This window comes from Pseudomonas sp. TE3899, assembly GCF_056279105.1.
Genome location: NZ_JBWBQR010000001.1, coordinates 5143189 through 5200859, shown reverse-complemented (window position 1 = coordinate 5200859; position 57671 = coordinate 5143189). Strand labels below are relative to the sequence as shown.

Sequence of the window (57671 nt, the reverse complement as noted above, 5' to 3'; positions counted from 1 at the left end):
TTGAACGGTGAAACCGCTTACTGGCTCGGCCGTGCCATCGGCGCCCAGAGCCTGGCTCAGGACGAACCCAATGTTTCCGTCGGCCGCGATGGCCGCCTGTCCGGCCCGGAACTGGTCGAACGCCTGATTCAAGGCCTGGCCGACAGCGGCTGCCACGTCAGCGACGTCGGCCTGGTGCCAACGCCTGCGCTGTACTACGCCGCCAACGTACTGGCCGGTAAATCCGGTGTCATGTTGACTGGCAGCCACAACCCGTCGAACTACAACGGTTTCAAGATCGTCATTGCCGGCGACACCCTGGCCAACGAACAGATCCAGGCCCTGCACGAACGCCTCAAGACCAACAACCTGACCAGCGGCAAGGGCAGCATCACCCAGGTCGAGATCCTCGATCGCTACAACACCGAAATCGTCCAGGACATCAAACTGGCCCGTCGCCTCAAAGTCGTGGTCGATTGCGGTAACGGCGCGGCTGGCGTGATCGCCCCGCAACTGATCGAAGCGCTGAATTGCGAAGTTATCCCGCTGTTCTGCGACGTCGACGGCAACTTCCCGAACCATCACCCGGATCCGGGCAAGCCTGAAAACCTCGTGGACCTGATCGCCAAGGTCAAGGAAACCAACGCCGACCTGGGCCTGGCTTTCGACGGTGACGGCGACCGCGTCGGCGTGGTGACCAACACCGGCAGCATCGTCTACCCGGACCGCCTGCTGATGCTGTTCGCCCGCGATGTTCTGGCGCGCAACGCCAACGCGGAAATCATCTTCGACGTCAAATGCACCCGTCGCCTGACGCCGCTGATCAAGGAATACGGAGGTCGTCCGCTAATGTGGAAGACCGGTCATTCGTTGATCAAAAAGAAAATGAAACAAACCGGCGCCCTGTTGGCCGGCGAAATGAGCGGGCACATCTTCTTCAAGGAGCGCTGGTTCGGTTTCGACGACGGCATTTACAGCGCCGCGCGGTTGCTGGAGATCCTCAGCAAGGAAAAATCCACCGCGGAAGAGCTGTTTGCGACCTTCCCGAACGATATTTCTACGCCTGAAATCAATATCCATGTGACCGAAGAGAGCAAATTCAGCATCATTGATGCTCTGCACGACGCGAAGTGGGGCGAAGGCGCCGACCTGACCACCATCGACGGCGTGCGGGTCGACTACGCCAAAGGCTGGGGCCTGGTGCGCGCCTCCAACACCACACCGGTGCTGGTGCTGCGTTTCGAGGCTGATGACGAGGCTGAACTGCAGCGCATCAAGGACGTATTCAAAGTCCAGTTGAAGCGTGTTGCCCCTGATCTCCAACTACCGTTTTGATCTTCTGATTCACCCGGAGCCCTGAATGACCCTCGAACGCGAAGCCGCCGCCAACACCGCCAAGGTCCTGTCCGAAGCGCTGCCTTACATCCGCCGTTATGTCGGCAAGACGCTGGTGATCAAATACGGCGGCAACGCGATGGAAAGCGAGGAGCTGAAAACCGGCTTCGCCCGCGACATCGTGCTGATGAAAGCCGTGGGTATCAACCCGGTGGTGGTTCACGGCGGCGGCCCGCAAATCGGCGACCTGCTCAAGCGCCTGTCGATCGAGAGCCACTTCATCGATGGCATGCGCGTGACTGACGCGCAGACCATGGACGTGGTGGAAATGGTCCTCGGCGGCCAGGTGAACAAGGACATCGTCAACCTGATCAACCGTCATGGCGGCAGCGCCATCGGCCTGACGGGTAAAGACGCCGAGCTGATTCGTGCGAAAAAGCTCACCGTGACCCGCCAGACGCCGGAGATGACTCAGCCGGAAATCATCGACATCGGGCAAGTGGGCGAAGTGGTCGGGATTAACACCGACCTGCTGAACCTGCTGGTCAAAGGCGATTTCATCCCGGTGATCGCGCCAATCGGCGTGGGCGCCAACGGCGAGTCGTACAACATCAACGCCGATTTGGTGGCCGGTAAAGTGGCCGAAGCACTGAAAGCTGAAAAGCTGATGCTGCTGACCAACATCGCCGGCCTGATGGACAAGCAAGGCACGGTACTGACCGGCCTGACCACCCAGCAAGTCGACGACCTGATCGCCGACGGCACGATCTACGGCGGCATGTTGCCGAAGATCCGTTGCGCGCTGGAAGCGGTACAGGGCGGCGTGGGCAGCTCGCTGATCATTGATGGCCGGGTACCGAATGCGATTCTGCTGGAGATCTTCACCGATACCGGTGTGGGGACTTTGATCAGCAATCGCAAGCGTCCGTAAGCGACACCTACAAAAAGACCCCGCTCAGCCTGGCTGAGCGGGGTCTTTTTTTGCCTGCGATCCCTGCGGGGGACACGTCTATTTGTGGCGAGGAAGCTTGCTCCCGCTGGGCTGCGCAGCAGACTCAAGAGCTTGTGAGCGCTGCGCACTCAAGGGGAGCAAGCTCCCTCGCCACACAAGCCCGCCCCACAGGGAGATCAGCGTTAAACGCCGAACTGGGCGCGGTAGGCTTCTACGGCAGGCAAATGCTGCTTGAGCTGCGGATCATCGGCCAGGAATTGCAGGACCTGGGTCAGCGACACAATGCTGATGACCGGGATCTTGAAGTCACGCTCCACTTCCTGGATCGCCGACAACTCGCCGTTGCCACGCTCCTGACGGTTCAGGGCGATCAGCACGCCGGCGGCTTTGGCGCCGTCCTGGCTGTCAATGATCTGCATCACTTCGCGGATCGCGGTGCCGGCGGTGATCACGTCGTCAATGATCAGCACTTCACCGGTCAACGGTGCGCCGACCAGGCTGCCGCCTTCGCCGTGGGCCTTGGCTTCCTTACGGTTGAAGCACCATGGCAGGTCACGGCCGTGATGTTCGGCCAAGGCCACTGCAGTGGTCGCAGCCAACGGGATGCCTTTGTACGCAGGGCCAAACAGAACATCGAAAGGAATGCCGCTCTCAACGATGGCTGCCGCGTAGAAACGACCCAGTTGCGCCAGGGCCGAACCACTGTTGAACAGGCCGGCATTGAAGAAGTAAGGACTGGTGCGCCCGGACTTCAGGGTGAACTCACCGAAGCGCAAAACGCCGCGATCGATGGCAAAACGAATGAAATCGCGCTGATACGCTTGCATGAAAAAAACCCCAAATACCACGGATTTAGCTAATTAGGTTGACGCCGTGTATCATACACGCACGCGATTTTTGGGGCCATTTATGCGGATCATCAGTGTGAACGTCAATGGTATTCAGGCTGCAGTGGAGCGAGGTTTGCTCAGTTGGCTGCAAGCACAGAATGCCGACGTCATCTGCCTGCAGGACACCCGCGCCTCCGCCTTTGAACTGGACGATCCAGCCTTCCAACTGGATGGCTACTTCCTTTATGCCTGCGAAGCTGAAGTTCCCGCCCAGGGTGGCGTGGCTTTGTACTCGCGGTTGCAACCGAAGGCAGTCATCAGCGGTCTCGGCTTCGAGACGGCCGACCGCTACGGGCGCTACCTGCAAGCCGATTTCGATAAGGTCAGCATCGCGACCTTGCTGCTCCCTTCGGGGCAGAATGGCGATGAAGACTTGAACCAGAAGTTCAAGCTAATGGACGATTTCGCCCGTTATCTGGATAAACAGCGACGCAAGCGTCGCGAGTACATTTATTGTGGCTCGCTGTACGTGGCGCAACAGAAGCTGGATATCAAGAACTGGCGCGACAGCCAGCAATCCCCGGGCTTCCTGGCACCTGAACGTGCCTGGATGGACGAGATTGTCGGCAATATGGGTTATGTCGATGCCCTGCGCGAAGTCAGTCGTGAAGGCGACCAGTACAGCTGGTGGCCGGACAACGAACAGGCTGAGATGCTCAACCTGGGCTGGCGTTTCGACTACCAGTTGCTGACCCCGGGCTTGCGCCGCTTTGTACGCAGCGCACGCCTGCCACGTCAGCCACGGTTCTCGCAACACGCACCGCTGATCGTGGACTACGACTGGACGCTGACTATCTAAGCGTCGATTCGCCGATAAAAGAATGCCCGTATCGCAAGATACGGGCATTTTTTTATGCATCAGTCGACATGACCCGAACCTCAGGCAACGGCAAAAAACGGCAGCGCAAGGTACAGCTTGATCACGATGACGTTAATGATGTCGATGAAGAACGCACCCACCATCGGAACCACGAGAAACGCTATCTGCGAAGGCCCGTAGCGCTGCGTCACCGCCTGCATGTTAGCGATGGCCGTAGGTGTGGCACCCAGCCCGAAACCGCAGTGCCCTGCCGCCAACACCGCCGCATCGTAGTTACTGCCCATGATTCTGAACGTCACGAAAATCGCAAACAGCGCCATGACCAACGCTTGCGCAGCCAGAATGATGAAGATCGGCAAGGCCAGTGCCGCCAGGTCCCACAGTTTGAGCGACATCAAGGCAATCGCCAGAAACAGCGACAGGCTGACATTCCCCAGCACCGAGACTTCACGCTCGAATACCTGATACAAGCCCAACGCTGAAAGCCCATTGCGTAAAACGACACCCACGAACAAGACACAAACGAACGTCGGCAATTCAAGTGCCGTTCCTTGCAGCCAGCCATTCAGAAGATTGCCGGCCAATAAGCTGACGGCAATCAGGGCAAGTGTTTCGATAAACGAAAATGGCGTAATCGAGCGCTCTTTGTTCGGCTGCTCAAAGCCCTTTGGCAACTGTGGTGTTTCCTGAGGATGGCAGCCTGGTACTTGAACACGCTTGATCAGCAGGCGAGCGACCGGACCACCAATCAAGCCACCCAACACCAGGCCGAACGTCGCAGAGGCAATCGCCAGCTCGGAGGCCGACGCCAGACCATACTTCTCGCTAAACACCGTCCCCCATGCAGCGCCTGTACCGTGACCGCCCGACAACGTAATCGAACCGGTCAGCAGTCCCATCAAAGGATCGAGCCCGAGCATTTTTGCGAGGCCGATGCCCATGGCATTCTGGACGATCAGCAGTCCGGCCACCGCCAGCAGAAAAACGCCCACTACGCGACCGCCCTTCTTTAGGCTGGCGAAGTCCGCACTCAAGCCGATCGTGGCGAAAAAAGCCAACATCAACGGCGTCTGTAATGAAGTATCGAAGCGTACTTCAATATCAAAAGTTCGCAATATCAGGAGAGCCAGGGCAACCAACAGACCGCCGGCAACGGGTTCGGGAATATTGTAATTACGTAGAAACCCAACACGTGTAACAAGTCCGCGCCCCAGCAAAAGCACCAAGGAGGCGGCCACAAGCGTTCCATAAAAATCGAGCTGAATCATTGGGATTATTCTTGGCTATATATATTCAAAGGCGAACTTTTTACCTGCGCACGCCTCTTGAACCGGCTGAGTTTCTCAACACTGATTGCTTGAAATTCAAGGACCTTCGATGGCTTGAATATGTCGAAATATTTCTTAGTGAATATAACGTGGGGCAACTCTATCAACCGTAAAGTCTCATTGCCAAGGACGCAGCCAATGTTGAGGCATTACAGTTGTGACTAAAGATGTAAGAGTGATCGCTGATATAGAACTGCGGCGCAGTTATCACCCGCCCCGTGCGCCAGAGATGTGAATTGAACTGCAAAAATACAAATGCCCTGACAAGTCAGGGCATTTGTTTTACAGCGCTCAATGTAAGGCGGGCCTGCCCGGATTGATCGTTACTTGATCACCCGCCAGGTGAACGGATATCGATAAGGCACCCCTTCATTGGCTTTCACGCCAGCAATGATCGTCAGCACCAACGCGCCGATGGCGATCAGGCCAAGCAGGAAGAACCCGATGACCACCAACATCAAAAAGAACGATAGGGTCGCGGCGATGGCGACGGTGATCTGAAAATTGAGCGCTTCCTTGCCCTGCGCATCAATAAACGGATCACTCTCGCGCTTCATCTGCCAGAGAATCAACGGGCCAATCAGCGTACCAAACGGAATCCAGATCCCCAGCAAGGCGGACAAGTGACAAAACATTGCCCACTGACGAACCTCCTGGCTCGGCGTGGGTAGCAGTTGCTGATCACTCATGGCGTCCTCCTTGGTGTGGAAAGGTTCGATCAGTCAGCCAGGGCGGCTTTCTGCAATTCGAAAATTTCATTCATGCCTTTCTTGGCCAGTTCCAGCATGGCGTTCAGCTCTTCCGGCTGGAACGGCGCGCCTTCAGCGGTGCCCTGGACTTCGATGAAGCCGCCAGTGCTGGTCATCACGACGTTCAGGTCAGTCTCGGCAGCCGAGTCTTCCAGGTAGTCAAGGTCAAGCACAGGTTCGCCCTGGTACATGCCCACCGAAACGGCCGCGATCATTTGCTTGAGCGGGTCGCCGCCTTTCAGGCCGCCGCGCTTCTTGATCACTTTCAAGGCATCGACCAGCGCAACCATGGCGCCAGTGATGGATGCGGTGCGAGTGCCGCCGTCAGCCTGGATCACGTCGCAATCGACGTACAGGGTGACATCGCCCAGCTTGGACATGTCCAGCGCAGCGCGCAGGGAACGACCGATCAGGCGCTGGATTTCCAGGGTGCGCCCGCCTTGCTTGCCACGGCTCGCTTCACGCTGGTTACGCTCGCCGGTGGCGCGCGGCAGCATGCCGTATTCAGCGGTCAACCAGCCCTGGCCCTGACCTTTAAGAAAACGTGGCACGCCGTTCTCGACGCTGACGGTGCAGATGACTTTGGTATCACCGAACTCGACCAGCACAGAACCCTCGGCGTGTTTGGTGTAGTTGCGGGTAATGCGGATCGAGCGGAGCTGATCGGCAACGCGACCACTTGGACGTTTCATAGGGAATACCTGTACTGGGGACGGAAAACTGCGGAGCATTATAGAGCCGCCAGCCACGACTGGGCACTTCTAAAAAATCCGGCCGACGGTTGAAGGCGGCAAAAAGGTGCCTAACCGACGGCCTGCTGCCCTTTGTCACAGGGTGTGTTTGGGCGCATCCGCCCCACTGCGCTACAATCCTGCGCCTTTGCTGCCAGTCGGCTTACATTCACTGATATCGGGTCCGCGAAGCCCCACGGGTTTCGCGCCGGCCTGCATTGCGAGGTACCTCCATGGTGCACAGCATGACCGCCTTCGCCCGTGTCGAAAACGCCGGCGCCCAAGGCACCCTGAGCTGGGAACTGCGCTCGGTCAACAGCCGCTACCTGGAACCGCACCTGCGTCTGCCGGAATCCTTTCGCGACCTCGAAGGCGCCGTCCGCGAAGCGCTGCGCCAGGGCATTTCCCGAGGCAAGCTGGAATGCACCCTGCGTTTCACTGAAGAAAGCACTGGCAAAACCCTGCAAGTGGATCGCGAGCGCGCCGCGCAATTGGTCGCCGCCGCCGAAACGATTGCCGGCCTGATCAAGAACCCGGCGGCGTTGAACCCGCTGGAAGTCCTGGCCTGGCCCGGCGTGCTGGTGGGCGACGCTACTGACCCGCAAGCCCTGAATGCCGAGGCACTGGCGCTGTTCAATCAAGGCTTGAAAGAGCTGAAGGCCGGCCGCGAGCGCGAAGGCGCGGAGCTGGCTCGCCTGATCAACGAGCGCCTGACGTCCATTGAAGAAGACGTCGTGACCCTGCGCGAACTGGTCCCGCAGATGCTCGCCACCCAGCGCCAGAAAGTCCTCGATCGCTTTGCCGACATGAAAGCCGATATGGACCCCCAGCGCCTGGAGCAGGAAATGGTCATGCTCGCGCAAAAGAGCGACGTCGCCGAAGAACTGGATCGCCTGAGCACCCACATCATCGAAGTGCGCCGGGTGCTCAAGTCCGGCGGTGCGGCCGGTCGGCGCCTGGACTTCCTGATGCAAGAACTCAACCGCGAAGCCAATACACTGGGCTCCAAAGCCTTCGATCCGCGCAGCACCCAGGCGGCGGTCAACCTCAAAGTGTTGATCGAGCAGATGCGCGAACAAGTACAGAACATAGAGTAAGGCCACCCCGACATGACCCACAGCACCGGCACCCTTTACATCATTTCCGCGCCTTCGGGCGCGGGCAAAAGCAGCCTGGTCAAGGCCCTGACCGACTCCGACCAGGAAATCCGCGTCTCGGTTTCCCACACCACCCGCGCCATGCGTCCCGGTGAAGTGGACGGCGTGAACTATCACTTCGTCTCGCGCGAAGCGTTCGTGAAGATGGGCGAACACGGTGATTTCCTGGAGCGCGCCGAAGTGTTCGGCAATCTCTACGGCACCTCGCAAAGTCACTTGCAGCAGACCCTGGACGCGGGCCACGACCTGATCCTGGAAATCGACTGGCAGGGCGCCGAACAAGTGCGCAAGTTGATGCCGCAAGCCCGTTCGATCTTCATTCTGCCGCCGTCCCTGGAAGCCTTGCACCAGCGCCTGACCAATCGCGGCCAGGACAGCGACGAGATCATTGACGGCCGGATGCGTGAAGCGGTCAGCGAGATGAGCCACTATGTCGACTACGACTACCTGATCATCAACGACGATTTTGCCCACGCCCTGCACGATTTGAAGGCGATTTTCCGTGCCAATCAGCTGCATCAGAAGCGTCAGCAGCAGCGTAACGGAAAACTTTTGGCTGAATTGCTCGGCTAAACAGCTCTTCCCAAAACCGCTGCGGGGGCTTTACATTGGCACTTGCAGCGCGTTGAAGGGCTTGGTCAAAAAATCAGCGCTTCCCTAATCGCTGGTGATTTTTTAAACTGTTGAGTCCGCTCGCCCAACCGGGCAGCGCGCATATTGCATTCGCTCCGAGGAATACCATGGCCCGCGTAACCGTTGAAGACTGCCTGAACCACGTGGAAAACCGTTTTGAGCTGGTCATGCTGTCCACCAAACGTGCCCGTCAACTGGCCACCGGCGGCAAAGAGCCACTGGTTCAGTGGGAAAACGACAAGCCTACCGTTGTAGCGCTGCGTGAAATCGCTGAAGGCCTGATGAGCTATGAGTTCATCGCCAATGCTGAAATCGTCGAAGACGAACCGCTGTTCGCAGCGTTCGAGGACGAGTCCAACGAGGCCGTCTAAGCCTATGCCTGGTCGACGTAGCACGGCGCGGGGTCACAGCGAACGGCAGGAGTCATCATGCCCAGCATAGACGCCCTCGCCGATCGCTTATCGACCTACCTCGGCAAGGACCAGGTGAACCTGGTCCGCCGAGCGTATTTCTACGCCGAACAAGCCCACGACGGCCAACGCCGCCGCAGCGGCGAGGCGTATGTCACGCATCCCCTTGCCGTGGCGAATATTCTTGCCGACATGCACATGGACCATCAGAGTTTGATGGCCGCGATGCTGCATGACGTGATCGAAGACACCGGGATTGCCAAGGAAGCGCTGCAAGCGCAGTTCGGCGAAACCGTGGCCGAACTGGTCGACGGGGTCAGCAAACTGACCCAGATGAACTTCGAGACCAAAGCCGAAGCCCAGGCCGAAAACTTCCAGAAAATGGCCATGGCCATGGCGCGCGATATTCGCGTGATCCTGGTCAAGCTCGCCGACCGCCTGCACAACATGCGCACGCTGGAAGTGCTGTCCGGCGAAAAACGCCGGCGCATCGCCAAGGAAACCCTGGAAATCTATGCGCCCATCGCCAATCGGCTGGGCATGCACGCCATCCGCATAGAATTCGAAGACCTCGGCTTCAAGGCCATGCACCCGATGCGTTCCGCACGGATCAACCAGGCCGTCAAACGCGCCCGGGGCAACCGCAAGGAAATCGTCAACAAGATCGAAGAATCCCTGAGCCATTGCCTGGCGATTGATGAAATCCAGGGCGAAGTCAGCGGACGGCAGAAACACCTCTACGGCATCTACAAGAAAATGCGCGGTAAGCGTCGGGCCTTCAACGAGATCATGGACGTCTACGCGTTCCGGATCATCGTCGACAAGGTCGATACCTGCTACCGCGTGCTAGGTGCTGTGCATAATTTGTACAAACCGTTGCCGGGACGCTTCAAGGATTACATCGCGATCCCCAAGGCCAACGGCTATCAGTCGCTGCACACCACGCTGTTCGGCATGCACGGCGTACCGATCGAGATCCAGATCCGCACCCGTGAAATGGAGGAGATGGCCAACAACGGCATCGCCGCCCATTGGCTGTACAAATCCAGCGGCGACGAGCAACCAAAAGGCACTCACGCCCGCGCCCGCCAGTGGGTCAAAGGCGTGCTGGAAATGCAGCAGCGCGCCGGCAACTCGCTGGAATTCATCGAAAGCGTGAAGATCGACCTGTTCCCGGACGAGGTCTACGTGTTCACGCCCAAAGGCCGGATCATGGAGCTGCCCAAAGGCTCCACAGCGGTCGACTTCGCTTACGCGGTGCACACCGACGTCGGCAACAGCTGCATCGCCTGCCGGATCAATCGTCGTCTCGCACCGCTGTCCGAACCGCTGCAAAGCGGCTCCACGGTCGAGATCGTCAGCGCGCCTGGCGCGCGGCCGAACCCGGCGTGGCTCAACTTTGTGGTCACCGGCAAGGCGCGGACCCACATCCGCCATGCGCTGAAGCTGCAACGCCGCTCCGAATCCATCAGCCTCGGCGAACGCCTGCTGAACAAGGTCCTCAACGGTTTCGACAGCACCCTGGACAAAGTCCCGGCCGAGCGCGTCAAGGCGATGCTCACCGAGTACCGCCTGGAACTGATCGAAGACCTGCTCGAAGACATCGGCCTGGGCAATCGCATGGCCTATGTGGTCGCTCGCCGCCTGCTGGGCGAAGGCGAACAACTGCCGAGCGCCGAAGGCCCACTGGCGATTCGCGGCACCGAAGGCCTGGTCCTCAGCTACGCCAAGTGCTGCACGCCGATCCCGGGCGACCCGATTGTCGGGCACCTGTCGGCGGGCAAAGGCATGGTCGTGCACCTGGACAACTGCCGCAACATCAGCGAAATCCGCCACAACCCGGAAAAATGCATCCAGCTCTCGTGGGCCAAGGATGTCACCGGCGAATTCAACGTCGAGTTGCGCGTCGAACTGGAACATCAGCGCGGCCTGATCGCCCTGCTGGCCAGCAGCGTCAACGCGGCCGACGGCAATATCGAAAAAATCAGCATGGACGAACGCGATGGTCGCATCAGCGTGGTCCAACTGGTGGTCAGCGTGCACGACCGTGTGCATCTGGCCCGCGTGATCAAGAAACTGCGCGCCTTGACCGGGGTGATTCGCATCACCCGCATGCGTGCGTAGCCCATCCATTACAAGGAGTCATTCATGACCAAGACTGTTATCACCAGCGACAAAGCCCCGGCCGCCATCGGCACTTATTCCCAGGCGATCAAGGCTGGCAATACCGTCTACATGTCGGGTCAGATTCCCCTGGACCCAAAAACCATGGAACTGGTCGAAGGCTTCGAAGCCCAGACCGTCCAGGTGTTCGAGAACCTGAAAGCCGTGGCTGAAGCCGCTGGCGGTTCGTTCAAGGACATCGTCAAACTGAACATCTTCCTCACCGACCTGAGCCACTTCGCCAAGGTCAACGAGATCATGGGCAAATACTTTGACCAGCCCTACCCTGCCCGCGCCGCCATTGGCGTTGCAGCCCTGCCAAAGGGTTCGCAGGTAGAAATGGACGCCATTCTGGTCATCGAGTAATACATCCGGCGCAGCCTCCCAGGCTGCGCCGTTTTCGTTTTGAAAGGATTCCACCATGCGCAAAGCGCTTGCCCTCTCCTTGCTCGCCGTTTTCCTCGGCGGCTGCGCCAGCAACCCTGCCGACCGTGATATCAGCGGCACCTGGATCAACCAGGTGGCCATCGATGCTGCCTCCAAGGGCGGCCCCCTGCGCGAAGCGCTCCAGGCTTACGGTCCGAACCTGGAATGGGACGTCAACACCAAGGCCAGCCAGGCCCGCTACACCAACGGTTTTGAAAACGTCGAAGGCAAGCTGCTGGCCGATGAGTCCGGCGCCTGGAAAGTCGACTTCTATGGCAGTTCCGCCAGCGAACTGCGACGTGACGGCAAGCAATTGAGCCAGGTCGCCAACGACAACGAACCGGCGCAAGTCTTCGACCGCGCCCTGATTCCAGTCCCGGAAGGCGCGCCAATTGGCGCCAGCTTCGAACGCGCGCTGTACTCGGCCTACATGGGCGGCAGCTGGAAAATCGTCAACGGCCAGGGTGAAGGCAGCACCGTGCAGTTCCAGGCGGATGGCCAGGTGGCCGGCCTGCCGGGTGCGGATCGTTATGCCCTGTGTCTGGCGGGTGACTGCGCGTCGATGAGCGGTGGCAACGACAATATGTGGCTGCAACTCAACGGCCAGGGCAACACCTGGATCTTTGCGCGTAAAGGCAAGGAACTGGAAATCTTCCAGGCCGTGAACACGGCGCAGGCGGATGAAATGCCGCAGTTCACGCCGGGTGATCGCAAGTGGTTGCTGGAAAAGCAGTGATCGAATACCTGTAGGAGCGAGGCTTGCCCGCGAAAGCGTCATAACATCCAACATCTATGTCGGCTGTTACATCGCTTTCGCGGGCAAGCCTTGCTCCTACAGTTGTTTTGGGTGACTCGAAGTTAGCTGCGGTCTCCAAGAATTGCGGCATAGCCTTCGCGATAACTCGGGTACTTCGGCTCCCAGCCCAGCGCTTTCGCCCGCGCATTGCTGCAACGCTTGCTGCCAGTCCTGCGCACACTCTCGTTCTCGGCCCACTCGGTCACGCCCAGATACTCACGCAACCAGCCCACCACGTCAGCCAATGGCGCAGGCGCATCGTCGACGCCTATATAGACGTTATCCAGCGCAACTCCTCGCTGATCAGCCTCAAGCAGATACGCCATCAACCCAGCCGCATCGTCCGAGTGAATGCGGTTGCCGTATAACGGCGGGTCAATCGCCACGCGATAACCGCGACGAACCTGAGTCAGCAGAAATTCGCGTCCCGGACCGTAAATCCCGGTCAGCCGCACGATGCTCGCCGGGATGCCGCTATTAAGGGCAATTTGCTCGGCTTCCAGCATCACTTGCCCGGAATAACCAGCCGCCACAGTCGGTGAAGTCTCGTCGACCCACTCGCCGTCCTGCTGGCCATAAACACTGCTGCTGGACACGAACAGCAACCGATTCGGCACCTGGCCGTAATCGCCCAGCCATTCCAGCACGTGCTGCAAACCCTGAATATAAGCGGCGCGATAACCTGCTTCATCGTGATCGGTGGCCGCCGCGCAATACACCAGGTAATCCACCGCACCGATTGGCCAGGTTTCCGGACAGTCTTTATTGAACAAGTCGCCGGCAACGCCAATCACCCCTTCGGGCAGGCGCGAGACGTCACGCCGCAAGCCGTGAACTTCCCAACCCGAAGCCAGTAATTGCGTGGCCAGACGACTGCCGACATCACCGCAGCCGGCGATCAAAACAGATGGCGCAGACATCAGAAAACTCCCTCAGGAAAGGTACAGATTAGCGCCCGTAAAGGACGAGCGGATAGCAATGGAGGAAAAAAAGACATGCAATTACTTCTGTTAACAAGAATTACTTGCAATAATGCCGACCACTTTTGTTCTCGGCCTTACGAGGCCTGGAAGAACATTTACCCTATTTTTCTCTCAGGTCCGGCCAGCATGACACGCAATCAATTCCCCGCTTCGCCAACCAAACGACCTCGCGCCTGGAGCGCTGTGGCCGCCCTGCTGCTCAGCCTGATGCTGGCGCCTGTTGCCGCTTTCGCTGATGCACAAGCACCTGCCACTCCTGCCGCCACCGCTGCAGCCCCGGCGGATCACGCCGCTCCCGCCGTAGTACCTGCCGCAACCGATCCGGCCCCGGCGGTAGATGCCAACGCCGAAGACGCGCCAGAAGTCCTCGAACCGGACAATTCCCTGGGCATGGCCCACGACCTGTCGCCATGGGGCATGTACCAGAACGCCGATATTATCGTGAAAATCGTGATGATCGGCCTGGCCATCGCCTCGATCATCACCTGGACCATCTGGATCGCCAAGGGCTTTGAGCTGATGGGCGCCAAGCGTCGTCTGCGCGGTGAGATCGTCCACCTGAAGAAAGCCACCACCCTGAAAGAAGCCAGCGCCAGCGCCACCAAGCAAGGCACCCTCGCTCATCTGCTGGTCCACGATGCCCTCGAAGAAATGCGCCTGTCGGCCAACAGCCGCGAGAAAGAAGGCATCAAGGAACGTGTCGCCTTCCGTCTTGAGCGCCTGGTTGCCGCCTGCGGTCGTAACATGAGCAGCGGCACCGGCGTGCTCGCCACCATCGGTTCCACCGCGCCGTTCGTGGGTCTGTTCGGCACCGTGTGGGGCATCATGAACAGCTTCATCGGCATCGCCAAAACCCAGACCACCAACCTCGCCGTCGTCGCTCCCGGCATCGCAGAAGCCCTGTTGGCTACTGCGCTGGGCCTGGTTGCCGCGATTCCTGCCGTGGTCATCTACAACGTCTTCGCCCGCTCCATCGCCGGTTACAAGGCGCAAGTGTCGGACGCCTCTGCTGAAGTCCTGTTGCTGGTCAGCCGTGATCTGGATCACCTGCCGACCGCTGAGCGCTCCACGCAACCCCACGTGGTCAAAGTAGGGTAATCAGCCATGGGCTTGCATTTGAAAGAAGGCGCAGACGACGATCTGGTCGAGAACCACGAAATCAACGTCACGCCGTTTATCGACGTGATGCTGGTGCTGTTGATCATCTTCATGGTGGCTGCACCGTTGGCCACCGTGGACATCAAGGTCGACCTGCCGGCCTCCAGCGCCAAACCGGCGCCACGGCCAGAGAAACCGGTATTCCTCAGCGTAAAAGCTGACCAGCGCCTGTTCCTCGGTGAAGACGAAGTGAAGGCCGAAGCACTCGGCGCCACCCTCGACGCCAGGACCAAGGGCAAGAAAGACACGACGATCTTCTTCCAGGCCGATAAAGGCGTGGATTACGGCGACCTGATGAGCGTGATGGACAACCTGCGCTCCGCCGGTTACCTGAAGGTGGGTCTGGTCGGGCTTGAGACGGCAGTCAAGAAATGATCACGACGCGCCATAAGCTGACGCGTTACAGCGGGAGCCTGGCCGTGGTGCTGGGCGTCCATGCGCTGGCCATTGCGCTGGCGGTGAACTGGACGGCGCGCCCACCGATTGAATTGCCTCCGCAGGCGATGATGGTCGAGTTGGCGCCGGTTCCGGCCCCGCCACCGCCGGCACCGCCGAAGGTGATCACGCCGCCTCAGCCACCGGCCCCGGTGGAAGAACTGCCGATCCCGAAACTGGCGCAAGTGCCTAAGGCAGAAATTGCCGTGCCGAAACCGGTCAAACCCAAGCCCAAGCCGCAACCGCCCAAGCCTGTGGAGAAAAAGCCGGAGCCGCCGAAGGAAAAACCGTCCGAGGAAAAACCGAGCGACGCGCAACCGACCCAGGCCCCGACCGAGAAATCCGCACAACCGGCGCCAGGTCCATCGCCCGCCCAGCAGGCCGCCAAGGCCAGTTGGCAAGGCACCCTGCTCGCGCACTTGGCCAAGTACAAAAAGTACCCGGCCAGCGCGCAATCAAGGGGCAAGGAAGGTCTGAACCGCCTGCGCTTCGTGGTCGATGGTGAAGGCAATGTGTTGTCGTTCGAACTGGTGGGCCGTTCCGGCAACGCCGACCTGGACCGGGCGACCCTGGACATGATCAAACGTGCCCAGCCACTGCCCAAGCCACCGGCGGACATGCTGAACAACGGCTCGATCGAAATCGTTGCACCGTTTGTTTATTCGCTGGAAAAACGCCGGCGCTAAACAACACACGGCACCTGTAGGAGCGAAGCTTGCTCGCGAAGAGGCCATCACATCCAACATCCATGTTGGCTGATAAACCGCTTTCGCGAGCAAGCTCTGCTCCTACAGGTTATGCAGCGGCCATAAAGGCACCGAAAGGTGCCTTTTGCTTATCCGCCAGCGGCAAACCCGCATTGCCCTGTGTCACTCAACACACTCTCTCTGATAACGTGCGTCTATCGATTGCAGCCGGTATGCTTGGCCCGCAACTTCATGGACGCTCGCTATGACTCTTACAGAATTACGCTACATCGTTACCCTCGCCCAAGAGCAGCACTTCGGCCACGCGGCCGAGCGTTGCCACGTCAGCCAGCCGACCCTGTCGGTGGGCGTGAAAAAGCTTGAAGACGAACTCGGTGTGCTGATTTTCGAGCGCAGCAAGAGCGCCGTGCGCCTGACTCCGGTCGGCGAAGGCATCGTGGCCCAGGCGCAAAAAGTCCTGGAACAGGCCCAAGGCATCCGCGAACTGGCCCAGGCCGGCAAGAACCAACTGACCGCCCCGCTGAAAGTCGGCGCGATCTACACCGTCGGCCCGTACCTGTTTCCACATCTGATTCCGCAACTGCACCGGGTCGCCCCGCAGATGCCGTTGTACATCGAAGAAAACTTCACCCACGTGCTGCGCGACAAACTGCGCAACGGCGAGCTCGACGCGATCATCATCGCCCTGCCGTTCAACGAAGCCGACGTGCTGACCCTGCCGCTCTACGACGAACCGTTCTACGTCCTGATGCCGGCCCAGCACCCCTGGACCCAGAAAGAAACCATCGACGCCGCCCTGCTCAACGACAAGAGCCTGCTGCTGCTCGGCGAAGGCCACTGCTTCCGCGACCAGGTGCTGGAAGCCTGCCCGACCCTGGGCAAAGGCAACGACGGCGCCAAGCACACCACGGTGGAATCCAGCTCCCTGGAAACCATCCGCCACATGGTCGCCTCTGGCCTGGGCATCTCGATCCTGCCGTTGTCGGCCGTGGACAGCCACCACTACGCCCCCGGCGTGATTGCCGTGCGTCCTCTGTCGCCGCCGGTGCCGTTCCGCACCGTGGCCATCGCCTGGCGCGCCAGCTTCCCGCGGCCGAAGGCGATTGAAATCCTCGCTGACTCCATTCGCCTGTGCTCGGTGGCCAAGCCACAAGCGCCGGTGGTGGCCGGTTAAGTCGCTGCCATGACCGAGTTGTCGCAAGTGTCGGTGACGGCACTCAAGGGTGTCGGTGAAGCCATGGCCGAGAAACTGGCCAAGGTCGGCCTGGAGAATCTCCAGGACGTGCTCTTTCACCTGCCGTTGCGCTACCAGGACCGCACTCGTGTGGTCCCGATCGGCCATTTGCGACCCGGTCAGGACGCCGTGATTGAAGGCACCGTCAGCGGTGCCGATGTGGTCATGGGCCGTCGTCGCAGCCTCGTGGTGCGGATTCAAGATGGCACCGGCGGCCTCAGCCTGCGCTTCTACCATTTCAGCAACGCCCAGAAAGAAGGCCTCAAACGCGGCACGCGGATTCGCTGCTACGGCGAAGCCCGGCCCGGCGCTTCGGGGCTGGAAATCTACCACCCGGAATACCGCGCCATTACCGGTGACGAGCCACCGCCAGTGGATGAAACCCTGACCCCGGTTTACCCGCTGACCGAAGGCCTGACCCAACAACGCCTGCGCCAACTGTGCATGCAAACCCTGACCCTGCTCGGCCCTACAAGCCTGCCCGACTGGCTGCCGACCGAATTGGCCCGCGGACTATCAACTGGCGCCGCTGGCCGATGCGATCCGCTACCTGCATCACCCGCCCGCCGATGCCGACGTCGACGAACTCGCCCTCGGTCATCACTGGGCGCAGCATCGCTTGGCCTTTGAAGAACTGCTGACCCATCAACTGTCCCAGCAGCGTCTGCGCGAAAGCATGCGTTCCCTGCGCGCGCCGGCGATGCCCAAAGCCACCAAGCTGCCGGCCAAGTACCTGGCCAACCTCGGCTTCACGCCGACCGGCGCCCAGCAGCGGGTCGGCAATGAAATCGCCTACGACCTCAGCCAGCACGAGCCGATGCTGCGCCTGATCCAGGGTGACGTCGGCGCGGGCAAGACCGTGGTCGCCGCCCTCGCCGCGTTGCAAGCGCTGGAGGCCGGTTATCAGGTTGCCTTGATGGCGCCGACCGAGATCCTCGCTGAACAGCACTTCATCACCTTCAAGCGCTGGCTCGAACCGCTGGGCATCGAAGTCGCGTGGCTGGCCGGCAAGCTCAAGGGCAAGAACCGCGTCGCGGCGTTGGAGCAAATCGCCAACGGCGCGCCCATGGTGGTCGGCACTCATGCGTTGTTCCAGGAAGAAGTGCAGTTCAAGAACCTCGCGCTGGCAATCATCGACGAACAGCACCGCTTCGGCGTCCAGCAGCGCCTCGCCCTACGGCAGAAAGGCGTTGGCGGACGGATGTGCCCGCATCAACTGATCATGACCGCCACGCCGATTCCACGGACGTTGGCCATGAGCGCCTACGCCGACCTCGACACCTCGATCCTCGACGAACTGCCTCCCGGTCGAACCCCGGTCAACACCGTGCTGGTCACCGATACACGGCGCGTCGAAGTCATCGAACGGGTGCGCGGCGCCTGTGCCGAAGGACGTCAGGCCTATTGGGTTTGCACGCTGATCGAAGAATCCGAAGAGCTGACCTGCCAAGCGGCGGAAACCACTTACGAAGACCTGACCGCCGCCCTCGGCGAGTTGAAGGTCGGGCTGATCCACGGGCGCATGAAGCCTGTCGAGAAAGCCGCGGTGATGGCGGAATTCAAGGCCGGCAACCTGCAACTGCTGGTCGCGACCACGGTGATTGAAGTCGGCGTCGACGTGCCCAACGCCAGCCTGATGATCATCGAAAACCCCGAACGCCTCGGCCTCGCGCAACTCCACCAGTTGCGCGGTCGTGTCGGTCGGGGCAGCGCCGCCAGCCATTGCGTGCTGCTCTACCATCCGCCGCTGTCACAGATCGGCCGTCAGCGCCTGGGCATCATGCGCGAGACCAACGACGGATTTGTCATCGCCGAAAAAGACCTCGAACTGCGCGGCCCCGGCGAAATGCTCGGCACACGCCAGACCGGTCTGCTGCAATTCAAGGTCGCGGACCTGATGCGTGACGCCGACCTGCTGCCCGCCGTGCGCGATGCGGCCCAGGCGCTGCTGGAGCGCTGGCCCGATCATGTCAGCCCGTTGCTTGATCGTTGGCTGCGCCATGGGCAGCAATACGGCCAAGTGTGAGCACCGTCGCAGTTTCTGGACCATGGCTTTAAACAAGCTGGTTATACTCCAGCAATTGTTTCAAAAACGGATACACACCATGACCGAAGCTGCCCTCATCCCCGAAACCCCGCACGCTCCGTCTGTTATTCGGCTGCTGCTCGGCAAACTGGGCATCGCCTACGAAGAAGTCCTCGACCATCACGGCCTCAACGCCGCACGTAAAGTGCAGGCGGTTTTGCTGGATGATGCGGTCGGCGCACTCATGGTGCTGTTCCCGCAGAGTCAGTTGCTGGACCTCAATCGCCTCGCCGAACTGACGGGCCGCCGACTGACTGCTGTCTCGACCGAACGCCTGGAGAAGATGCTCGGCAAACACAGCCTGAGCCTGCTGCCCGGCCTGCCGGCGCTGACCAGTTCACCGTGCCTGTACGAAGAAAGCCTGCTGCGCGAGCCGAAGTTGCTGATCAACTCGGGCGAGCCGAATGTGCTGCTGGAAATCACCAGCGAAGCCTTCAAGAGCATGCTGACCAAGGCCAGCGCCGCCAACTTTGGCGAAGCCCTGACCAGCATCCGCCCGAACCTCGACCGCCCCGACGATGACCGCGAGGAAATCACCCAGGCCGTCCAGGCGTTCACCGCGCGGCGCATCCAGCAACGCCTGGAAGCCACCATCGAGATTCCGCCGCTGGCCGAAACCGCGCAAAAAATCATCAAACTGCGGGTCGACCCCAACGCCACCATCGACGACATCACCGGCGTGGTTGAAACCGACCCGGCTTTGGCCGCGCAAGTCGTGAGCTGGGCGGCGTCGCCGTATTACGCCTCGCCGGGCAAGATTCGTTCGGTGGAAGATGCGATCGTTCGGGTGCTGGGCTTCGATCTGGTGATCAACCTGGCCCTGGGCCTGGCCCTCGGCAAGACCTTGAGCCTGCCCAAAGACCACCCGCAACACACCACGCCGTACTGGCAGCAATCGATCTACACCGCCGCCGTCATCGAAGGCCTGACCCGCGCCATGCCCCGGGCCCAGCGCCCGGAAGCCGGCCTGACCTACCTCGCCGGCCTGCTGCACAACTTCGGCTACCTGCTGCTGGCCCACGTCTTCCCGCCGCACTTCTCGCTGATCTGCCGCCACCTGGAGGTCAACCCGCACCTGTGCCACAGCTATGTTGAACAACATCTGCTGGGCATCAGTCGCGAACAGATCGGTTCCTGGTTGATGCGCTATTGGGACATGCCGGATGAGTTGGCGACTGCGCTGCGCTTCCAGCACGATCCGGGCTATGACGGCGCCTATGCCGAATACCCGAACCTGGTATGCCTGGCGGTGCGTTTGCTGCGCAGTCGCGGGATTGGCTCCGGGCCGGATGAAGACATCCCGGATGCGTTGCTGGAGCGTGTGGGCCTGACCCGCGACAAGGCCAACGACGTGGTCAGCAAAGTGCTTGAAGCCGAAGTGCTGCTGCGCGAACTGGCTTCGCAGTTCACCCAGGCCTAAAAGCTTCGCGGGCAAGCCTCGCTCCTACAGGAGCAAGGCTTGCCCGCGATGAACCCAACTCGGTCTTCCTGTCTACCTGATCGTTCCCACGCTCCCGCGTGGTAACGCATCCCGTGACGCTCCGCGTCACAGCCCCAACACCGAACTCAAGCCTTAGGCTTAGCCTTCCTCGGCTTCAAATACTTGGTCAACCCCTGGAACCAGATCACCAGCGCCGGGTTGCCCTTGATTTGAATCGACTTGTCCTGAATCCCCGTCATAAACGCCAACTGCTTGTTCTTCGCCTGCATCGTGGCAAAGCCATACGCCGCGTCTTTAAAGGCAATCGCAAACGCCGGTTCGGCATACACCCCGGACTTGCTGGTGATGCGCTGATCCTTCACGCGAAAATGCCGCGCCACCTTCCCGTCCAGGGTCTGGAGTTGAAACACCAGTTCCTTGTCCCCCAACTGCTGTTGAAACGCAGGATTGGTCCGACTGGCCTTACCCATCAACAAACCCAGCATCCACAGAAGAAAACGAAATTTCATGCGCACAGCCTCAAAGAAAAATGAACGGCCGGCGCAGTGTAGCGACTTCAGACGATAACGACACTATTGCGTTGTGTTTGAAGAAGATGATGCGGTTTTTGGCGTCAATGACTGCCAAGTCACGCTTTTCAACTAACGAGGCAACGCCTCTACGGCCCACGATCAACGATTGATCGGCAACTGAAAACGCATCCGCTGCCCACATAGATCCAGGTCTTCTCGGAACAGACCGTAAGCCATCTCACAGTGACCAGCCACGTAGTGCTGCCATACCGGGTCAACCAGCGGCTCGCCTCCCAACCGCTGCGCTGCTGCCTCCATCGTCATGGCGTTGTCTTTACCCACCATCGCCAGGGTCGCGTTGTAGAAACCATCGTTGGTCATCCCGGTCTGCAAATACATCAATTCGTTCAGCCGGCCATTGGTGGTGTGCAGCAGACAGGACCACTTTTTGAGTGCCGCCGCCTCACCCGCCTCAGCCTTTTGATAAAGCGTTTCGCAGTATTCTTCCTTGAACTTCACCCAACTGCGCTGCACATCAATCAATAACTTCCTGTTGTCCGGGGCCAAGCTGGCCTGCGCTTTTTTGTATTGATCGTTCAATGCGGTGTCGAGTGCATCGAAGGTTTTTTGGCTGCAGATCAACCAATCAGGTGTTTCAAAACTGTCGACATTGCAGTTCGGCTGGGCGAAAGCCGAGAACATGGACGCCGCCAGGACCACGCCTGCGAAATTCACAAACGCCTTCTTGCATCCGTTCATTCCACCACTCCACTGCTACGCTCAGCCACTCGCGCAGGAATCTTCGACGCCTTGCCCGCGTCGCTCATTAGCGAGGCGTACTTCGTGTAAGCCTGTGCCGCCAGCGCTTTATTCTTCAAACCCCAGTAACTGTCGGCGAGGTTCAGATAGGCCACGGTGCGTGTGGGATTTCGGGCAATCACGGCGTCCAGCAACTCGATGGACTCTTGGTAATAACCTGTTTCACCCAATAGAAACCCCACGTCGTTAGACCAGCCGGGTAACTGAGGAAAGTCATACTTTTGCGCGATGTAGTTGTCCGGATCGCATTGACCTGCGTTGTCGTACATCAGGAAGCTTCCCATCACCTCCGAGAGCGCCTCGGTCTGCCCTTTTCGATACAGCGCCAACGCCTTGTCGAGCTGTTCCGCGACGTCCGTCATCATCAATTTTTTGTAATCGCCGCCCGCTTGAATGCGCAACTCAGACAACTGCTCAAACAGCTTGCGACCATCGAAAGATGCCAGGGACATTTCGCCGATCAGGCTTTTTGGGACTTCTTCAACACTGACAAGCGAGTGATCGCAGGACTCGTTGTTGACGACCTGCAATACATGTTTCAGCTCGAACTGCCGGGAGCTTTTGTTGTAGCGAAACACCAGGTTGAAGTTATAAACGGCGTTATCTTCTTCGCTGCTGACCAGTACAAGGGCGTTCCCGGCCTCGGCAGAAGGCTGCTTGACCGACACGGTGTCACTTTGCGGATCGATGACCTTCAGCACGCCTGCCGGGTTGCTGATGATGTGGACGCTGAAGATATCGCTCATGGCCGACGAGTATTGGCTCTTGATCAACGGCAATGCCTTGGCCGTATCCAGCAGGATGTCGTTGCCGGTGCCGTGTTCAGGTGTGATCTGCAGGCGGCGGTAGTCTGCGCCGGCTTCACCGGACAGCACAGACACGTTTTGACGGGATGCGTCACCCAATAAACTGGCCTGTTGCTGTTTGATCACCGTTGGCGGATTGGCACCGGAACTTGGTTGCGCGACCTTGCCCGTACTTTGCGAAGCCGTTTCTTTCAAGGGCAGCGCGCAGCCGGAATCACACGCCAACTTCAAAAGCTCAGGCGCGTCCGTCCCCTCGAACACATAAGTTGCCGCGCCATTGCGTTGCCCGTCGCTGTACACCGGCACACTGACCGCCAGCGAAGCGGCGGCCGAAGAGGCCGGAGCAGGTTCAACAACCGTTACCACGTTTGCTTCAACGTCCTTGCAAAGGGTATCGGCTGCCGACTCCAAGAGTGACTTCCCCGTATGCGCGCCCAACTTCGCACTGACCGGACGGCAGTCATAGCCATGCCAGTAAGGGCCCACTTGCATCGAGATATTCTGGGAAAAAATATAGAGATGGTTCAGGACGACTTCTTTGCCGTCATAACTGAAGACCACCCAACGGCGAGACTTAGCGGAAGAGTAATTTTCACTGTCCAGAATGTACTGATTGCCGGATCGATACAGCGCGTTGGTAAACATCGCGCCGGTATATTCCGCGTCGTCGAACAGTCGCTTTCCTGAGCTGGCATCTAAAACATAGCCCTCGTCATCCAGGGCCACTGAACAACTGCCGGTCGCCTTGCCGTAATACCCACAGATCGTTGCGTGGGGGAAAACCGACTCAGCAGCACTCGCACCAAAGCTCAATAGCGCCATCAAGAACATTGAAATCTTCAAGGTAAACAGCTTCACCACTGACACCCCTTCTCGGCAGAAGACTCAGTCAACGGGTGATGATCAAACTCAAACCGTTTCTTGGTTTTGGCATTGGTGTAGGACATGCCGTAAATCAACGCACCCTGGCGCACCATGACGTATTCACCGGTGACGGCGCCGCCCACGACTTCGACCCAGGTGGTGGTGAATTGAAAAGGCCGGCCCTCGGCCATTTCTTCTTGCTCGGTACTTTTGAACACCAGCGGGATCGACTCTTTGGACGTCCCATACTTGGCCCCCGCCCCGCTCCACTTCGCGGCCTCATCACGGTAGATCCTGAACTCAAGCTTTATGTTTTTGCCTTCCAGGGATTTAAAACAGTCAATTTCCGTTCCCACTTCGCTGTGAGCGAATGCGGGAAAGGCCAGCAACATCAGCGTCAATAACTTTTTCAAAGACAACTCCCTTTGCCAGATCGCTTATGAATCGGTGATTTTCAACAGCCGGAATTCGTTGTTCACAAACTCGTAATAGCGAGTCCGGTAGCGATTTTTCAGCTGTTTACCCTTCAGGTCTTCTTCGGTGTCGACGGTGATGCCGTAGACGATGATCAAGTTGCTGTCGGGCCGGTAAGACAGCGCCAGCGCGTTGCCGTCGTAGGCATTCGGCAGCCCCGTGGCGATTTCGCCCGTCTGCGCATCCAGCACTTCGACACACATCGTGCTGCCGCCACAGCCCATCCGGTGCAGAACGTAGTGCCCGGCGAAATTGACCTTGCCGGCGAGGGCTTGTGCGCGATCTTTATCCATCCATTGGTTGCTGTTTTCGTACGGCAGCGGGGCGTGGTTTGGGCCGGCAAACACTTCGGTGATGGTGAAGTCTGTGAAGGATGGCTCGGCGGCGAAGGATAAAGAGGTTGCACCGGCCAGGATGCAGCCCAATAAAATCGACAGTCCTTTCAAGTTGTAACTCCTGAACAAATTCACTGTTCCCATTGGCATCCCTTCTCCAGAGAAAAGTCGATATTCCACTTGTGAGAAAAATCGTACTGCTTGCCATTCGATTTCTTGGTGTAAGTCATGGACAGGACTGTTACGCCCTGACTCACCATTTCGTATACGCCGGTTACCTTCCCCTCAGAGACCTCGGTCCACGTAGTGGTGGCCAGCCAAGGCCTGCCCGGGCTCACTTCTTCAGATTCGCTGTCGGTTAAAACCAGAGGAATCGCCACACCGGAGGAAGCGTACTTAACAAACCCACCGTGCCATTTGTTCGTTTCGTCGTAATAGGTTCGCAGCTCGAAATTCACCGGGCTCGACTCACCTGTCCCAAAACAATAGATTTCCGACACCACCTCGCACCGACCCGCCAACGGCAGCACGCCAACCACCAACAGCAGCCATCTTTTCACTTCAAATCCCTTGAAATAACCCGCCTTCAAATCGAAAAGTCCTGCACTTCATCCAGCCCCCAACACCCCTCAAAACTGAACCGGTAAATCACCTGATAACCCGTATCCGGTTTTTTGCAGTTTCACCGTCGCCGACGTGTCGCTCTTGTCCACGATCTCTAGCGTCAGCCCTTGCATCTCACGCGCCTTCGCCTCGGGGATCAGCGGGAACACCAGGTCACTGCGATCCAGCAACGTACTGACCTGCTTCGGCTCAGGCTCGGCGTCTACCGTAATCAGCTTCTTCATCGGAACGCGGGTGAAGGTTTTTTGACTGGCCGTGCTTTCCATGAAGTCGGCTAAAAACCCTTCGAAATCCTTCGAGGGACAGCCCAACACCTGGGCTTGTTCGGCAGGTTCCGGCATCAGGCAGGGCTTGGCCGGGTCAACCTGTATGCCTTGAGCGCTCAACTGCTCTGCGTTAGTGCGTGAATCTTCCTGTCCCATGTTGGCCGCCGCCAGGTAACAGGCCAGTGCCCGTGGCGAATCCTGAATGCCCAGGGTGCCACGTTGAAAGGCACTGCCCAGGTCATTGAGCGCATAGGGCGAACCTTGCGCAGCGGACCTTTTCAGCGCCGCCAGGGATTTTGCCGGGTCGGCGCAAGGACGCGGGTCGCCATACTCACCCTCGTCACAATAAAACCCGGAAAGTGCATGACTGGCCTGGGCCAGCGTTCGGGAACCTTGGCTCAAAAGCTCGAGAATTTTGCTGTTGTCCAGGCGCGGCGCCTGCCCCGAAAGGCTGACTGACGCGGCAGCATAGGCCGCCTGGTCGTTACCTTGGGCGGCACCGTCCAGGTAACTGTCCAGGGACGAAACATACAATTGCACATCAGCCGGATACCCCGACTCGTTCGTCAGCTTGTCATACAGCGCCCCTCGCTTGAGGGCGCGGGCACCCGGCGCAGCGCGCAGTTCGCCTTGTTGCTCTGACAGCACCTTTTCCAGTGACCAGTCTTCGACCCGCACCAATTTCCAGCAATCGCCGAACTTGAACGTGAAGGCCTTCAGCACTTCGCCTTTGTGGTCGCGGACGAACACATAGTTGGGCAACTGAACCTGCAAACTCAGCCCGGATTTCGCGATGTAATCCGCCGACAGCTCAGTCAGTGATCGCGGCCCCAGCGTCGCCACCTGCCGTTGCACCACCCGGGGTTTCGACCCGGTGGAGACCACCGACAACTCCATCACCGGCGAAGCGACAAAGGCTGGCTGCGTGTCCACATTCGCCGTAAACGCGATGATGAACTGCGCAAAATTGGCGCTGGGGCATAGCACTGCACCCGGCTCCGCCGCAAACGCCGCCGACGACATCACCAGCGCCCACCACGCCAGGTACCCACGCTTCAAACCCGCCACAACAGAATTCCTTTTCATCAAAAAACTACTTCACCAACGTCAGTTCACCATCGCGATACAACACCTCACACCCCAGCCATGCCACATCAACTTGAGGCAACACCGCCGAAGGCTTGCGCAGTTCACGCAACAAGGTCGAGCCGTGGGACAAGCGCCCACCCATGCGCGCAATCACTGCCCGCGCGGCCTGGTAGTGCGCGTGGCGACCGGGGTCCAGGGTGTCTTCGAGCAAAATGTCGTCGCCCAGAATGCCTTGCACCTGCCCCGGATAAATCATGAAACCCGTCGCTTGCTCGGTGCCTTCGCGACCGTCTTGCCAGAAGCTGCCGTCGCGGCTGCGAATGTCTGGATGCGGCGCGAACCAATGCACTCGATCCGCCATCGGCATGGCGTGGTGCAGGCGGAAGAACACCCGCATCAGGTTGTCGCGATACCACTCGCGCACTTGCAGGTAGTAGCCTCGCAGGCCCGGCAGGCCAGTGGAATGGGCGACACGGATAAGCCCCGACCATTGCGGGAAGGCCTGCAACGGCAAGTCAGTCGGTGCCGGCCGTGGCGTGGCCGGATCGGTTTCCCAAGGCAATCGATGCGGGCTGTTTTCAAGATCTTCATACGCCGTCGGCGGCCGGCCCAGCAGATCGCCGCCGCTGCTGGCCAATGATGTGGCGATGCACAGATTGCCTTGCACCACGAACACATAGAACCGGGTGAACCAGTCGGCCAGTTGTTGGCCGTTGGCACCTTGGGCGATCAGTCCGGACAGTTCTTCGTCGAAGCGGCGCAAACGCGGTTCCAACGTCAGTAAGTGCCCGCGGGCGATACGTTGCATGCGCAGGAACAACGACAACGAACGCAGCATTCGCAGCGGTCGCCACGGCAGGTGCGGTGTCGCGCCACCGACTTCACCGGCATAGCTGCTGGCGGAAATGCCCCAGTCGGCCAGCCGCGCAAGAAACAGATCGTTGTTGATGTATGAGGCGCCGCCAAACACCGCGGTAAACGGCTCGTTGTCCTGCAACACCCGCGAGTCCCAACGCGCCATGATCGCCGGAATACTCGCCGCCGCACGCCGTTGCGCGTACTCCACGAACACGCTCGGTTGCGGTGGCAGGATCTCGGCAATGTTGGCGGCGGTCAGGTGCCGGCGCCAGCCGTAATCGCTGATCGGCCGGTATTGCAGCAACCAGAGTTGCTGGCCATCCCAGGCCCATTCGACGTCGCCGGGCACGTAGTGAAAGACCCGCAACACGCCTTGCAGAAAGCGCCACAACAGGTCCGCCGTCAGGCCATGGGAAGGCTTGAACGTGTCGCTGCTCCACGAATCACCGAGGCGGGAAATGATCGCGCGCTCGGGGCTGACCTGCCCGTCGGCCAGCGACTCGAGATGCCCTTCGACCCACTCCAGTTCCACCGACAGATGCCGCACAAACCCGATCCCGGACACCTTGGGCGTGATGAAGCGCTGCACCACCACTTCTTCCACACCCGCCGCGCTCAACTCGGCGATGCGCGCCGACACGTTGGACGTCGGTTCGCGCAGGAACGTGGTGCTCAACCCGGCATTCGCCGCATCGGCCTGATCCTCGCCATAACTGGAGGAACGCACCGCCCACGTGGCGTCCGGTTGACTGGCGAGAAACGCCGGCAAGCGCGGATCGTGACCCTCGTTGAGCGACAGCGCCGGCGGCACCGCTTGCCCGGCCAACTCGGCCAGGCGCAAGCGACCACCCTTGGTGTGCGCAACGAATCCGCATTCGCCCGATTCCAGCCATGCGGCGAACTCGGCCGGTGAGTCGATCCACGGGTAATGGCCCCAACCGGTTTTCAAGCTGATTGTGAGATCTGCGCGAGCCAGAATCGCCGACCACGCGGCAGCCTGCGCGATGCCGAGCACGTTGTCCTGATCGCCCCAGACCAGCTCGACCGGGTCGGTGATCCACTCCAGCAGCGGCAACGCCGTGTCGGCGCGCACCAGGTCCCAGTGCGGCACAAACGCGCGGCAACGAGCGTATCCGGCGCCCATGCGCTGGTACTGCGCGGGCGTCCAGGTCTGGTTGGAGAACTTGTGCGCGAACACCGCGGGTTTGTTCGACAGCAACCAGTGAATGGTCTTGCGAATCGGCAGCGGCGACATCAACGCCGGCAACCGTCGTTGCCACAAAAATGCGCCGACCGGCGCCAGCAACACGCTGCGGCAAAAGTGCCCCGGCTGACGTTGCAGCGCGTGCAACACCAGCAACGCATTGACCCCGACCGCCATGATCGCGCTGCCTTCAACCGTCATCGCCAGCAACGCTTGCGCGTACGCCGTAAGGTCTTCGCACGGCGCCTGTGGATTGCTGCCGAAGCCCGGCAATTCCAGCGGCACCACGTGGTAGCGCTGAAAGTGCGGCAGCGCGTCATCCCACCATTCGGCGGCGCTGCCGTTGCCGGCCAGCAGGTACATCACAGGCTTGCTCATGGACAATCCTCAGGCCAGGTCGCGCAGGGCAGCGTCGAGGGTCGGGTAACGGAAGGTGTAGCCGGCCTCGGTCAATCGGCTCGGCACCACCCGTTGCCCATCGAAAAACAACTGCGCCATCTCGCCGGCCAGTGCGCGTACGGGCGCGGCGGGAATGTGGAACCACACCGGGCGCTTCAGGGCTTTACCGACGCGGCTGGCGAACACGCCCTGACTCACCGCATCCGGCGCCACCAGGTTGTACGTGCCGCTCAAGCTGTTGTCATCGAAGGCACGGGCGATCACTTGAATCACATCGTCGCGATGCACCCAACTCATGATCTGCTGCCCATCGCCCATGCGCCCGCCGAACCCCAGGCGAAACGGAATCAGCAACGGCAACAACGCGCCGCCCGGGCCGAACACCACGCCCAAGCGCAGCACCACCTGACGCACGCCGAACTCGGTGGCCGGTTGCGCGGCGGCTTCCCACTGGGCGCACAACTCAGCCATGAAACCGTCGCCCTTGCTCGCGCCTTCATCCAGGCTTTCGCTGGCATCGCGCACGCCGTAAAAACCGATGGCCGAGGCCTGAATCCACAGCGCCGGTTTGTGTTTGGCGTTCTTCAGCCAGGTCATCAGCGCTTCGGTGGTGTTGACCCGACTGGCGATCAATTGCGCCTGGCGTTTCTCACTCCAACGCGGCCCGGCAACCGGCGCGCCCGCGAGGTTGATCACCACGTCGAAGGTTTCGTCGTAGCCGAGCTTGCTCAGGGAACGCACGCACCGGGCGCGCCCGTCAAACAGGTACGCCGCTTTCAACGGATCACGCGCCAAGACGCTGACCGTATGACCGGCGTCGAGCAATTGATTGACCAGCACTTCACCGATAAACCCGGTGCCACCGGTCACCAGCACGCGCTTATAAGTGCCACCCGCGAACGGGTTCGACGGTTTGCCTTCGCGCTGCATGCGCAACGCCGCCAAGCCATCGCGAATCCCCGAAGCCGTCACGCCAATCGCAAACAACGTCAGCAACCAACCGCGCCAGCCGAAATCTATCGCGGTCAGGCCCGTCGGCAGGCTCGCCCACTGCGCCAGTTGCACGCCGTACAGCGCAAAAAACGCCCCGCCATTCACCGCCAACACGGTGTGCATGATCCGCTCGATGGCCGGCAGTTTGCGGCTGCGATCCTCGACCACGAAATCCCACAGCGTCAGGCAAATCTCTAGGGCAAACAGCAGCGCAATCACAATCGCCCACGTGCCCTGGAACGCCAGATGCGCCATGCCCAGAAACAGAATCCCGTAGAAACACGAGCGCAGCGCATGGATCGACAACTCCAGCCGCGCACTGTGCCGATACGGCAGCGCGACGGTCAGTTCGTGGTGATAAATCGTATCCAGCGCACCCAAAATCGCCTGGGCAATCAGCAGCGCGACCGCCCAATCCAGAAGAGAAAAATCAGGCATGGTCAGCGTCACTCGGTGGGGTGTTTGAAGAGGCGGCGCGGCGGTCGTGGCGATACAGCCAGATCAGCGGCGGCAATAAAGTCAGTAGCGCGAAGCCGTCGATCCACAGGTTCACCCACAGCTGCGCCGTCAAGGAGAACCACATGTCCTGCGGCGCCCACAGCACAATGCCGGCGATCAACCAGCCCCAGGCCATGGGACTTTTCAGGCGATTGCCGATGCGCACGAGACCGAGCATGTAGAGCGAATAACTTTGCAGCGTGGCGCCGAACACGGCGAGCCACCAGAGTTGCTGCTCGCGGGCAGCGCGTGGTGGCAAGTCCGTCCAGAAGGCGTAGTCGACGTTTTGCAGGTAGACGTCGAGCCATCCCGAAGGGCCGACCCAGGTCAGCACGATACTGACCAGCAGATGCACCAGCGCGGCGGCGGATAGCCAAGCGACCAGGGCTTGGCGAAGGGTATTTGAGGGGACTGGCATTCCGTGTCCTGAGGGCTTCCTTGAGGGGGGCAAGTCTAAAGGAAATCGGGGACAGATTTATTTATTAATGGCAGTGGCGAGCCCCCACTCATAGGCCGAAGTATCGATCAGCAACCACCGGCATCGCCGCATTGCACCCAACCCCGAATCGCTTTGCCCTTGGGCGTTTTGAACAGCACCTTGACCCAACCCGCCTCAACCCCTTCCTGCAACACCGAATCACCCGGGATCAAATACATCTTCGTCACCTCCGCTAAAACCGGCGAACTGTAGAGGGAGGTCTTCTTGTTGATGGTGAGCGTTACTTTGTCTCCCGCTGCCCAGTGTTTATAAGCGGCGGAATTGAGTTTGGCGACGATGGCATCGGCGGTTTTATAGGGGAACGTGTAGACCAACTCCTCGGAGTCGAAATCGCGCACGATATCGCCGCCATTGCCGAAGTAGTTCGACAGTTGCTCATCCCTCACATAGCCCTTCGCCGTAGGGGAATACGCGTGAACGGTGTAGTACTCGCCCAAATAATTAACGCCGGTATCGGCTCTGATTCCGACGGCATGAATGACGAACAGCATTGGCTCGGCGTCGGGTTTGGCCTGAGCGAAGAAAGCCGCTTGTACGCGCCCGGTGGCCGCCAGAAATGGCAGGCCGCCGATGTTCGTCTTTTTACCGTCGGCGCAATTTACGAAATCGATGTCGATGGCTTTTTCGTCGGGGTCTTGGGATTCGTCTTCGGGCAGGTTGGTGTAGTTGAAAACGATAGCGCCCGATTCTGTTTGCAGCGCTGGGAAGGCTTCACTTTTTGGGGGATTGCAGGTGATTCGGGCGAGGAGTTTTTTCAGGCTCGAGACACCCTCTTCATAAAAGGTGTTGCACTGCGAAACCACGACAAAACCCTGGGCTGTTTCTGCTTGAAGTGTGTTGCAGACTAATGAGAACCCCTCAACATCATCCGGGCCAGGGTAGATAACGTTTTTCATGTCCAACAGCGTCCAGCCTTGCTGCTTCATTAACGCTTTTGCTGTGGGCGCAGCGTCCGAAAACTCCTGAAGTTCTTCAGCGTGAGGCACTTCGATCAGCTTGTTGTAACGCCGCGCACTGTCGATGCCGACAACCGCCAAAATGTCCGGCAGGTTTTTCCCGGAGACGACGAAGGTAGGCAGGTTATCGAAGACGTTGGTGGACTCAGGGTTGTTGCGGGGCACGAGTTTCAGGATGTTCACGCCCCCTTCCTGCATGCAGCTCGCGACCTTCAGATCTGTTTGCGGGACTTCGAACGGGCAAGGTGGGTCTTCAGCGAATGCATTCGCGCTAGCCAAGAACAGGCTGAGCAGGAAAGCAGCCTTCAGTGCTGCGCGGTTTTTGTTCACTAAACAATCCATGTCGATCACTCAAAAAGCCCTTGTTTAAGCTGTGCGGTGGCTGCGTTTAAAAGTGTCGGATCATCCGCTTACATTGCCTGCAAAACCATCGGATATTTCCTTCGATACGTGGGGGTGTTCGTGAACTAGGCATCGTTTGCGTTCACCGATAACCTCTTTTCGTCATCGCAAAAAACGGTGACCCAGACGTGCAAGTCCGGAATTGGTACACAATCGGTTATGGCTATTCATCGAGCGTTTTCTTATGCTCGCGAATCGTTATGGCGGCTGTGTGTGGGAGACCTTCGGGTCTGCCGGTTTACCGATTCCGGTCTTGCACACCCATACACAGCTGCCACCCCCATTCGAAGTGCGAGCGAATGGTGCCAGCTCAAAAAATCGGTGCTACTAAATGATTAAGCCAACACCTAATCCCCCTGACGAGTTATCCACATCCCCCTACGAATCCCTCGATTCGAAAAAACTCCACGAAGCCGCCGAACGCGCCCTCGACTACCACCTCGGCCCAAAACCCGACGTAAAACCCAAATCCAGGCCCCGCAAAGGTGCCCTGTTCAACGTCACCCCCGACCTCCAAACCGAAACCCTCCTGGCCAACGCGTCCGAAGACCTACTATCCATCAGCGCCATCGCCGCAGACCTCGCCGATGACGTGGAAGGCTCACGCCGCTCGGTAGCCTTGGCATTGAGTCGATTGGCGGATGGAGTGCATTTGTTGGTGGAGCGAGCGCTGGATCAAATTGATTCGCCAGATCCGGGGGCGCATCGGGCTAAGGCATAACGCGAACCTGGCTCGCCAGCCCAATAAAAAAACGGCCCTGGATTGGAATTACCAACAATCAGGGCCGTTTTTTGTTGGCGATTAGGAGCCTGGACAGACCTTGGGTTCGTCCATTTGCATCGGGTAGCTGTAGGGGTAGCTGGGAGAACCTCATCCGGTCGCGAATTCTGATCCAGAAACCTGAGCGCACAAACGCAAAGGACGGCTCATCAAGAGCCGCCCTCCAGCGTTTTGCAGTTACACAGTCTTTTCAGACGAGTTCAACTTACCAGCCTGATCGGCCACCATATCCATCCAACCTCCGGGCTTATCCTCATCGTTAGCCGCTTTGGCCACCAGACTTGCCAAGGCACTAGCGTCTTTCTTGCGGGCTGCTTCGACTGCCTGATGGGCCACCAGGATTTTCTGAAGGGCTGGAGTGTTTGCGTTGGCTGCGGTAAGCGGCTGCAGCGGTGGTAATGCGGCAACTTTAGCCACCATGTCGCCTGGTTCTTTGGTGAACGACCTCAATGAATCGAGGTTAGTGAGCATCGGTAGTGCAACACCGGTAAGCGGGTCGAAAGCGCTGATTTCCGGAAGACCAACTTTGCCGCTGAGTACTGGCCTCGCCAAGGACGGCAGGAACAGCCCCAGCAACATGCGAGGGTCTTTCCTCTTAATGCTCAGGCCTACGCTAGCCAAGGCAATACCAACTCCGATTACTCGTCCAGCAGTAACCAAGAGTGATAGTTGCTTATTAGATTCGTTATCGAAATGAACCAGTCGAATACGGAAATAGTCCGTAAAAGGTTCTCGCGGGCCGATAGCGGAATGGTTCATAAACCATGCACGGGAGTCATGAACCTGATTATCGAACAGTGCCACTAGATCTTCCTGACCGGGTCTAGGCTTATTCGGAGCGATAAACATTTTCTCGTATCGCTTTGTGCCTTCATCATGTAGGTATGCGTATTCCTCGGCTTCGTCCTCCTCATTTATAAGGAACACAGTACCGCCTAGAAGCATGTCGGCTACGCCACCAATAGTGATTGAATCATCTACCACGCCCCACTCTTTCAGGTAGTCGTGCCGGAACTCCCCCGCTGCTCCACTCAACTGACGATGATCTAGAGGAGGCTCAAATTTTTTCTCCCAACGCATTTTGTCGACTTTTTCTTGGCCGCCGACAATTTGTATATTCAGTTGGTTTTCCTTTTCCTCAGCCTCCGTACAAGTCGGCTCAGGCTTACCCTCAGCAGCAGCAGAAGTCTTGGCATCTCTGCGTGCCTGTATCGCTTCCCAAGCATCAATTTTGGCTTTTGGCATGTCAGAGGAAGAGCTTTGAAAGAATGGTTGCTTTTCTACGCCACCGGCATAACGGTCGATTCTCCATGCGGTAATTAGCACATGCTCCTGCTTCATTACCTCCTCTAAAGCACCTCCTTTGGCTTGCGCTTGCCAAGCGTTGAAGCGTCGAACCAAGTCAGCGCTGAAATCGAATTCGCCTAAGACGGATTTCTCCATAGCACGCCACACCTCGTGATCGGGCAGAAGGGCTTCTTTGGGGACTTGCAACGGAGCACCGGCCTTGAACGCTTCAGCGTAGAGATGATGCAGAGGAATCTGGGACAACAATTCGTGGGTGCCTGCGACTGCTTTGCCTTGGTCTTTCGGTGAATACCCGCCTCCTACGTCCGAGTGCACGCCAGGATAAAAATACTCGACGGTATTATCACGATAGCCGGACGGCGCTTCTGTATCCCGCTGACCATCAATTTTTTTTGGCCGGCGGCGTATAGAGTCCAGAGGAAAACTGGCGCGCTGCTCATGAGCCGAGACCAAATGCACGCAGCGCTTTAAAAAGTGACGATCTTCGGGAACTGTTGTGTCCAGACTCGCGGTGATCAGGTCTTCAGGCAACCGCATGGTGTCGTCAGCCCACCCCATATGCCCAGCAGCGAATGGCGCACTATCAGCCAGACCAACTGCAGCAACGGTGTCGCAGAGACCAAGAAACTCTATAGACAACGGCAAGCCTGCAAAGCGGTATTCCATGACGCCACTATCGCCTTGGCAACGCGTCAACGTTTGAAGCCAGTTAGCAAAAGTACGCGCCTGAGCAGCCCCACGGGAAAATCCATATACATACAAACGCATCGCTAGGATTCGAGGCTTTTGGTCTGCCTCATTGAACTTCTTAAGCTCTTTTTCTAAATCTTGGATATGCGGCCGCATAACTGCTTCGCGCTTTTTCTCTCCATTTTCCATCAGCCCTGCCGTCATGACAGTACCTAACCAAGAAGTCGCCATGCCCTCCACCAACTCTAACGTTTGATCTGGCGAAAGCGGATTTTGCTCCGGAATAGCATCCTTTAGGGCCGCAATCAGTCGGGTTAACCCCCAATTTATTCGATTCTCACCACCATTTGCGCCGATCAGGCCGAATGAGTCTGGTACAACTTCATTGATCTCAGGAAATGTTGTCCCCACCCCTGGACTATAGTAACGATAGTACCCTGTTTGGGTTGTAGGATCTGAACCTAAACTCGCATGAAATATACGAGCTATATTGCTACACGAGGATGGACTCGAAGAGCTGTCAGCTGCGTCATTATTGTTGGTTCCATCAAACGCAATTGTTATATGCAAAGCCTTACTGCATGGCGGACCGCTTTGAATATTGCCCATAGACTGGAGCAGTTTTCGTTGTTGGTTTGTAAAGCGTGTCTCATCCGCCTTTTGTTTACGTATATTTTCCGAAACCTGATTTGGATCTGTAGGCAAACGTCCTTGCCCAGGAAACACTGGTGGCACCAATGCAGAGGCTGGACGAGATTTAATCTCTGCGCCTATTTGTTTGGACATACCTTCGGCTCCTCCATAATCATTGGAAAGTTATAAGGATAGGCAGGATCTCCGCGCTTAATGTTGTCAGCTGAAACGCGAACTTGATCACATGGAAGAAAATGCACCTTCAAAGAGCCTGCAACTTCGTATTTTGGAATATCGACAGTCACCGTGTGATGCGTATATTGAGCTGCGTGTTTTTTTAACTCTGCACGAAAAGCATCCGTACCAAGAGGAGGCCATTTGGTTGACGAATTTGAATTAGGGTCTGCCTCCCACTCAACAATGGCTCTTAATCCAGGTGTCCATACCCTTGGTATTACACCACAACAAACTTCGCTTCCTCCACCTTGATGCGGGCCTATGTTCGGTCCTCCAGCGCCATTGACGGTAAATCTATTAATAGCGGCGGAAGTATGGTTATAGCCAGTAACCGATGTAGGGAGCATTTTTGACTGCGCCTGGCAGGCAGTCATGGTTAATATGCCAGCCAGCAATAAAATCGCACGTATAAAGCGTGATCTAAACGCTCTTCCAGAACGGGATAGAGCCTTCATAGGCATATCTGGCCTCAGTAATGATCTGACGAATGGAAATGACATTCCAAAATACCTGCTGACAACTTTCCCTATTAGATTTGACATACCTTCGATCCCTCCATATTCATCGGGTAATACTTAAATGCCCGGAGAACCGGGTTGATGCTGCCTGAGAATGTAAATATTTGCCCGCGAGATAAAAATCACATTTTTTTGTCGCCATCAGGTTCACGAGCCTCTCTAAATTTCCGGACATGTCGTCGACTCCTTTACCTGAAAATACGCCTTGTCGGGATAATTCTGATGCCCAAGGGTATAACAAGTCGTGGACACCCTTACTTGATCGCAAGGAAAAAAGTGAACTTGCAAAGCGCACACTTCTTCAGCGTATTTAGGGATTTCTACAGTAGCTGAGTGATGAGAATAACCAACGGTGTGGCGAATAGCGGCCTCTTTGACAATTTGGCCGTACTGATCACGCTCTAGGGATTCGTATGGCTTTGGGTCTTTGTCCCATTCGATAAACGCTCTAAGTTCAGAGGTCCATTGAACAGGAAGTACGCCGCAGCAAACCTCACCTCCAGCCTGATTGGGTGGAATCCGAGGACCGCCAGCGCCATTGATACTGAACCGTATAATTTCTGCGGAGGTATGGTTATAACCAGTTACCGGGGCAGACACCATTTCGGGGCCTGAATGGCACCCGCTTACCCCTACCAGCACCACCAACACCCACCCACGGACCAGCCAGGAAGCCATCACTTCCCCCGCCCCCCCCGCCAACCCACTCATCAAATCAACGCCCTAACCGGCTCATCAATCACAAACGGTGAGTTCTCCACCAACCATTGATCAATAAACGGTTCCCGCTCCTCCGGCTCGTTCAATCCCTTCTGGTTCGCCGCCAATTGGCTGCGATACAGATGACGAATAAGGCTCTCATTACGGCTTAAACCATAGTGCTGCGGGATGGCGCAGTGGTCGATGCGGTAGGCGTCGGCTTCGGTCCAGGCGAGCAGGTTGGCCACTTGTGCGTGGTCGAACATGACCGGGGCGCTGGGTGGGGCGGCGGCGTGGCGGACGTAGTTGCCGGGCAGGCTTTGTGGGCGTTGGTCGCGGTCGAGCCAGTGCCAGGAAATGATCGCGGCATGGAAGGCGTTGCTTTGCGCCGGTGTGAGGGTTTCGGCGACCGGCAGTAGCATGCGCGGGTCGTAGTAGCGCAACACGCCTTCCGAGCGGCCCTGATTCCATTGGGCTTGGAGGAAGCCGCGCAGGTGATCGGCCAAAGCTTCGAACGCCCAAGGGCTGAACAAGGCGACGACGTGTTTGTTGCAGTCGACGGCGCTGATGAAGGTTTTCAGCCAGGGCCGTTGGGACGTATCTACGCGCAGCAGCAGCGGGCCGAAGTCGGCGATGGCGACTTCCGGGGTGTTTTCGAACAGTTTGGCCAATTGTGGCGCGTCGGTTTGCTCTGCCAGTTCTTGCAGCAGCGGGTAGTCGAGGCTGGTGGCGTCGATCAGCAGGTCGAGGTGCTGGTGTTGCAGTTGCTGGGCGTTGACCCATAACTCGTCGAGCCAGTGCAGGTTGCTTGTGGTCATGAAGTCGTCCTTTATCGCGCGGCCAGGGCCTGGGCGTTTCGTTTGGCCCGGGCCAGGCATTCTTTGCAGACTGGCGGTGGCGGCATCGGCGTCGGGGCGTTGCCGAGTGCCTGGGGCGGTACGTCGCCAGCGATGTCCGTGTCGGCCGCGCCCGGCAGCACCGGCGGCTTGATCCCAATCCCGGTCCCACTCCCCGCCGACCCACCGGCATTGATCTTGATCACCGGCCCAACCACCGTAATCCCACCGGCATCCAGCTTGATAAAACTCCCCCCGGCCTTAACCGTGAGTTCCATCCCCGCCTCAATAACAATCTTGTCCCCAGCCTTCAGGTGAATCTCTTTCCCGGCACTGGTCAGCTGTGCAGTCCCGAGCTTCACGTGCTGGCTCTGGCCGATCGTCAGGTGATCGTCCATCCGCGTTTCGATCTTGCGATCGGCAATGGTGGTGCGGTGTTCTTCGGCTTTGAGTTCGGTGTAGGTGTTCTTCTCGACGGTGTCGTGGCGTTCGTTGCCGACGCGGATTTTTTGGTCGTGTTCGATGTTTTCATCCCAGTCTCGCTGGGCGTGGAGGTAGATCTGTTCGGCGCCTTTTTTGTCTTCGATGCGCAGTTCGTTGTAGCCGCCGCCTCCCGGTGAGCTGAGGGTTTTGAAGACGGTGCGGGTTTTGTTCGCCGGCAGTTCGTAGGGGACCTGGTTTTCCTTGTGGTAGAGGCAGCCGGTTACCAGGGGTTGGTCGGGGTCGCCTTCGAGGAAGGTGACGAGGACTTCCATGCCGATGCGCGGGATGGTGATGGCGCCGTAGCGGTCGCCGGCCCAGCTCGATGAGACGCGCATCCAGCAGCTGGTTTTGTCGTCGGCCTGGCCCTCGCGGTCCCAGTGGAATTGGACCTTGATGCGGCCGTACTGGTCGCAGTGGATTTCTTCGCCTTTGGGGCCGGTGACCAGGGCTGTTTGGCTGCCGAGGACGCGGGGTTTGGGGTGTTGCAGCGCCGGGCGGTAGAACACGGTCCATGGGGTGGCGAGGAAGCGGTTGCGGTAGCCCTGGTGGAAGTCGTCTTTGTTGTCGGTGGTGTCGCTGGTCACTGATTCTTCGAGGACTTGTGGTTGCTTGCCTTCGTGGAGGATTTCGGTGAGCAGCCAGAGGTCGTTCCACTCGGTGCGCGGGTGGTCGGAGAGTTCCAGGAAGTGGCCGCTGACCAATCGGGTCTGGTCGCCGTTGCCTTCGGCTTGCTGGTAGTCGGCGCGGTGGCGTTCGAGGGCGCGTTGGCTGAGGAACTTGCCGCGCGCGCGGTCGATGAAGCGGCCGGGGTAGTCGTAGTCTTCCAGGTCCGGTTCGGTGCTGTCGCCGTCGGGTTTGTAGGCAGACTCCAGTTGCAGGCGTGGCTTTTCAAAATCGTAGTCGCGACGGGTGACGCGGCCGGTGCGGGTTTCCAGGCGCAGCTTGAAGCCTTTGATCACCGGTTCTGCGGCGACCATGCCGCTGCCTTGCACATACGCCGTTGGCTGGCCGAGTTTGGGGAACACGGTCTGGTCATCGCCGAACACCAGCAAATGCCCTTTTGGCGTGTGCTGGAAGTGGTAGTGAATGCCTTCTTCTTCGCACAGGCGCTGGACGAAGTGCAGGTCGGTTTCGTCGTACTGCACGCAGTAATCACGGTCCGGGCAGGTAACGCTCAACTGGAAGTTGTAGGCGTTGGCCTTGATGCCGTGTTCTTCGAGGATCAGCGCGATGATTTTCGGCGCCGACATCTGCTGGTAGATGCGCTGGTTGGTGCGGTGGTGCAGGTATTGCAGTTGCGGCACCAGGGAGATTTTGTAGCGGGTCAGGCGTTTACCGGCATCGCCTTGGGCGACGCGGTAGATCTGGCCGTGGATGCCGGAGCCTTGCGGGTCGAACGCCAGGAACGCCTGTTTGTGCAGGAGTTTTTCCAGGTCCAGGTCGGGGTTTTCGCTGACCAGTTCCACTTCCATGCGATAGGGCTGGCTGATGCCTTCGGTGCCGGTGAACGACAGCACTTGCAGGTCGCCCACGTAGTCTTCAACGGTCAGGCTGAAGTGCGTTTCGTTAGCTGGGTTGAACATTGGTCGGTCCCTGTTCGAGTGTCATCCGTTACGCCGAGAGACGCAGGCGTTGCAGCCAGGACGAGGTGGCGCCCATGGCGTCGCGTAATTGAGCGGCGCTGACCGTACGATCAGCCGCGTTGAAGGTCAGCGCGTTGCGCAGGGCTGGCCAGCAGTGTTTCGGGAGGTTCTTGGGTGCGTGCAGTTCGCGCTCCAGACGTTCGTCGCGGGCCTGGGTCGAGGGCAAGCGGCGGAACGGGTGTTTGCCGCTCGCCAGTTCGTAGAGCACGCAGGCCACGCCATAGACGTCGGCGCTGGCGGTCAGCGGCTGGCCTTCGAGCAGTTCCGGGGCGGCGTAGCCGGGGGTCCAGGCGTTGAAGCGGCTGCGGCTCAGGTGCGGCAGGCCGGGCAAGATGCCCTCTTCGGCCTGGCCGAGGCCGAAGTCGAACAGGCGCACGCCCTCCTCGCTGAGCATCACGTTGCTCGGCTTCATGTCGCCGTGCAGCACGCCGCGAGCGTGGGCGTAGGCCAGCGCGTCGAGCAGCGGCAGCGCGATGTCGCGCAGTTCTTTCCACGGCAGGCCGGTGGGCCGCTCGCAGAGTAATTTGTCCAGGGTCAGCCCACGCATGAGTTCCATGGTGATGAAGGCGCGCTGGCAGTCGGTGTCGACTTCAAAGGTGTGCAAGCGCAGCACGTTGTCGTGGCGCAGGCGTCGGGTCAGGGCGAACTCGCTGTAGAGCAAGGCACTGGCGTCCGGCGATTCGGCAAATTCTTCGCTGAGGATTTTCAGCGCGATGTAAGGGTCGGGATCGCCGAACTGTTCGTTCAGCAAGTCCCGTGCGCGGTAAACCGCACCCATGCCACCGGCACCGAGCAGGCGCTCGATGCGGTAACGCCCGCCCAGCACGTCGGGCAATTCGCCGACGCTGGCCCGTGTGGGCGCCAGTGCAGGTTCAGCCTGATGAGATTTGGCAAACGCAAAGTAGGTCAGGTTGTTGTCCTGCTCTTCGCTCACCAGCAGGTCGTCGATCGGTCGCATGAGTTCAGTCATTGGCGGATCACCACGGCAGTCAGATTGTCCCGGGCCGCGCCACGCAGAGCGCTGTCGAACAGACGCTCCAGCGCAACGTGCGGCGCGGTCAGGCTCAGGGCGTTGCCCAGGGCATCGCTGCTCAGGCCTTGGTACAAACCGTCGCTGCACAACAGGAACGTATCGCCGGGGTAAACCTCGAGTTCGAGCACGTCCAGCGTCAGCACATCGGCCGCCCCGACCGCACGGGTCAGGGCATGGGCCGAAGGATGGGCGCGGGCGTCTTCGAGGCTCATGTTTTGCTCGTCGATCAGTTGCTGTTGCAGCGAATGGTCCTTGGACAGCTGATACAAACGCTGGCCACGCCACAGATAGCAGCGGCTGTCGCCGGCCCAGATGCAGGCCGCGCGACTGCCTTCCACCAGCAGCGCCACCACGGTGCTGCCCATGATGCTGTCGTGGCGCCCGGCGGTGACGGTCAACTCCTGACCCAAGCGGCGGTTGATCCAGTGCAAGCACTGGCGAATGCCCTTGAGTCGTTCGTCGAAGTCATCCTGCACCGGCAGTTCCGCCAGGCTGGCGACGATCAACTGGCTGGCAATGTCGCCAGCCTGATGACCGCCCATGCCGTCCGCGACCACCCACAGCCCCTGCTGTGGCGCGTCGAGGAAGGCATCTTCGTTGCGCGCCCGAACCTTGCCAGGATCGGTACGCGCAGCGCTGCGCCAGGAACTGGCAACCGCCATCAGAGTTGCACCGGCATACGGAAGGTCCGCAGCACGCCCATGTCGAACGGGTTCGGCGTGCGTTGGCTCGACAGCAGGTAGTTGGCGCGCAGGCCACCCACGTCCGCTTTGAGCACCAGCACGTCGCGACCGTTCAGGTACTCGGTCTGCATCAGGTCGAACAGACGGAACAGCGACCAAGGGCCGGTGTTCTTCTCGATACCGATCGGGCGGCCGGCCATTTTGTCGAGGACCAGGCTGGTGCGGCCGTCTTCAGCATCGGTCGGCCATTTGAACGACACCGGCACGATCGGGCCGTGGCGGTATTCGATGGTCTTGTCGCCAAACTTGAACTCAGAACGGCTGACGGCCGGGTCGAGGGTGTACGGCTCCAGTTTGAATTGCACTTGCGGCTCGGCCGGGTTCTCGGCAAAGAAGCTCTGGCGAATGGTTTGCGCTGCCGCCATCTGGTCGAGGTAGACCTTGGAGATCGGCAGGCTGTGGCCATCGACGCTGCGCATGCGGTAGTTGCCCGGATCGCCGCTGACGAAGGGACGCATGTAGGTTTCGAAGAAGCGGTCGTTGATGCCTTGAGCCTTGAAGAACTCGCGGAAGTCGCTGATCGCCACGTCGCTGGTGCTGTGGGCGCTGAACGGATAACGCTTGTTGATCGCTTTGCCGTAGAAGCTGTACAGCTCGCTCTGATAACGCTGGTTCAGGTACTGGTAGGAATCGTTGAGCACCAGACGCCAGGTGTCTTCGGCCAACACGTTGAACCAGACACTGACCGGACGCGGCAAACGGTTGGACGCGTTGCGCAGGTTGCTCAGCGCATCACGCTGGCCACCCATGCGGGTCTTGGCCATTTCGAACGCGGCTTGCTCCGGCGAACTGGCGCGGGCCAGGCTGGCCACTTGCAGTTGCAGGTCGTTGAGCGCGGTCAGCGCCGGGGTCAAATCAGCGGCCGGGCCGTTGTTGTCATCCAGCAAGCGGTGCAGCGGTTCGAAGCGCCGTTGCAGGGATTTCTTCGCGGTGTCCGGCAGGTTTTTGGTCGCCGCCATGTCCGAGGCTTTATCCGCTGCGGCCGCCGCCAGTTTGCCGACTTTGCCCAACTTGCCCTTCTGATCAGCCAGTGCGCCAGCCGCATCCGCCGCTTGATCAACCGGATCGGCTTCTGCCGGGAACCGGGTGTTCTCGCGCACTTCCACCAGCAGTTGCAGGACTGGGGAGTTGGCCGAGGTCAGGCCCGCCAGTTGCTCGGCGCCCTCGCTGAAATCGCTGATCGGTGGCAGGGCAACCTGGCCCACCGCTTCACTCCAGAAGTTGGCGTAGTCGCGGAAGTACAGTTGCTCCAGTTCGACCATCAGGCGACGCAAGTCCATGCCGCTGATGCCCGAGCCTTCGCCCAGCACCCAGTTGTCGCGCAGGATATCGGTGACCAGCGCCGAACCCTGGATCGAGAAGTACTGCTGATAACCCTGTTGGGTGTAGAAGCCCGGGATCACGTAGTCCGTGCCGACAAACAGCGCCGCTTGCGGGCCCATGTGTTGGCTCAGACGGTATTCCGGCAGGTTGCGGGCCTGCTCGCGCAGCATCCGGTAAACCACGTTGGCCAGGGACTCGCTGCGCAAGACCTGACGGGCCTGGGCCACCAGTTGATCGTTGAGCGGGTAGATAAACGGCTGCTGCAACAAGCGCTCGAAGTGCGTGTTCAAACCGTTCTGCACCGCGGTGTTACCGGCGTAACGCGTGGACCAGTCGGTGGCGACCCAATCCTTGAGCCAGCCTGCATCGCGGCGATCCTTCATGTTCAGCATCAGGTACGCGCGCAGGCTGTTGAGCAAGCGCTCGCGGTCCTGCATGTTGGCGCGGATCTGCCCTTCGAGCAGGGTCGCGACCCGTGGTAGCAGTTGCGCCTGAAGCTCACGCTCGTAGGCTGCTTTCACTACCGGGTTGGACTCTTCGCCCTGGTACAGACCGCCGCGCTCGTGATAACTCACGTCACCCTTGTTCGGGAAGACCTGGGTCGCCGCGTAGCTGGTGTCGAGGGTCTTGAGCACGGCCATGGAGTCGTCACGCGCGGTCAGTGCCGAGCGCGATTGCGTCCAGTTTTGTGCCAGGTTGCGCAGGCTTTCCAGGCGCTCGTAGTTGGCCGAGAATCCACCGGCCCACAGGATGCCGAACAGCGCCAATGCCGCCAGCGCCCCCACGTACAAGGCACGCTGGCCCCAGTGGATGCGGCTGCGCTCGCGCTTGTCCAGGCCCGCCAGATCGGCTTCCGGGAAAATCACGCGGCTGAGCAAATGGTGGATGAAGCGCGAACGGCCACTGCGCAGGGTCGGCAGCACGCCGGCATTCAGCCCCAGATTGGCGCCGATGCCGGCGGTGGTCTGGTCCATTTCCTGGGTCAGGTGCGGTGCGCTGGTCAGGTAGAAACCACGCAACTGGCTGACACGCTGGTAGCGGTTGCCGGTAAACGCCATGTCGACGAACAGGCACAGGCGCTCGCCGATCTGCCCCAGTTGATGCGGGAAGTCGAGAATGCGGCCACGGCGCTGGGTGTCGCGCTCCTGGTGCATGCGCATGATCACTTGGCTGTTCAGACGACGCAGCAGCTCTTCGAACTCGGCGCGCAGCACGGCGACATCGGTACCGCTCTGCTCTTTGCGGAAGCTGGTGCCGAGCACCTGATCGCTTTCTTCGCGGGTCAGTTGATCGAAGAACTCGTCGAAGCCGAGCAGGCGATCAGCCTTGCTCAATACGAGATAGATCGGCACGTCGACGTGCAGTTTCTGATGCACCTCTTGCAGACGGGCACGCACCTGGCGCGCCAGAGTGTCGAGGTCCTGCTCGCTGCCGCCCAGCAGGGTTTCCACCGGAATGGTCACCAGCACGCCGTTCAGCGGACGGTTGCGACGACGCTTGCGCAGCAGGTCGAGCAAGGTGTTCCAGGCGCTGCCATCGACCTCTTGATCCGGCTGGGTCAGGTAGCGGCCAGCGGTGTCGATCAGCACACCGTGGTCGGCGAAGTACCAGTCGCAATGACGGGTGCCTAGGGTGTCGCGGGTCAGTTTGCGGTCGATCTTGTTGATCGGAAACTCAAGGCCCGAGAAGTCCAGCAGACTGGTCTTGCCGCTGCCCTGTGGACCGATCAGCAAGTACCAGGGCAAATCACTGCGCCAGCGCTCACTGCGACCGCGATACAGGCTCGAGGTCTTCAGGGTTTTCAGCGCGTCTTTGAAGCGCACCTTCAACTCTTTCTGCTCTTCGTCGATCAGCTCTTCACGGCGGATACGATCCTGGCCGTCTTCGGTATCTTCGACAGCCTTTTTACGCACACCGGCGCGCCAGCTGACGAAGACCATGGTCAGGCCCCAGATCAGGAACAGCACACTGATGGTCAGCAAGCGGGAGGTCGAACCTTCCCAGAACTTGTAGTCATCCACCGCCAGCAGCGGCCCGACGAACCACACCAGCAGCGCGAGAAACAGCACCACCAGCAAGGTCCAGACCCAGGTCTTGCGCAAGAATGCGCCGACTTTCTTGAAAAACTTTTTCATCACACGTCCCTGTTTACGGCTGCGACTGCGGCTGGACCGCGGCCGGATCTAGCTGCTGATAAGGTTGCAGAACGGTTTCGCGTTGTTCGCCCAGTACCCAGGCAAAACCCGAATACATCACCACCAGGCAGACCACGGTGAACAGCACCACCATCCACGCCGGCACGATGCGCACCAGGCTGCGGCGTTGATCGTTCAGGCCTTCCCAATGGGGTGACAGCTCACGTGGCACGTCGCCGCGCAGTTGACGAATCTGGCGATACAAGGCGTCGCGGATGCCTTCGAGCTCGAGCATGCCGCGGGCTTGCACCCGGTACTTGCCTTCGAAGCCCAGGGACAGGCACAGGTACATCAACTCCAGCATCGGCAAGTGCTTGACCGGGTTTTTCGACAGGCGATCCAGCAGCTGGAAGAACTTCTCGCCGCCGAAGGTTTCGTTGTGGAAGCTGCTGAGCAAGCTCATCTGCGACCACTCGCTCTCGTTGCCCCACGGCGTGGTCACGACGGCTTCGTCGACCACGGTGCAGAGCACGTAACGGGCGGCCATCACCTGGCTGCTTTCGGCGCCGTTGTGCAGCGCACGCACTTCAAACAGCTTCAGCGCGGAGGTCAGTCGCTCGTTGAGCGCGTACATGTCTTCGCGGGTGTCGCTGTGCTTGAGGCGCACCACTTCCGACAACAGGTCGGAGGCGGCGGCCACCAGCGAATTGAGGCTGATGTTGAACGCTTCGGCCGGACGCAAACGCGCGGCGTAGATCATGCGTTCTTCAAGCTGTTCGAAACGCGGCGGTGCGGCGAAATCTGTCAGCGGACTCGAAGCAGGGCCGTGGCCCTGGCGGTCGAGCAGGACGGTTTTATCGTCCTGGTTGTATTCCGTGTCCTTGATCATGTCGGTCAGTTCCTGATGGCCCAGAATTTCAGTTCAAGCTCGGCGAATTCGCCGGACACGTGGAACGCGAAGCCGCCGGAGCGCTCGAGTTGCGCCAGGTCTTCGGAACTGAGTTCGAGGATGAAATAGGTTTTGTTGGAGTGGAACGCGATCTGCCGCGGGGCCACCGGCAACGGTTTGACCTTGATGCCTGGCAGATGCAGGTTGACCAGTTGGCGGATGCGCTCCACCGGGCCGACCTTGAGGTGCGCCGGCAAGCGGTGGCGCAGTTCTTCGGAATCGCAGTTGGCACTGGCCGCGAGCACGAACGAGGCCGAGCCCAACAGTTTGTGGTCGTGCAACGGCGAGACGATGATCCCGTACTGACGCGCTTGCAGCACCAGCTCGATGGCGTGCTGTTCGAGCACCATCGACAGCACCTGACGAATCGCTTCCATCAGTTTGCGGAAGCTCGCGCCCTGGTCGCTGTGCTGGTAACGGCTGTCCAGGCGCGGGCGTTTGCTGTCGCTGGAGAAGGTCGCCAAATCACCGAGCATGGTCAGCAGCGTGCGGTACAACTCTTCCGGGTGAACCTGTTCCAGGCCGAGGTAGTGGCGCAGCAGCAGTTCGGTGCGGTTGATCAGTTGCAGCATCATGAAGTCGCCGACTTCCGCGCCGCCGACCTTGCCGTTGGAACGGATCCGGTCGGCGATGGTGTCGCCCCGGTGGCCGAGCATGCTGATCACTTCTTTGAGGCACGACAGCAGGTAGCTGGAGGAATGCGCCTGGATGTAAGTCGGCACGAAGTCCGGGTCGAGGCTGATCACGCCGTCGGGCGTGGTGTCGAGCACTTCGCAGATCTTTAGCTTCACATACGCCTGGTCGCTCTGCTGCTCGCCGAGCAACAGTTTGAAGTCCGGACGGGCGCAGCTGACCTGGCTGGCGGAGTCGTCGCCGGCGTTGGAGTCGGCGACTTCCGCTTCATACGCGGTGTAGCGCGCCAGCACGTCGGATTGCTCCGGGCGGCGGGCTTCGATGTGGTTGCCCGTGACCAGCGGCAGCGCCAGGTAAATCGGCGTGTTGCCGGTGTTCGGCGGTACGTCGAGCGCCAGCGGCTCGGTGTTGCCGCCCAGTTCGAACAGGCTGCCGTCCGGCAGGATCCCCGAGGCCTGGCTGATCACCAGTTTGCCCATGTTCAGGAACTGCAAGTCGATGTCCAGGTTCAGGAAGCCCCAGGTGTAGCTGCCCAGCAACTGGGTGCGGGTCTTCATCTGGTGGTCGTAGTAACGATCGTTGTGCTGGAAGTGCTGCGGACGCAGCAGCATGCCTTCCTGCCAAATGACTTTATGGGAGTTCATGATCAGTCAACCGCCTTGGCGAGCGTTTCATTGGTGTTGCGGATGCCGGCCTGGTCGAGAGTCAGGTCAGCCTCGGTGAGTTCCACCGGGGTGACTTGCACCGTGTAGCGCCATTTGGTTTCCGGCAGGTCGCGGTAGGCCGCGAGGACACCGACGTAACGGCTGCCCTCCTCCACGCTGAGCTTGAGGTCCACGGATTCGCCCGGACGCAGTTCCAGCTCTTCGGTGGCGACCAGGTCCGGGGCCAGGGATTCCTTGGCGCGTTCGTACAGGCTGAAGAAGTCAGCGTTTTCGAAGGTCACCGGGTGCTTGAGCTCAAACAGGCGCACCACGATCGGCGACGGGCGCCCATTGAGGTCCGGGTTCAGTTGATCGCTGGCGGTCAGCTTCAGGTTGAGCTTGGTCACGGTGGAATACGGCGACAGCGACGAGCAGCCGGCCAGCAGCACCAGGGCCGTCAGCGCCATCAGCGTCTTGAAAAAAGCGGTCGAGCAGCGAGACATGCGCATCATCCTTGGTGGTCGGTGTGTAGGGTGGAAATCAGGCGGATCTGTTCTTCGTAAGCCTGGGCAAAGTCGCGGGCCAGCAGGCGTTCGCTCCAGTCATCGTCCTGGCGCAGGGCCTGGTGATAACGGCCGTAGGCTCTCCAGCGACTGCCGGAAGTGGCCAGGATCGGCTTGTTGTCGCGCTCGAAACGCAAGGTCAACTGCTCGGGCGAGAAGTGTTCCAGGGTGCCGCGAACCGCCGCACGGCTGGCGGTCAGCAACGCCACTTGGTGCGCCTGCAAATCGCGGAACGAGCGGGAGATCGCCTGCTCGGCCGGCATCTGCCCCGGTTTGTTCGGCTGCAGCAGAATCTCCAGCGCTTCACCCGGATCCACGGCAAATTTCAGCGGATTTTTCTGGTTGCCCTGAACCAGGGTCTGGGCCAGGCGCAGTTCGTTCTTCAACTCGCTACGGGTGCGCAGGCTCTGTTGCAAGCCGCCGACGCTTTGGCGCAGCAGACGCGCAGCGTGCAGCGCCAGGGCTTCGCGGGCGTCGTGGTCGAGGCCTTTGAGGTCCACGCCCAGGGCGGCACCGAAGTGTTCCCAGAAACCGTCGCTCTGACGCTCGACGGCTTTCGGCGGCGGGGCTGGCGCCGGTTCGACCGGGGCGTCGATCAGCTCCGGCACCATCAGGCTTTCCATGTCGATACGCGCGTAATCGGCGCGTTGACGGGTGTCCTCGGGCGCGTTGCGCGGGGAGATCAGTTCGTCGATTTCCGAGTACACGCGCTCCTGCTGGTCGAGGGCGTTCATCGGGTCGAGGTCGAGGAACGCATCGTCAGGAATGATGCTGCCCGCGGCCTGTGGACGGCCGACTTCGACGTCGAACGTCGCCGGGTCGCGCACCAGGCGCGCGCGGATCTCAAAGTCACCCAGCACGTAGGTGCTGCCGTGTTCGATACGCACCGCTTCGCCCTTGCGCAGGCGCGCGCCGCTCTGCCCGTCCTGAACACCGTTGCTGCTGGTGTCGGTCAGGAAGAAAGTGCCTTCGCGGTAGCTGATGTCCACATGGTGGTTGGACAGGTGACGCTTGCGGTCCGGGATGATCCAGTCGCAATCCTCGCCCCGGCCAATCACGCCACCGGCCTGCTTGAAGGTCTTCTGGCACAAATCCGTGGGCACGAACTGCTTGGTGTTCAGCATTTCGAAAACCAGTTCCATGATGATGCTCCTTGCGGTCACTTGCCGCGATTGACCGCCTGCGGATCACCCAATGGGCGATAGGTGTTGTCGTTGAATTTGTAATTGCCGCTGCAGCCGCCGAGGCCGCATAGAACGACGAGGGTCAGCAGGACGGCTTGCCAGTGACGAACAGACATCAGAGGGACTCCAGAGGTAGACAAAGTACAAAGCGCCGACCCGTTTGGGCGGCGCTGTCAGAAGCGAATAAGGTGAAGCCAAGGGCTCTGGCACAAGGCCTCTGTGGCGAGGGAGCTTGCTCCCGCCCGGCTGCGAAGCAGTCGTAAAACAGCAGACGCGGTTTGACTGACACACCGCGTCGCAGAGTTTTGGGGCCGCTGCGCAGCCCAGCGGGAGCAAGCTCCCTCCCCACAGGGAATTCGCAAGCCACAGGTGGCGTTCCAATCCGAGTCCAGACGTTGAGATCAGCCATCGAAATCACCCAAATTGATATTCAAGCGCCCAAGGCGATACAGCAGCGTGCGGCGCGGCAGCCCGAGTTCTCGGGCGGCGAGCGTCTGGTTGCCGTCGTTCTTGCGCAGGCAATCGAGCAGCAGGCTGCGTTCGACCTGCTCCAGGCGTTCGCGCAGGTTCAAGCCGCTGTTGTCTTCGGGCATGGCTTCCATGCGCAGGGAGAAATGCTCGGCCAGCAACTCGCCGCCCTCGCACAGCAGCACCGCGCGTTCGACCAGGCCTTTGAGTTCGCGCACGTTGCCGGGGAAGGCGTAACCGGACAGGTGATCCAGCGCCGCCTCGGACCAACGCACCGCATCGCGCTGCAAGAATGCACAGGCCTTTTCGGCGAAGTGCCGGGCCAGATCGAGGATGTCGCCTTCGCGCTGACGCAGGGCCGGCAACTCGATCGGGAATTGCGCGAGGCGGTAGTACAAGTCCTCGCGGAATTTGCCTTCGCTGACCAGCACCGCCAGATCCCGGTGGGTCGCGGCGATGATGCGCACGTCGATCTTGTGCGTGTCGTTGGAACCCAGCGGCCGGATCTCGCCTTCCTGCAACACACGCAACAGCTTGGCTTGCAGGGACAACGGCATGTCGCCGATTTCATCCAGCAGCAAGGTCCCGCCGTTGGCCGCGTCGAACAGCCCGGCGCGGTCGCGATCAGCGCCGGTGAAGGCGCCTTTGCGGTAGCCGAACAGCTCGCTTTCCAGCAGGTTCTCGGGGAACGCCGCGCAGTTCTGCACGATGAACGCCTGGGAACGGCGCGGCCCGCAATCGTGAATCGCCCGCGCGACCACTTCCTTGCCGGTGCCGGTTTCGCCGCGCAGCAGCACGGTGTACGGGCTGTGCAGGACTTTGCTGATCAGCGAATAGGTCTGGCGCATGGCCGCACTTTTGCCGATCAAGCCATAACCGCTGACACTCGGAGCACCGCGATTGACCGGCGCGGCGGCATTGGCAGGCTGACGCAGGCGTTGCAGCAGATGCAATTGGCCGAGCACGAACGACCCCAGTTGCCCAAGGGAATCGGCAAAGCCTTGCAGGGCGATGTGCCGGGGACTGGCGCACAGCAGCAAGCCTTCGACAGCCTTCTGCTGATTGACCAGCGGCACGCACAACAGCGATTGCCACGGCGTGGCCTGCAGCGGCAGAAAACTGGTTTCGTGCAGGCTGCCGCTCAACTCGCTGAGGCACACCACGCGGTTCTGGCACAGGGCGAATTGCAGCAGTTGCTCACCGGTGTAATCCGCCGGCATGCTCGCCGCGCCTTGCAGTTGCAGGGTGCCATTGAGGCACTCGGCGTTCATGCCCAGGCAAGTGTGGGTCGCGTCCAACAGGTACAACTGGGTCAACTCGCAACCGCTGAGTTCGGCCAAACCGCGCACGAAGTCACCCAGCAGCGCAGCACCGTCCGCTGCCCGCGACAGGCTGGCGAACTGCGCCAGCAAGGCTTCGGCATAGACCAGTGGTTGCGGCACTTGAGTGAACATCACACCCACCTCAGGCAAACTCGCAAATCACGCTGGCGTTGCCGTCGAGCGTTGCGTGAACGCGCTTGAGGCTCTCACCGGTGGCCATCGCATCGAGCAAGCGGTCGGCTACCAGCGGCAGCACGTGCAGGTCCAGCAGATGGTCGATCAGACGCGCGCCGCTGTCGCCTTGGGTGCAGCGTTCGGACAGGTGATCGACGAGGTTCTGGCACCAGGTGAATTCCAGCTGACGACGGTTCAAACGCTCGCCCAGACGACCGAGTTTGATCTCGATCAGCTCGCGCAGCACCGGGCCGCCCACCGGGAAGTAAGGGATCACGCGCATCCGTGCCAGCAGTGCCGGTTTGAAGTGTTTGCTCAGCACCGGGCGAATGGTTTCTTCGAGCACTTCGGCCGATGGCCGCTCGCCGTTTTCGCAGAGGTCGGCGATCAAATCGCTGCCCAGGTTCGAGGTCATCAGGATCAACGTATTGCGGAAGTCGATCTCGCGCCCTTCGCCGTCGTTGGCCACGCCTTTGTCGAAGATTTGGTAGAACAGGTTGAGCACGTCCGGGTCGGCTTTTTCGACTTCATCGAGCAGCACCACGGAGTACGGTTTCTGCCGCACGGCTTCGGTGAGCATGCCGCCCTCGCCGTAGCCGACGTAGCCCGGCGGTGCACCGATCAGGCGCGACACGGTGTGCTTCTCCTGGAACTCGGACATGTTGATGGTGGTGATAAAGCGATCACCGCCGTACAGCAAATCGGCGAGGGCCAGCGCGGTTTCGGTCTTGCCGACGCCGCTCGGGCCGACCAGCAGGAACACGCCCACCGGTGCATCGGGTTTGTTCAGGCCGGCGGCAGTGGCGCGCATCGAGCGATCCAGCGCGTGGACGGCTTGTTCCTGACCACGGATGCGCACGCGCAGGTCGGTGGCGAAGCTTGCGACCTTGGCGTTGTGCTCGCGGGCCAGTTGCGCCAAGGGCACGCCGGTCCAGGCGCTGATCACTTCAGCCACCAGACGCGGGCAGACTTCGAAGCTCACCAGCCGCTCTTTGACTTGCAGTGCCGTCAGGGTTTTGTGGGTGTCGTTAAGCGCGGCTTCCAGGGACGCGACGCTTTGCGTTTCATCCACCGGCACTTCGAGGGTTTCGATCACGGTGCCTTCGGCGTCTTCTTCAACCGTGACGGTGGGCTCAACGGCGACCGCGACCCGGGCCTTGGCCAATTGCTGACGCAGATCCAGCAGGCGCTCGGCGAGTTCTTTCTGTTCGGTCCACAGGGCTTCCAGCGCGACGCTTTCGTCCTCGGCTTCTTCCAGGCGAGCTTCCAGAGCCTCCAGCGCTTCGTGGTCGATCAGCAGACCGGCTTCGGCATCACGGCGCAGGGCCTGACGCTGACGGCCACCTTCAGCCAGTTCGCCACGCAGGCGCTCCAGGCTTTCCGGGGCGGCGGCGAGGCTGATGCGGACGCGGGCGCAAGCGGTGTCGAGCACGTCCACAGCCTTGTCCGGCAGTTGACGACCGGCAAGGTAACGGGCGGACAGTTCGGCCGCTGCAACCACCGCGTCATCGCGCAGGTAGATGCCGTGGCTCTTCTCGTAGACCTGAGCCAGGCCACGCAGGATGGTCACCGCTTCGCTGACGGTCGGTTCGTGCAGTTGCACCGGTTGGAAACGACGGGCCAGGGCCGGGTCTTTCTCGAAGTACTTCTTGTACTCCGCCCACGTGGTGGCGGCGATGGTGCGCAACTCGCCACGGGCCAGGGCTGGCTTGAGCAGGTTGGCCGCGTCGGAACCACCGGCATTGCCGCCCGCGCCGATCAGGGTGTGGGCTTCGTCGATGAAGATGATGATCGGTTTTGGCGAGGCTTTGACTTCGTCGATCACGCCTTTGAGGCGCCGCTCGAATTCACCTTTGACGCTGGCACCGGCCTGCAACAGGCCCATGTCCAGGGACAGCAGCTCAACGCCTTTCAACACTTGCGGCACTTCACCGGCCGCAATGCGCGAGGCCAGGCCTTCGACGATCGCGGTTTTACCGACGCCGGCTTCACCGACCACGATCGGGTTGTTTTTGCGGCGACGGGCGAGGATGTCGATCATCTGGCGGATCGCGCCATCGCGGCACAGCACCGGGTCGAGTTTGCCGTCGCGGGCCTGTTGGGTCAGGTTGTGGGTGAAGCGCTCCAGCAGGGATTCGCCGGGCACGGCGGATTTGCCAGTGGCCGGTTGTTCTTTCTGGGACAGAGCAAATTCTTTCAGGCGGTCGATGTTCAGTTTGGCCAGCAATGCCTGGTAGCGGCTGCCGGCGTAGCGCATCGGATTGCGCAGCAGCGCGAGGATCAACGCCGCTTGCTCGACCTGGGTCTGGCCCAGTTCAAGGTTGGCCACCAGCAAGGCGTCTTGCAGCCATTGCACCAGTTCCGGAGCGAACACCGGGTTGCGCGAGGCGCTGTGCTCGACCCGCGATTGCAGGGCGGCGCTCAGTTCTCCGGCATCCACTTCGGCATCTTGCAGCGCGCGTGCGAGCAGGCCATTGGGACGCTCCAGCAAGCCCAGCAGCAGGTCTTCGACGAGGATCTTGCTGCCGCCACGGGCGACGCAGCGTTCGGCCGAGCTTTCCAGGTCACGGCGGGTTTCGGCGTCCAGCGCCTGAATCAGTTGTTGCAGGTCTACGTTGCTCATTTAGTCATCTGTCCTTAATGAATTTTGCTGCCGAGGGTCACCACGCCGTCCGCTTTTTCGCGGCCGAGCCAACTGGTCCACCCCAGGCGACAGGCGTTCTGCTCACCGATGCGCAGTTCGCGGATTTCTTCCTGGCGCAGCACCAGGCGAATGTCGTAATCGAGCGGGTCACGCAGGGTGAACCGCACCAGCGCGCACAACGGCTGGTAGCCGAAACCGATGGGCAGGAATTCGTGAAAACGCAGCCAGTCGAGCTCGCGGATGTGAATGCGGAACTTGCCGCTGCGATCGCGCACGTGCTCGCCGAGGACCAGGTCTTCGCCGAGCATGCTGTTGGCGCGGCCCAAACGATTGCGCTGCTCGTCGAGGATTTCCACGCGGCGCTCGATGCACTGCTCGATGGTCAGTTCGGCGTGTTTGAAGTAGTACCGCAGCACCGCTTCGATCAACGCCGCCGAGTGCGCGCGCAAGCTGAGCAGGCCGAGGTACGGCAGCAGGCGTTTCCAGTTCAGTTCCTTGGCCTTGCGGATCTCTTCGCCGCCCAGACCGATCAACGCAAACAACTGCGCGGAGAACGGGTCAAGCGCCCCGCTCTCGAAGCTCGCGCGGTAGCGGTACTTGCGCCAGATCGGCAGCATCAGCCGTTGCAGGCGATGGTGGAACAGGTCGAGGAAGTTGCGTGTCGGGTTGCCGTCTTCGCTGTCGCCCAGGGCTTGTTCGCCGTAGAACGCCGGCAGCGGCGAACCCGAGCCGACCAGGCCGATCAGGTTGAAACGCATACGCGCGCGCAGGTGCCCGTGCTCGGTGAAAAACTCCACGCGATCAACGTCACTGCCAGGGAAACCCAGGCTCGGGTTGGCCTGGAATTCCAGCTGGTCGTACAAGTCGTCCTGGCTCAGGTGCGGGTGGGCCTCGCGCAGCCGGTCCACCACCAGCAGCACGGCCTGAAACAGCGAGTACTCGCGTATTCCTCGGGTCAGCCCGCTTAAAGCAGCGGCTGAAGGCCCATACGTGGTGTCCATTGGTACACCTCTCCCTGTGTGCTTTTTACGCGCAACTCGTGGTACGAATTGAGACTGGCGTAAAGCGCGAAAAACTCGTTAAGAACCGAAGCGAAAACGAACAGGTCGCCTTCGCCGATATACCCTTCCGGGTCGATGGTCAGCTCGGTGCGCAACCCGCGTACCGGCAACCCTCGGTGCAATCTGTCCACGTGCTGGTGCTTGATCGACTTGAGCCCGCCCAGCAGGCGTTTGCTGACTTTTTCGGCGTGTTGGTCGTAGTAGCGCGGCAGGTCGTAGGTTTCGAGAATCACCTTCAGCGCGTTGACGTCGGCCAGCGACAGGTAGTTAAGCGACATGTTGCTGATCAGCTTCCACAGGAAGTCACGGTTCAGCGGCGGCGCGTAACTGGGCGTGGCCGGGGTGATGTTGCGGAAACTCAGGAACTCCGGCGTCTCTTCGCAGGCCTGGCTGATGTCGCCGAGCTTGAGCTTGCGCGGCAGGTTCTGGTTGGTGCACATCAGCTCGATCGACAGGGTTTCGTGGGCTTCGGTGTGGCGGATGCCGAAGCTCAGGTAGGTGTCGAGGCCGTTGTGCAACGAGGACGACCGCTGGCGGATGCTGTAGTGCGGACGGCTGTTGGGCACGTCGAAACTCGGGTCGTGCTCGAAGGATTCGAACGGCACGTATTCCTGATAACCGAGGCCGCCCGGCTTCCAGCCCGTGACCGTTTCGACGGAGAACACGCCGCAGTTTTCCAGGTCGTATTCCGCCGGCAGCAGCAGGTATTCGTCCTGTTTGCCATCGAGGCGGATCGGCAACGCATCGTGCTTGAACAGGTTGACGATGGGCGTGCAGTAGAGCTTCACGTTGTCCAGGGTCGGGCGCAGGCGCTGGATGCCGCTCTTGCGAATGTCGAAGCGCAATTCGAGGCCGCGCACTTGCTTGAGGGTGTCTTCCGGCAGCGCCTTGAGCAGGTCGAGGCCGTTGATGTCGACGAACAGGAATTTGTCCTGGAAGGCGAAATACTCTTGCAGGTAGCGGTAGCCGCGGAAGGTGTTCAGCGGATACGGGATCAGCGCTTCTTCTTCGGCAAACCCCACCGGCTGCACGCGGTCGCCCGGCATCTTGAACGCCATCGGCGTGCCGTTGACGCCATTGATGGGTTTGCCGGCGCCGTCGAGCGGGATCAGCTCGATGCCTTCGAGGTTGCGCAGCAGGCTCAAGTAGAGCATCTGGCTGATGTAGCGCTCGCCGGCAAAGTGCAGGCGCAAGCGGCTCAGTTCCAGCTCTCCGAGGTGGCCGTCGGCGCTCATCTCCAGCCGCAGGCTCAACAGCGAACCGTCGCCCTTCACCGAGTAATTCAGCGCGGCCAGATCCAGCGGCAGGACTTCGGTCGGGTAGCAGGTGCGGAAGCGGCAGCGCACGTCGTCAATCGGTACGCTTTCCACCGGTGTGTCGCGCTCGACCATCAACGCCGGCCCGGAACGCTTCAGCGGGTCGAACTGCAAGATGCTGAACGCCGGCAGCGGCCGCATGTAGTTGGGCCACAGCAGGTGCATCAGCGAATGGCTGAGTTCCGGTAACTCGTCATCGAGCTTCTGGCGCAGGCGCCCGGTCAGGAAAGCGAAGCCCTCGAGCAACCGCTCCACGTCCGGATCCCGCCCGGCCTGGCCCAGGAAAGGCGCCAACGCCGGGCTACGCTCGGCGAATCGACGACCCAACTGGCGAAGTGCGGTGAGTTCGCTTTGGTAGTAGTGGTTAAAGGACACGGGTTACCTGCCTGGTAAGAAATCTCATGAATAAAACGTCCTGTAGAGCGCAACCGTGAGCCCGGAGATGACGTAGCCGACGCCCAGCAGATAGGGCAAAAAAGCCACCCACATCACCATCATTCCGAGCCCGGACAGTTGCCCGAAAAGCAAAAGTCCCAGCCCGCCGATCACCCAGGGCGCCGCGTAAAAAGGGATGAACATCAGCGGCGCGCACCAGATTTTCTTCACGATCTGTTGTTCGGTTGTCCTGCTCAGCCGTCGGGTTGCCCACGCGGCAAACACGATATAGGCCAGGGCTCCGAACCAGAGGCCCTGCATTGTCAGGAACTGCTCCCAGTTGAAAGCCTTCGGGAACCCCACCGTCGATTCGAGATAAACCAGAACCTCGAACGCGATGATCGGCACCCAGAGGGCGGCGCCCAGGAACAGGCGTCGGTTCAGACTGATCACGGGCGAACACCTGCGTCATTCAGGATCGCGTCAGCCACACAGCCAAGGCTGTGGATCAATACGCTGATTAGAATTCGGCTCGGGGTGTTCATGCCGGGCTCACTGAGGAGTAGCAACTGCCGGCGACTTCGATCGCGACCAGTGAAATCAGGACCATGAACGTCAGCGCGCGATGCAGCCGCGACTGGCGCAGGCGTCGGCTGATCGCCGTGACCACCAACAGCAGGCTCAGTATCGCGAGGCCGCCGAACAGATCACTGTCGGCCACGTACATCAGGTAACCACGCATCTCGTCCGATACGTTGATCATGGGCAAAAGACTCCATCCTTGAGTGTCCAGATACGGCGACTGCCATCGCGTTCGCGTTTGATGCCAGGCAGGGCGTTGCGTAGGTCGTCCGCGCTGAAGAGGCGCGTTTTTTCAGATCCTTTGACGGTCAGCAAAAAGTTGTCATCAACCTGTATACCGCCGTCTTCGTCGTAAGACAGGTAACTGGCCACGGCGTACTGCTTGCCCGGTGCAAGGACGCGCGGCTCCATCAGCGGCAACCAGTTGCTGGCATTTTTCGATTCAATCTGCAGCGGCACGCCGCAGGTATTCAACAGGTCAATTTCGTAGATGTACGTCAGTTGCGTCGTGCAGCCGACCAACGACAGATATCCCGCTGCCAACACAGACGCCACGAAGGAGCGAAGGCTCATCGACGAGTCCCTCCTTTGTTCGGTGTCATGGGCAGGTACGAGTCGACATACAGAAACTCGCCATCGGCACTGTTGATGCGCGCCATCGTCAGCGGCTTGCCGTCAGGGGT

Annotated in this window: 51 protein-coding genes and 2 pseudogenes (2 of these 53 only partly in view); 16 read left to right on the top strand and 37 right to left on the bottom strand. The window is 59.9% G+C overall.

Features of this window, described 5'->3' with window-relative positions:
• Nucleotides 1-1314 (top strand): annotated as a pseudogene (locus ACZ89E_RS23580) (phosphomannomutase/phosphoglucomutase); its annotated part reaches 63 nt to the left of the window's first position; the annotation flags it as partial.
• A gap of 25 nt (nt 1315-1339) precedes the next feature.
• Entirely contained in the window at nt 1340-2245 is a 906-nt protein-coding gene (gene argB / locus ACZ89E_RS23575; RefSeq protein WP_123403785.1) for an acetylglutamate kinase, read from the top strand.
• A gap of 203 nt (nt 2246-2448) precedes the next feature.
• Here the strand turns inward: argB and pyrE are convergent, their stop codons facing one another.
• Complete coding sequence (gene pyrE / locus ACZ89E_RS23570) at nt 2449-3093, bottom strand: orotate phosphoribosyltransferase (RefSeq protein ID WP_133835392.1); 645 nt, start codon at nt 3091-3093, stop codon at nt 2449-2451.
• 82 nt (nt 3094-3175) lie between these two features.
• On the opposite strand from pyrE, the gene ACZ89E_RS23565 reads away from it, so the two are divergent.
• Entirely contained in the window at nt 3176-3955 is a 780-nt protein-coding gene (locus ACZ89E_RS23565) for an exodeoxyribonuclease III (protein ID WP_007934608.1), read from the top strand.
• Nucleotides 3956-4035: 80 nt separating this feature from the next.
• Here the strand turns inward: ACZ89E_RS23565 and gltS are convergent, their stop codons facing one another.
• The 3 genes from gltS to rph all read right to left on the bottom strand — a co-directional run bounded on the left by gltS (nt 4036) and on the right by rph (nt 6745).
• Nucleotides 4036-5244, bottom strand: a complete 1209-nt coding sequence (gene gltS / locus ACZ89E_RS23560) for a sodium/glutamate symporter (RefSeq protein ID WP_476256571.1) — start codon at nt 5242-5244, stop codon at nt 4036-4038.
• Nucleotides 5245-5627: 383 nt separating this feature from the next.
• Nucleotides 5628-5993 carry a DUF4870 domain-containing protein gene (locus ACZ89E_RS23555; protein ID WP_149659481.1) on the bottom strand — a complete coding sequence of 122 codons (366 nt, stop codon included), beginning with the start codon at nt 5991-5993 and terminating at the stop codon, nt 5628-5630.
• 29 nt (nt 5994-6022) lie between these two features.
• Entirely contained in the window at nt 6023-6745 is a 723-nt protein-coding gene (gene rph, locus ACZ89E_RS23550; RefSeq protein ID WP_046030686.1) for a ribonuclease PH, read from the bottom strand.
• 272 nt (nt 6746-7017) lie between these two features.
• On the opposite strand from rph, the gene ACZ89E_RS23545 reads away from it, so the two are divergent.
• The 6 genes from ACZ89E_RS23545 to ACZ89E_RS23520 all read left to right on the top strand — a co-directional run bounded on the left by ACZ89E_RS23545 (nt 7018) and on the right by ACZ89E_RS23520 (nt 12309).
• Nucleotides 7018-7881 (top strand): YicC/YloC family endoribonuclease, encoded by an 864-nt coding sequence (locus tag ACZ89E_RS23545; RefSeq protein ID WP_476256570.1) that lies wholly within the window; start codon nt 7018-7020, stop codon nt 7879-7881.
• A gap of 12 nt (nt 7882-7893) precedes the next feature.
• The gene (gmk, locus tag ACZ89E_RS23540; RefSeq protein ID WP_149659479.1) at nt 7894-8514 is read left to right on the top strand and encodes a guanylate kinase; all 621 of its coding nucleotides are present in this window, start codon (nt 7894-7896) and stop codon (nt 8512-8514) included.
• A 167-nt stretch (nt 8515-8681) separates the two neighbouring features.
• On the top strand, nt 8682-8945 hold the full coding sequence (rpoZ, locus tag ACZ89E_RS23535) for a DNA-directed RNA polymerase subunit omega (RefSeq protein WP_007894670.1): 264 nt from the start codon (nt 8682-8684) through the stop codon (nt 8943-8945).
• A gap of 57 nt (nt 8946-9002) precedes the next feature.
• Complete coding sequence (gene spoT, locus ACZ89E_RS23530; protein WP_213937837.1) at nt 9003-11108, top strand: bifunctional GTP diphosphokinase/guanosine-3',5'-bis pyrophosphate 3'-pyrophosphohydrolase; 2106 nt, start codon at nt 9003-9005, stop codon at nt 11106-11108.
• Nucleotides 11109-11132: 24 nt separating this feature from the next.
• Complete coding sequence (locus tag ACZ89E_RS23525; protein ID WP_003229509.1) at nt 11133-11513, top strand: RidA family protein; 381 nt, start codon at nt 11133-11135, stop codon at nt 11511-11513.
• 55 nt (nt 11514-11568) lie between these two features.
• Nucleotides 11569-12309, top strand: a complete 741-nt coding sequence (locus ACZ89E_RS23520) for a putative periplasmic lipoprotein (protein ID WP_149659477.1) — start codon at nt 11569-11571, stop codon at nt 12307-12309.
• A 122-nt stretch (nt 12310-12431) separates the two neighbouring features.
• Here ACZ89E_RS23520 and ACZ89E_RS23515 read toward each other — a convergent pair whose 3' ends face one another.
• Complete coding sequence (locus tag ACZ89E_RS23515) at nt 12432-13289, bottom strand: SDR family oxidoreductase (RefSeq protein ID WP_476256569.1); 858 nt, start codon at nt 13287-13289, stop codon at nt 12432-12434.
• A 189-nt stretch (nt 13290-13478) separates the two neighbouring features.
• Here ACZ89E_RS23515 and exbB point away from each other — a divergent pair, with 189 nt between their 5' ends.
• The 6 genes and pseudogenes from exbB (at nt 13479) to ACZ89E_RS23485 (ending at nt 20392) form a co-directional block, all read left to right on the top strand.
• Entirely contained in the window at nt 13479-14450 is a 972-nt protein-coding gene (gene exbB / locus ACZ89E_RS23510) for a tonB-system energizer ExbB (RefSeq protein ID WP_476256568.1), read from the top strand.
• 6 nt (nt 14451-14456) lie between these two features.
• On the top strand, nt 14457-14885 hold the full coding sequence (exbD, locus tag ACZ89E_RS23505) for a TonB system transport protein ExbD (RefSeq protein ID WP_149659474.1): 429 nt from the start codon (nt 14457-14459) through the stop codon (nt 14883-14885).
• Nucleotides 14882-15631: an energy transducer TonB family protein gene (locus tag ACZ89E_RS23500; RefSeq protein ID WP_463258861.1), complete on the top strand. Its 750-nt coding sequence runs from the start codon at nt 14882-14884 to the stop codon at nt 15629-15631. The genes exbD and ACZ89E_RS23500 overlap by 4 nt, the downstream gene beginning before the upstream one ends.
• Before the next feature lie 265 nt (nt 15632-15896).
• Nucleotides 15897-16826, top strand: a complete 930-nt coding sequence (locus tag ACZ89E_RS23495; protein WP_123408680.1) for a hydrogen peroxide-inducible genes activator — start codon at nt 15897-15899, stop codon at nt 16824-16826.
• A 9-nt stretch (nt 16827-16835) separates the two neighbouring features.
• Nucleotides 16836-18912: pseudogene (gene recG / locus ACZ89E_RS23490) on the top strand (ATP-dependent DNA helicase RecG).
• A gap of 79 nt (nt 18913-18991) precedes the next feature.
• Nucleotides 18992-20392, top strand: a complete 1401-nt coding sequence (locus tag ACZ89E_RS23485; RefSeq protein WP_149659472.1) for an aminoacyl-tRNA deacylase and HDOD domain-containing protein — start codon at nt 18992-18994, stop codon at nt 20390-20392.
• 146 nt (nt 20393-20538) lie between these two features.
• Here ACZ89E_RS23485 and ACZ89E_RS23480 read toward each other — a convergent pair whose 3' ends face one another.
• From ACZ89E_RS23480 to ACZ89E_RS23430, 11 genes are all read right to left on the bottom strand, one after another.
• Complete coding sequence (locus ACZ89E_RS23480) at nt 20539-20922, bottom strand: helicase (RefSeq protein WP_133835380.1); 384 nt, start codon at nt 20920-20922, stop codon at nt 20539-20541.
• 162 nt (nt 20923-21084) lie between these two features.
• Nucleotides 21085-21684 carry a lysozyme inhibitor LprI family protein gene (locus tag ACZ89E_RS23475; protein WP_476256567.1) on the bottom strand — a complete coding sequence of 200 codons (600 nt, stop codon included), beginning with the start codon at nt 21682-21684 and terminating at the stop codon, nt 21085-21087.
• Nucleotides 21681-23408: a tetratricopeptide repeat protein gene (locus ACZ89E_RS23470; protein WP_476256566.1), complete on the bottom strand. Its 1728-nt coding sequence runs from the start codon at nt 23406-23408 to the stop codon at nt 21681-21683. Before ACZ89E_RS23470 ends, ACZ89E_RS23475 begins: the two co-directional genes overlap by 4 nt.
• Nucleotides 23405-23827: a hypothetical protein gene (locus tag ACZ89E_RS23465; protein WP_476256565.1), complete on the bottom strand. Its 423-nt coding sequence runs from the start codon at nt 23825-23827 to the stop codon at nt 23405-23407. The genes ACZ89E_RS23470 and ACZ89E_RS23465 overlap by 4 nt, the downstream gene beginning before the upstream one ends.
• 24 nt (nt 23828-23851) lie before the next feature.
• On the bottom strand, nt 23852-24334 hold the full coding sequence (locus tag ACZ89E_RS23460; RefSeq protein WP_476256564.1) for a hypothetical protein: 483 nt from the start codon (nt 24332-24334) through the stop codon (nt 23852-23854).
• Between the two features lie 20 nt (nt 24335-24354).
• A complete protein-coding gene (locus ACZ89E_RS23455; RefSeq protein ID WP_476256563.1) occupies nt 24355-24813 on the bottom strand; it encodes a hypothetical protein in 459 nt (152 codons plus the stop codon).
• A 39-nt stretch (nt 24814-24852) separates the two neighbouring features.
• On the bottom strand, nt 24853-26181 hold the full coding sequence (locus tag ACZ89E_RS23450; protein ID WP_476256562.1) for a tetratricopeptide repeat protein: 1329 nt from the start codon (nt 26179-26181) through the stop codon (nt 24853-24855).
• Nucleotides 26182-26206: 25 nt separating this feature from the next.
• Nucleotides 26207-28642 (bottom strand): PEP-utilizing enzyme, encoded by a 2436-nt coding sequence (locus ACZ89E_RS23445; RefSeq protein ID WP_476256561.1) that lies wholly within the window; start codon nt 28640-28642, stop codon nt 26207-26209.
• 9 nt (nt 28643-28651) lie between these two features.
• On the bottom strand, nt 28652-30094 hold the full coding sequence (locus ACZ89E_RS23440; protein ID WP_476256560.1) for a TIGR01777 family oxidoreductase: 1443 nt from the start codon (nt 30092-30094) through the stop codon (nt 28652-28654).
• Nucleotides 30087-30572 (bottom strand): cell division protein, encoded by a 486-nt coding sequence (locus ACZ89E_RS23435; RefSeq protein ID WP_133835374.1) that lies wholly within the window; start codon nt 30570-30572, stop codon nt 30087-30089. Before ACZ89E_RS23435 ends, ACZ89E_RS23440 begins: the two co-directional genes overlap by 8 nt.
• Before the next feature lie 107 nt (nt 30573-30679).
• Nucleotides 30680-31939 carry a hypothetical protein gene (locus ACZ89E_RS23430; protein ID WP_476256559.1) on the bottom strand — a complete coding sequence of 420 codons (1260 nt, stop codon included), beginning with the start codon at nt 31937-31939 and terminating at the stop codon, nt 30680-30682.
• A 403-nt stretch (nt 31940-32342) separates the two neighbouring features.
• Here ACZ89E_RS23430 and ACZ89E_RS23425 point away from each other — a divergent pair, with 403 nt between their 5' ends.
• Entirely contained in the window at nt 32343-32732 is a 390-nt protein-coding gene (locus ACZ89E_RS23425) for a DUF6124 family protein (protein ID WP_476256558.1), read from the top strand.
• A gap of 237 nt (nt 32733-32969) precedes the next feature.
• Here ACZ89E_RS23425 and ACZ89E_RS23420 read toward each other — a convergent pair whose 3' ends face one another.
• The 21 genes from ACZ89E_RS23420 to ACZ89E_RS23320 all read right to left on the bottom strand — a co-directional run.
• The gene (locus tag ACZ89E_RS23420) at nt 32970-35576 is read right to left on the bottom strand and encodes a T6SS phospholipase effector Tle1-like catalytic domain-containing protein (RefSeq protein ID WP_476256557.1); all 2607 of its coding nucleotides are present in this window, start codon (nt 35574-35576) and stop codon (nt 32970-32972) included.
• Complete coding sequence (locus ACZ89E_RS23415; protein WP_149659463.1) at nt 35561-36115, bottom strand: DUF3304 domain-containing protein; 555 nt, start codon at nt 36113-36115, stop codon at nt 35561-35563. The genes ACZ89E_RS23420 and ACZ89E_RS23415 overlap by 16 nt, the downstream gene beginning before the upstream one ends.
• Before the next feature lie 222 nt (nt 36116-36337).
• Nucleotides 36338-36781 carry a DUF3304 domain-containing protein gene (locus tag ACZ89E_RS23410; RefSeq protein ID WP_476257072.1) on the bottom strand — a complete coding sequence of 148 codons (444 nt, stop codon included), beginning with the start codon at nt 36779-36781 and terminating at the stop codon, nt 36338-36340.
• 107 nt (nt 36782-36888) lie between these two features.
• The gene (locus tag ACZ89E_RS23405) at nt 36889-37695 is read right to left on the bottom strand and encodes a DUF4123 domain-containing protein (protein ID WP_476256556.1); all 807 of its coding nucleotides are present in this window, start codon (nt 37693-37695) and stop codon (nt 36889-36891) included.
• 11 nt (nt 37696-37706) lie between these two features.
• On the bottom strand, nt 37707-39779 hold the full coding sequence (locus tag ACZ89E_RS23400; RefSeq protein WP_476256555.1) for a type VI secretion system Vgr family protein: 2073 nt from the start codon (nt 39777-39779) through the stop codon (nt 37707-37709).
• Between the two features lie 28 nt (nt 39780-39807).
• Complete coding sequence (locus tag ACZ89E_RS23395) at nt 39808-40809, bottom strand: serine/threonine-protein kinase (RefSeq protein ID WP_463258881.1); 1002 nt, start codon at nt 40807-40809, stop codon at nt 39808-39810.
• Nucleotides 40806-41534: a PP2C family protein-serine/threonine phosphatase gene (locus ACZ89E_RS23390; RefSeq protein WP_476256554.1), complete on the bottom strand. Its 729-nt coding sequence runs from the start codon at nt 41532-41534 to the stop codon at nt 40806-40808. Before ACZ89E_RS23390 ends, ACZ89E_RS23395 begins: the two co-directional genes overlap by 4 nt.
• Nucleotides 41534-45073 carry a type VI secretion system membrane subunit TssM gene (gene tssM, locus ACZ89E_RS23385; protein ID WP_476256553.1) on the bottom strand — a complete coding sequence of 1180 codons (3540 nt, stop codon included), beginning with the start codon at nt 45071-45073 and terminating at the stop codon, nt 41534-41536. The genes ACZ89E_RS23390 and tssM overlap by 1 nt, the downstream gene beginning before the upstream one ends.
• Before the next feature lie 13 nt (nt 45074-45086).
• Entirely contained in the window at nt 45087-45962 is an 876-nt protein-coding gene (icmH, locus tag ACZ89E_RS23380) for a type IVB secretion system protein IcmH/DotU (protein ID WP_123515720.1), read from the bottom strand.
• A gap of 5 nt (nt 45963-45967) precedes the next feature.
• Entirely contained in the window at nt 45968-47299 is a 1332-nt protein-coding gene (tssK, locus tag ACZ89E_RS23375; RefSeq protein ID WP_133835362.1) for a type VI secretion system baseplate subunit TssK, read from the bottom strand.
• 2 nt (nt 47300-47301) lie between these two features.
• A complete protein-coding gene (gene tssJ / locus ACZ89E_RS23370; protein ID WP_476256552.1) occupies nt 47302-47802 on the bottom strand; it encodes a type VI secretion system lipoprotein TssJ in 501 nt (166 codons plus the stop codon).
• Between the two features lie 5 nt (nt 47803-47807).
• A complete protein-coding gene (tagH, locus tag ACZ89E_RS23365; protein WP_133835360.1) occupies nt 47808-49004 on the bottom strand; it encodes a type VI secretion system-associated FHA domain protein TagH in 1197 nt (398 codons plus the stop codon).
• 17 nt (nt 49005-49021) lie between these two features.
• On the bottom strand, nt 49022-49162 hold the full coding sequence (locus tag ACZ89E_RS23360; protein WP_008030659.1) for a hypothetical protein: 141 nt from the start codon (nt 49160-49162) through the stop codon (nt 49022-49024).
• A 285-nt stretch (nt 49163-49447) separates the two neighbouring features.
• Nucleotides 49448-50968 (bottom strand): sigma-54 interaction domain-containing protein, encoded by a 1521-nt coding sequence (locus ACZ89E_RS23355; protein WP_149659454.1) that lies wholly within the window; start codon nt 50966-50968, stop codon nt 49448-49450.
• A gap of 10 nt (nt 50969-50978) precedes the next feature.
• Nucleotides 50979-53633 carry a type VI secretion system ATPase TssH gene (gene tssH, locus ACZ89E_RS23350; RefSeq protein WP_476256551.1) on the bottom strand — a complete coding sequence of 885 codons (2655 nt, stop codon included), beginning with the start codon at nt 53631-53633 and terminating at the stop codon, nt 50979-50981.
• A gap of 14 nt (nt 53634-53647) precedes the next feature.
• Nucleotides 53648-54655: a type VI secretion system baseplate subunit TssG gene (tssG, locus tag ACZ89E_RS23345; protein WP_149659452.1), complete on the bottom strand. Its 1008-nt coding sequence runs from the start codon at nt 54653-54655 to the stop codon at nt 53648-53650.
• Complete coding sequence (tssF, locus tag ACZ89E_RS23340) at nt 54619-56406, bottom strand: type VI secretion system baseplate subunit TssF (RefSeq protein ID WP_123515708.1); 1788 nt, start codon at nt 56404-56406, stop codon at nt 54619-54621. The genes tssG and tssF overlap by 37 nt, the downstream gene beginning before the upstream one ends.
• A 24-nt stretch (nt 56407-56430) precedes the next feature.
• Entirely contained in the window at nt 56431-56859 is a 429-nt protein-coding gene (locus ACZ89E_RS23335; RefSeq protein WP_476256550.1) for a hypothetical protein, read from the bottom strand.
• Nucleotides 56860-56947: 88 nt separating this feature from the next.
• A complete protein-coding gene (locus ACZ89E_RS23330) occupies nt 56948-57169 on the bottom strand; it encodes a hypothetical protein (RefSeq protein WP_149659450.1) in 222 nt (73 codons plus the stop codon).
• The gene (locus ACZ89E_RS23325) at nt 57166-57561 is read right to left on the bottom strand and encodes a hypothetical protein (protein ID WP_476256549.1); all 396 of its coding nucleotides are present in this window, start codon (nt 57559-57561) and stop codon (nt 57166-57168) included. Before ACZ89E_RS23325 ends, ACZ89E_RS23330 begins: the two co-directional genes overlap by 4 nt.
• On the bottom strand, nt 57558-57671 hold the end of the coding sequence (locus tag ACZ89E_RS23320) for a hypothetical protein (RefSeq protein WP_476256548.1). The gene runs 273 nt beyond the window's last position; only the last 114 of its 387 coding nucleotides appear in the window; its start codon lies beyond the right edge, outside the window — the gene reads right to left on this strand; the stop codon is at nt 57558-57560. The genes ACZ89E_RS23325 and ACZ89E_RS23320 overlap by 4 nt, the downstream gene beginning before the upstream one ends.

What these genes read in the sequence shown, in the direction of transcription:
- argB (WP_123403785.1), top strand. Translation starts at nt 1,340, where the DNA reads ATGACCCTCGAACGCGAAGCCGCCGCCAACACCGCCAAGGTCCTGTCC.
- pyrE (WP_133835392.1), bottom strand. Translation starts at nt 3,093, where the DNA reads ATGCAAGCGTATCAGCGCGATTTCATTCGTTTTGCCATCGATCGCGGC.
- ACZ89E_RS23565 (WP_007934608.1), top strand. Translation starts at nt 3,176, where the DNA reads ATGCGGATCATCAGTGTGAACGTCAATGGTATTCAGGCTGCAGTGGAG.
- gltS (WP_476256571.1), bottom strand. Translation starts at nt 5,244, where the DNA reads ATGATTCAGCTCGATTTTTATGGAACGCTTGTGGCCGCCTCCTTGGTG.
- ACZ89E_RS23555 (WP_149659481.1), bottom strand. Translation starts at nt 5,993, where the DNA reads ATGAGTGATCAGCAACTGCTACCCACGCCGAGCCAGGAGGTTCGTCAG.
- rph (WP_046030686.1), bottom strand. Translation starts at nt 6,745, where the DNA reads ATGAAACGTCCAAGTGGTCGCGTTGCCGATCAGCTCCGCTCGATCCGC.
- ACZ89E_RS23545 (WP_476256570.1), top strand. Translation starts at nt 7,018, where the DNA reads ATGGTGCACAGCATGACCGCCTTCGCCCGTGTCGAAAACGCCGGCGCC.
- gmk (WP_149659479.1), top strand. Translation starts at nt 7,894, where the DNA reads ATGACCCACAGCACCGGCACCCTTTACATCATTTCCGCGCCTTCGGGC.
- rpoZ (WP_007894670.1), top strand. Translation starts at nt 8,682, where the DNA reads ATGGCCCGCGTAACCGTTGAAGACTGCCTGAACCACGTGGAAAACCGT.
- spoT (WP_213937837.1), top strand. Translation starts at nt 9,003, where the DNA reads ATGCCCAGCATAGACGCCCTCGCCGATCGCTTATCGACCTACCTCGGC.
- ACZ89E_RS23525 (WP_003229509.1), top strand. Translation starts at nt 11,133, where the DNA reads ATGACCAAGACTGTTATCACCAGCGACAAAGCCCCGGCCGCCATCGGC.
- ACZ89E_RS23520 (WP_149659477.1), top strand. Translation starts at nt 11,569, where the DNA reads ATGCGCAAAGCGCTTGCCCTCTCCTTGCTCGCCGTTTTCCTCGGCGGC.
- ACZ89E_RS23515 (WP_476256569.1), bottom strand. Translation starts at nt 13,289, where the DNA reads ATGTCTGCGCCATCTGTTTTGATCGCCGGCTGCGGTGATGTCGGCAGT.
- exbB (WP_476256568.1), top strand. Translation starts at nt 13,479, where the DNA reads ATGACACGCAATCAATTCCCCGCTTCGCCAACCAAACGACCTCGCGCC.
- exbD (WP_149659474.1), top strand. Translation starts at nt 14,457, where the DNA reads ATGGGCTTGCATTTGAAAGAAGGCGCAGACGACGATCTGGTCGAGAAC.
- ACZ89E_RS23500 (WP_463258861.1), top strand. Translation starts at nt 14,882, where the DNA reads ATGATCACGACGCGCCATAAGCTGACGCGTTACAGCGGGAGCCTGGCC.
- ACZ89E_RS23495 (WP_123408680.1), top strand. Translation starts at nt 15,897, where the DNA reads ATGACTCTTACAGAATTACGCTACATCGTTACCCTCGCCCAAGAGCAG.
- ACZ89E_RS23485 (WP_149659472.1), top strand. Translation starts at nt 18,992, where the DNA reads ATGACCGAAGCTGCCCTCATCCCCGAAACCCCGCACGCTCCGTCTGTT.
- ACZ89E_RS23480 (WP_133835380.1), bottom strand. Translation starts at nt 20,922, where the DNA reads ATGAAATTTCGTTTTCTTCTGTGGATGCTGGGTTTGTTGATGGGTAAG.
- ACZ89E_RS23475 (WP_476256567.1), bottom strand. Translation starts at nt 21,684, where the DNA reads ATGAACGGATGCAAGAAGGCGTTTGTGAATTTCGCAGGCGTGGTCCTG.
- ACZ89E_RS23445 (WP_476256561.1), bottom strand. Translation starts at nt 28,642, where the DNA reads ATGAGCAAGCCTGTGATGTACCTGCTGGCCGGCAACGGCAGCGCCGCC.
- ACZ89E_RS23440 (WP_476256560.1), bottom strand. Translation starts at nt 30,094, where the DNA reads ATGCCTGATTTTTCTCTTCTGGATTGGGCGGTCGCGCTGCTGATTGCC.
- ACZ89E_RS23435 (WP_133835374.1), bottom strand. Translation starts at nt 30,572, where the DNA reads ATGCCAGTCCCCTCAAATACCCTTCGCCAAGCCCTGGTCGCTTGGCTA.
- ACZ89E_RS23425 (WP_476256558.1), top strand. Translation starts at nt 32,343, where the DNA reads ATGATTAAGCCAACACCTAATCCCCCTGACGAGTTATCCACATCCCCC.
- ACZ89E_RS23420 (WP_476256557.1), bottom strand. Translation starts at nt 35,576, where the DNA reads ATGTCCAAACAAATAGGCGCAGAGATTAAATCTCGTCCAGCCTCTGCA.
- ACZ89E_RS23415 (WP_149659463.1), bottom strand. Translation starts at nt 36,115, where the DNA reads ATGAAGGCTCTATCCCGTTCTGGAAGAGCGTTTAGATCACGCTTTATA.
- ACZ89E_RS23410 (WP_476257072.1), bottom strand. Translation starts at nt 36,781, where the DNA reads ATGGTGTCTGCCCCGGTAACTGGTTATAACCATACCTCCGCAGAAATT.
- ACZ89E_RS23405 (WP_476256556.1), bottom strand. Translation starts at nt 37,695, where the DNA reads ATGACCACAAGCAACCTGCACTGGCTCGACGAGTTATGGGTCAACGCC.
- ACZ89E_RS23400 (WP_476256555.1), bottom strand. Translation starts at nt 39,779, where the DNA reads ATGTTCAACCCAGCTAACGAAACGCACTTCAGCCTGACCGTTGAAGAC.
- ACZ89E_RS23395 (WP_463258881.1), bottom strand. Translation starts at nt 40,809, where the DNA reads ATGACTGAACTCATGCGACCGATCGACGACCTGCTGGTGAGCGAAGAG.
- ACZ89E_RS23390 (WP_476256554.1), bottom strand. Translation starts at nt 41,534, where the DNA reads ATGGCGGTTGCCAGTTCCTGGCGCAGCGCTGCGCGTACCGATCCTGGC.
- tssM (WP_476256553.1), bottom strand. Translation starts at nt 45,073, where the DNA reads ATGAAAAAGTTTTTCAAGAAAGTCGGCGCATTCTTGCGCAAGACCTGG.
- icmH (WP_123515720.1), bottom strand. Translation starts at nt 45,962, where the DNA reads ATGATCAAGGACACGGAATACAACCAGGACGATAAAACCGTCCTGCTC.
- tssK (WP_133835362.1), bottom strand. Translation starts at nt 47,299, where the DNA reads ATGAACTCCCATAAAGTCATTTGGCAGGAAGGCATGCTGCTGCGTCCG.
- tssJ (WP_476256552.1), bottom strand. Translation starts at nt 47,802, where the DNA reads ATGTCTCGCTGCTCGACCGCTTTTTTCAAGACGCTGATGGCGCTGACG.
- tagH (WP_133835360.1), bottom strand. Translation starts at nt 49,004, where the DNA reads ATGGAACTGGTTTTCGAAATGCTGAACACCAAGCAGTTCGTGCCCACG.
- ACZ89E_RS23360 (WP_008030659.1), bottom strand. Translation starts at nt 49,162, where the DNA reads ATGTCTGTTCGTCACTGGCAAGCCGTCCTGCTGACCCTCGTCGTTCTA.
- ACZ89E_RS23355 (WP_149659454.1), bottom strand. Translation starts at nt 50,968, where the DNA reads ATGTTCACTCAAGTGCCGCAACCACTGGTCTATGCCGAAGCCTTGCTG.
- tssH (WP_476256551.1), bottom strand. Translation starts at nt 53,633, where the DNA reads ATGAGCAACGTAGACCTGCAACAACTGATTCAGGCGCTGGACGCCGAA.
- tssG (WP_149659452.1), bottom strand. Translation starts at nt 54,655, where the DNA reads ATGGACACCACGTATGGGCCTTCAGCCGCTGCTTTAAGCGGGCTGACC.
- ACZ89E_RS23330 (WP_149659450.1), bottom strand. Translation starts at nt 57,169, where the DNA reads ATGATCAACGTATCGGACGAGATGCGTGGTTACCTGATGTACGTGGCC.
- ACZ89E_RS23325 (WP_476256549.1), bottom strand. Translation starts at nt 57,561, where the DNA reads ATGAGCCTTCGCTCCTTCGTGGCGTCTGTGTTGGCAGCGGGATATCTG.